Source organism: Peptoclostridium litorale DSM 5388 (assembly GCF_900141635.1).
Classification (GTDB): Bacteria; Bacillota; Clostridia; order Peptostreptococcales; family Peptostreptococcaceae; genus Peptoclostridium; species Peptoclostridium litorale.
Window position 1 is genome coordinate 1 of sequence record NZ_FSRH01000018.1, and the last position, 56,276, is coordinate 56,276.

The following is a 56,276-nucleotide window of genomic DNA, read 5'->3' on the forward strand; positions in this document are numbered from 1 at the left end:
CTATTACAAGAGCCGGAGCTAACGCTTCAGAAACACAAACGCTTGCAAATTCAAATCCGCAAAATCCGAAATCCTCCTCCGGAGTGGATGCTGCACTGCGAATCTTCCTGATCCAATATCTTAGAGTACTGACCTTGATGTCATTTTTTTCGCACCAGGCTTTTTGAGTGAGATTGCTTGACTTGAAGTCGCTTACGCGGCTAGTCCAAATTTCTCTACTTTCATCTATTTTCATAAAAACACCTCCGATTTAATATCTTTGGTGTATTATCTCATTTCTTACTTTTGGAGTCCATGTGGGTTGTATTTGACGGATACGGAAAACAAGTATAGCCCCACGGTATAGATTTACACTTAAAAGTGACCACTGATTAACGAATAGAATTGACCACCTACGATTAAATAAAGTATCCTGTTTCCAAGGAGTTTTCCCTATGAATTTCAAACGGGAACACATGGCAGGAAGGGCTGGTGCTGAACGGGGTGGTCATATCAGCAAAAGAGCGTTCATTAAAGCTGGCACTCAGAAGTGCTTCCTCAGCTTGAAGGAGACAATCCTATAATAGTTGTTTGTCCGGGAGGAAAAGGCGGAGCAGAGAGAACTGTCCAGCACCTTGAAGAAAAAGGAATAAAGGCTGAAAGACTATTCATACTTGAAAACGGTCAAGGCGGATGGCCTTACGACGAGCTTCTGGAAAAATAGTACAGATTACCCTATCAAAAATGAATACAAACTGATTTGCGAAAAGCCGCAGGCGGTGAAAAAAGCCTGCGGCTTTTCGCTGTAAAAGACCGGGGATAAGGGGGGATAATTAACCTAAACATTTGTTGGATTAAGCTTAAGCTATGCAGCTGCGCAGTTTCAAACTGAAAAATAATTATTAATTGGTGTATGGCTTTTATATTCAAACAGTGATATTGTAAAGAATATAATAAAAAACAAGGCAGGGGTTATCATGTTCAATATACTATCTCTGATATTTCGCTATTTGTTCATTTTGATTATCTACTTTTTCATATTCTCGATAATAAGGCTCATATACCTTGACATAAGGAGCTTCAGCGCTGTCAAAAGCGCCCATTCATACCTGAGGCTCATAGTGCTTAGGGAATATCTCCCGTTTGACATCGAAGAGGTGTACCTTCTGGACAGGTCCGTGAGAATAGGAAGGAATAAGGGGAACGACATAGTCATAAACGACCCTTTCATCTCAAGCGAGCATTTGAATGTAATAAAGGACGGGGATGAATTCTTCATAGACGACGCAGGCAGCGCAAACGGGACCTATGTCAACGGTAAGCGCATAGAAGGCAGGACTCATATTAAGAACCAGGACAGGATAAGAATGGGACAGGTGGAGTTCTTGTTCGTATCAAAGTAGAGAAGGGGTAATCATGATTCGGAAACTATTAGACTACAAAACGCCTCAAAACCTCATAATGCTTATCAACATCATGGCGGCGCTTCTCCTCAGCATCCGGGGCGGGGGCTTCGACAGACTGGTTCTCGGATTTGGGCTCCTTTTGGCCGTGATTCTTTACGCCTCCAACTTCATACTGCTTAAGGTGTCGGCCGGGGACCACTATATATTCATGATAATGAGCATGCTTATTGTAATAGGGGTCATAATGATATACAGGATAGACCCCGAGTATGGAATCCGCCAGGTCACATGGCTTGCAGCGGGTATATTCACATATTTCACATCATACATCCTGGTCAAAAAGGTAAAGGGCTGGAGGAACTGGACCAAACAGTACATGATTGTGTCATTTCTACTTTTCATAGCCACTCTTGCGCTTGGAGTCAGGATAAAGGGTGCCACCAACTGGATAAGGGTCGGAGGATTTACAATCCAGCCTACGGAGATCACCAAGATAGTATTCGTGTTTTTCATGGCGTCATACTACTGCAAAAAGGAGAGATTTATGAACTCTTACTGCCTCATCGCAGCGGTGTATGCGTTCATAGGATTACTGTTTTTGCAAAGGGATCTGGGCACGGCAATGATATTCTATTTCGTGTTCATGACCATATTCTATATATTCGAGTCCGACAGGAAACTCATATACTGCAACATAGCGGCCGCAATCGTCATAGCCTTTGCAAGCTACTTCGTTGTGGGGCACGTGGAGGTGAGGGTCAGTGCATGGCTTGATCCGTGGAAGTATGCGGACAGCAGGGGATATCAGATTGTACAGTCTATGATTGCCATAGCTTCGGGTGGTTTTTTTGGAACAGGGATAGGATTCGGATACCCCCAGTCCATACCTGAAGTCCACACGGATTTCATATTCTCGGCAATATGCGAGGAGATGGGCATATTCGGCGGCATAGGAGTGATAATGCTTTTTATGATACTGACTTACAGGGGATTCAAGATAGCGCTCAGCCAGCAGGACGTTTTCTTCAAGATAATGGCCCTTGGAATCACTTCGATGATAGGCTTTCAGGCCTTTGTAATAGTAGGTGGCGTAACTAACATGATCCCGCTTACCGGAGTCACCCTCCCGTTTGTTAGCTACGGGGGAAGCTCGCTGGTTTCAAGCCTTGCTGCGCTTGGGATTTTGCAGGTGGCCTCGGAAAAGGTAGGCGCGGGGGCGGAAGGTGAAGTTTGCAATGGATAAGACTGACAAGAGGATAATAAAGGTGCTCGTATCGCTTACGGTGATGTTTTTGAGCCTTGCGGTGTATTTGAGCTATTTCCAGATGTTCAGGGCGGCTGAAATCGTAAAGAGCAGCTACAACAAAAGGCTTTGGGCAAGCGAGGAGAGTGTTTTGAGGGGCTCCATACTGGACAGGAACGGGACAGTGCTGGCGTACAGCGAAAAGGGCGAAAACGGCCAGGCGAGGAGATATCCGTTTGGGAGGCTCTACAGCCACGTCATAGGCTACAGCTACAGGGAGTACGGCAAGTCTGGGCTTGAAAACTCATACAACAGCTACCTTGTAAACGCATCCCGAAACCCACTTGAGGAGATAGCTCAAAAGATAACAGGGCCGAGTGAAAACGGAAACAAACTGGTGCTTACAATAGACCACGAGCTGCAAAAGAAGGCGCAAAAGCACCTTTCTGGCAAAAAGGGCTCCATAATACTCATGAATCCCAAAACAGGCGAGATATATGCGATGGTGAGCAATCCTGACTTCAACCCGGCCAATCTGGGTGAAAGCTGGGCCGAAATAGTTGAAGACGAGGAAAGCCCCCTTTTGAACAGGTCTACAATGGGGCTTTACGCTCCGGGTTCAGTATTCAAGATAATAACGGCGACCGCAGCTCTTGAAAATTCTCTCGGCGCAGGCTACGACTGCAAGGGCAGCATAGTGATAGACGGATACGAGCTCAGGGACTACGGCGGGAAGGCCCACGGCAGGGTGGACATTAAAAAGGCCATGGAGGTCTCCTGCAACAGCGCGTTTGCGAGCTTGGGGCTTGAACTTGGAGAAGACGCACTCAGGGGCGAGGCCGAGAAATACATGTTCAACGAGAAGATACCTTTTGACCTCAAGACCAAAAACTCAGTGTTCCCAGCAGGGAGGATGTCTAAGGCGGAGCTTGGCGCCACGGCGATAGGGCAGGGAAAGGTGCTAGTGACACCTCTCAACATGCTGCTTGCAGTGAGTACGATTGCAAACGGGGGGGAGATGGTGGAGCCTCACATAGTAAAGGAGGTAGTATCCGCCGATGGCAAGACAATAATGTCTATCGAGCCGAAGACCCTTAAAACGGTGACCGATTCGCTTACGGCGCAAGCGATAAGTGAGATGATGGTAGGCGTTGTTCAAAGCGGCACGGGCAAAAACGCCAGAATCAGAAGCGTCAAGGTCGCAGGAAAGACGGGAACTGCCGAAAACGAGTCGGAAAAGGAGCACGCATGGTTTGTGGGCTTCGCGCCCGCAGACGACCCGGATGTAGCAGTTGTCGTAGTGCTTGAAAACATGGGCTCTACAGGAGGCGCAAGCGCCGCTCCGATTGCGAGGGACATGATGACTGGTTACTTTTCGCGAAAGTAAAAGCGTCTGCGATTTTTGCTATTAGGCTTTTCTATAGTTTGCGCATATCTTGAGAAGATGAGGGTCGAGGCGGCTTAAGCAGGCCGCCGGCTGTCTGGAATGGCCAAGCGGCAAATAAATTGAGAGTACAAGGAACCAGCCATAAGGCTGGTTCTTTTTTGTCTGTACTGATGAATGATTTGCAATAATTATTAAGTTTCAGGGCAGATGGATATGAAAATGTTGTATAATCAAATAAAGAAATTGAATTGTGTCGAAAAATGTTTAATTGCAATGGAAGCGGGGGGACTGTGATTTGAATATAAAAGCGAATAAACTGTATGCGCTGCGCATTTTCAGCATATGCGCTATGGTGAGCACTCTAAGCATAATGGTGTTTTTATTTGCAATAGATACTCTTGAAAACCGGGACAGGCAGAGGGAAAGGCTGGAGGTGATGGAAAGGTTTCTAAGATTTCAGTCGGGTGCAGAGTCTACAATCAATGAGAGCGTAAATCTGATGAAGGGATACCTGGCGTATATACAGACGAATCCTGGAATGTCTGAAGAAGATACGAAGAGGTACTTGGACGAGCTTCTGTCGGATAAGAAGACTCTTATTCGAAACATAGGGATAATGAAGGATACAACTATAATATGGAACTATCCTAAGGCGGGGAATGAAAAGGCAATAGGCGTAGACCTTTCTGAAATACCAGGGCAAAGTGAAGAAGTGCTGGGCGTGAAAGAAACCCTTGAGGAGTTTTTCGTAGGCCCTGTAGAGCTTGTTCAGGGAGGAATGGGGTTTATTGTAAGAGATCCTGTAATTATAGGGGGAAGCTACTGGGGGCAGATGAGCATAGTCATTGACGGTGACAGGTATTTGGAGCAGATGGACTCAATAGCAGACGATTTGGGGCTGAGCATAGTCATTTTCAATGAAGATGAATTTCCCCTCAAGCCGTTTTACGGGGATAGGGAGATACTGGACCGCGGCGGATTGGAGCTGGACGTAGAGGTTTTGAACAATACATTGAAGGTTGCGGTGGAACCTTTGGGCGGATGGGAGGAAACTTCGGCAAAGTTCGGCATGCTAAAGGCTAGTGCGGTCATTGTAGGCCTGACTATAGGATTTCTATTACATATGGTTCTTTATACAAGGTATCAGCTTAAATACCAGGCGACAAGAGATCGCCTTACAGGCCTCAATAACCGATACGTATTGGATCACCACTACCAGGCTGTAACAAAGGCTTCTGACAGCAGCGGGGAGCTGGTTGGGATTTTCATTTTGGACATCAACAACTTCAAAAAGATCAACGACAGCTACGGGCATAAGGTGGGGGACATTGTGCTTATTGAATTTGCAAAGCTGCTCGAGTCGGTCGGAGTCAAAGATAAGAGGGTTTTCAGGCTTGGAGGGGATGAATTTCTCATATTGGTTTCGGGAAATGAGGGGCTTCAGGATTTGAAGCATGTGGAGAGAAATATAAGGGCGAAGGCGGAGTTTAGGTTCAAATACGAAGACATAGAAATTGATATTATTCCAAGCCTGGGGCTCGCCTCGTACCCAACCGACGGATATACCCTTGATGAGGTGATGCATGTTGCGGATTCAAGGATGTATGACGAAAAAAGGCTTACAAAGCAAAGGAATAAGCGAATAGATTAATGGAGGAAACGATGATAAAAATTATTGCCGATTCGACGTGCGATTTGTCTGCAGAGATGATTGAAAGATACGATATAGGGATAGCTTCACTTACAATAAACATAGAGGGGAAGCAGTACAGGGACAAGGTGGATATACACCCGGACACACTTTACGGTATGATAGAGGAAGTGGATCAGATATCAACCGCCATGCCCAGCCCGGCGGAATACATTGATGCCATCAAAGAGGCTGTGGCAAAAGGGTTTGATGAAATACTGTGCATATGCATGTCCAGCGGCACTAGCGGAGCATACCAGTCGGCAGAAATAGCTAGGCAGTACTACTATGAGGAAAGTCCCTCTTCAAGCGCCAAAATACACGTTGTGGATTCAAGGTGCATGAGCCACGGAAGCGGATGGCTGGTGCTCAAAAGCGCAGCCATGAGAGAGATGGGGGATTCATTTGAGGAGATTGTGGAATTCAACGAAAAGCATAAGACGAGGGTGAAGCACTTTTTGTCTGTGGACGATCTGGACCATCTCATAAGAAGCGGAAGGCTTACAAATGCAAGCGCGTTCATAGGAAAGATACTCAGGATAAAGCCCATAATGAGCATGAAAAACGGAAAAGGGGCAATAGTGGCAAAGGAGCGAGGAAGAAAGCAGGTTTTGAGGCACTATCTCAATGAATTCAAAAGGAGAAACGACGAGAGCGTAACGGATTTTATAATAATAGGATACACTTCGGATGAGAAATACGCTCAAAACCTCAAAAAGCTAATTGAGGATGAAACGGGTTTTTCTGGTGAAATATATATAATGCAGATGGGAGTGGCGGTTGGAATACATGTGGGGCTTGGAGCCGTGTCCATGTTCTTTGTGGAAAAGGATGTGGAGAGCCACGGAATACTGCACAGGATACTTCCGAAAATAAATTGAAAAATGAGAGCCGGACTGTTTATGCAGTCCGGATTTTTGATTCACCTGTTCATTCGCCGTAGTGGCTGTTAAATACCGTCTTGCTCACACCAAGATATTCCTGCGAAAGGGCGCTTCCGTCTTGGCCCTTGATAAGTCCGCCTTTAAGTTTGAAGCTTATGGTGGCCGGGCTTGGAATGTTTGCGGCGCCTGATACATACAGGACAAGCTCGTCGGGAGACTCGGGGCTCCACTCGACAGCCGATATATTGCTGAGCACGATATCGTTGTTTACTGAAAGGAACTGGCCGCTTCCAAGGTCATCAATAAGGGATGTGTAGTCCCCTTGTGCAAGGGGCTTGTTGAACTTCAACAGCATATAGTTTTCAGAGTCAGGATCGCCGTCGGGCCCGTCTATGAGGATTTCACCGCTGAGGCTCCACAGCAGGTCGCTTTGTATGGGGCTGCCGTTTTGAGGCCCGTAAAGCCTTGTGAAACCGTCTGGGTCATTATATTGTATCTGCGGCCACGACTTGAAATCTTCTGCGGTTTCCCCGGAAAAGACCTCGGTCCAGGTGCCTGATATATTGTAGTATATGTTTTCTGGATGGCTGCTTGCAGCCGCATTTATCTGAGCGTCATAGTCGCTGTTGAAGAGAAGGCTGATGTCGTAACCCTCGTTGTAAATAACTATGGATCCGTTTGGAAGCTGGGCGAATGATGATGCTGCCGTGAGAAGCGAAAACACTAGAGCCGTTATGACTCTTTTGGCAAATCCCATTATAATTACCACCTTTCATACTTATGTTTGGAGTGAGAATATGCGTCCTGCTCACATGTTATAATTGTACCCTTTAGAGCATGAATATATTTACAAAAATAAAGTTTTGGGCGCCTGCATGGGTATAAATATAGTCATGGAGGTGGGATATGAGAAGAGGAGCTGTCGCTGCTTTTATTGCGGTTTTGATTTTGAGTTTTAGTTTTTCAATATCCTTTGGACAGGAAGAGGGGGAGCAATATAAGGAGTTTCCCCAAAAGGAGAATGTGCCTTCAAACAAGTCTTGGACTGTGGAGTTTACAAGACCTGTATATTTCCACGGAATAAATGACTCTGACGTATATGTGAAAGACAAGAATGGGAATGTTGTTGCCGGGACAAAGGTGCATTATGAACATTCAAGGCCCTATGTGCTGGTGCTGAGGCCGCCTCAAGAGGGATGGCAGATAGGGGTGGAGTACACCCTCTTCACGTCGAGTGAAATAGTTTCACAAGAGGGTGAAAAGCTTGAAAAAGCGGCTAAGATGAGTTTTGAAGCTGGGCATGAAAGCGGAGAGATCACGCTGGCCATTGAAAGATCGGGCTCTTTGCCGTATTTTTACAGGGCTCTTGTCCAGACTTCAAGCAAGAGCGCCAAATACTATGCGGTATTCAGCGGAGAGGAAATGCTTACTCAGGTGACCCCAATTGGTGAGAAGAGCATATTTGTGATTAAGGACGAGGACAACGCAGTCTTTATAACTGTAAAAACCCTTTCAACAAGCAGCGAGCTGGATGTTGTCGAATCGAATGATTTTCCGATAGGGGCGGAGTAAATAAAAGCCGTGAACTCTCCCGGATATGGCCATGGGACGCTCGATGTGGTATGAATCTTGAAAAAAGGGGACGGTTGGTTTGTAAATCAACCGTCTTTTTTATGTAATTTTATAGGGATTCGGTACATTACATTTACCTTAACTTTGGGGCGTGTATGCATTTGATGTGAGCCTTGTGTGATATAATTTATCAAGGTGAAAATTAAAAATAAGCCATGTGGGGTGAAATGTTAAGTATGAGTATTGAAAATATTTTTAAAAGAGTATGTGCGATTTGTATTGCGGGGGCTGTGTGCATTGGGCCGCAGACGTTTGCCTATGGACAGCCTATGGCGGATGCCGCGCCGCTGAATCCGGAGTTTGTGGAGTACATGGACAAGTTGAACAACAAGCCGGATTTTGGGCCTTCGTCTGCTAAAAAATCCCGTGCGGGAAGGGTGCCGTCTCCCGTAGAAATTTCGGGAAGCTACCAGAAGCTGAGGGCGTCAGCTGCGCTTCCCGTGAGGTTTGACCTGAGGGAGGAAGGAAGGCAGACTCCCGTAAAGGATCAGGGAAATCTGGGTTCGTGCTGGACTTTTGGAAACACTGCTGCGCTTGAATCGTCACTGCTTCCTGGAGAGGAGTGGGATTTTTCTGAAAACAACCTTCTCAACAACAACGGTTTTGAAGGTGGAAGAGATGCTGGTGGAAACGGCGACATGGCTGCGGCCTATTACATTAGATGGGCGGGGCCTGTTGGCGAGGCGGACGATCCGTATACAGAGGAAGAATTTGACTCATCGCCTGCAAGCCTTGACATAAAGAAGCACGTCCAGGATATTTATTTTGTTCCGAGGGAAGACAGGGAGCTAATAAAGAAAATGATAATGGATTACGGAGCCATAAGCACAGGCGTGCTGGGTGCCGACCCTGAAAACAATGCACAGTACTACAATGAGGAGGCATATGCATTTTACTGCCCTGACGAGGACGCACAGACTGACCACGAGATAAACATAATAGGATGGGACGACAATTTCCCGAAGGAGCACTTCACCATAAAGCCTGAAGGCGACGGCGCGTACATATGCAGGAACAGCTGGGGAGACTACTGGGGCGAGGGCGGATATTTCTACGTGTCGTACTATGACACGACAATAGCTACGGGAAACACCGTATATGCAGGGGTAGAGGATGTTTCGAACTACGAATACATATACCAGCATGACGAGTACGGAGCCACGGGATACATGGGATACGGCGAGGGGGAAAACTGGTTCGCCAACGTGTTTCAGGCCGAATATGACCAGCAGGTAAAGGCTGCGGGCTTTTACACGAAGGGGATGAACTCGGAGTACGAGGTGTATGCAGCGGCTGACTATCATTCGGAGGATGACCTTTCGAACATGACAAAGGTCGGGGAAGGGGTTCTCAAAATGCCAGGATACCATACTGTTGACATGGGCGAAACAGTGAATGTGAAGGCGGGAGGCAAATTTGCAATTGCGGTAAGGATTGTAACTCCTGATGAGGGATATCCTATACCGGTTGAAGAAAACATAGAGGGCTATTTGAGCGCCGCAAGCGCAAATGCCTCTGAAAGCTTCATAAGCGGCGGCGGTGATAACTGGAGTGATTTGGCTGAATACGACGAACAGGCAAATGTCTGCCTCAAGGCGTATGCGGACAATGTGAAGGAAGAGGCGAAGCCGTTTGAATGGGACGATTCGGGATATGAGATTTGGAGCCCCAAAAAGAATGTCGGTGCTTTAAAGGACTGGACTATAGACTTTAGCGGCAAGTTGGATGCCAAGAGCATAAACTCATCCAGTATACTTGTATTCGACAAGCTCACGGGGCAGAGCCTGCCTGTAGAGGCTGCAATTTCGGATGACGGAAGCAAGGTTACAGCAAGACATCCTGGGAGCGGGTATGAAAAGGGAAAAACATATATCCTTGAGATAGGAAAGGATGTCATGTCGGACTCGGGCAAAAAGCTCCAAAAGCCTTTGAGAATGGAGTTTACAGTTGAAAATTAGATTCATTAAGCTTACAAAGTATGGAATTTTTAAAAATGTCATAGACTGATGCAGTTGATTCGGACTGAAAAAGACCGGCCTTTGAAAGGCCGGTCTTTTATAGCGATTTTCTCATTTTTCATACTGATTCGCTGTTTTATTTTTACAGCTTGGCATATTATATTTCAATTGTGTTTCATTTGCCTGCACAGTGTCGATTGGCGCCGTGAATTTGGTATAATGATAGTAGTACGGGCAAAGAGCTGCAAACAGCTCATAGAAGTGCTTTGAAAGGAGGGTTTTATGAATTTCAATAGGATTATTACTTGTCTGGCGGCTTATATATTGATTTTGGCACCGGGCGCATGCCTGGCATATGAGAATGAGACGGGCGATATTGAAATTGAATCGGGCTATGTATATTTTGACATTGACGGCGACGGGGTGGATGACGACATATTCACGACCGCAGGCAATGCCGTAATATATGGAATTGAGTTTGATATTGACGGCGACTTTTACAGGGCGTTTTCAGCAGATGTGACCGGAGACGGGAAAGATGAGATGGTAGTGGCTTCGAAGGAGAGGGGCAGTTCGTCAAGCCTTTCGTACAAGGTGTATTCCATGGATGACGGAAGGGCCGACATTATATTTGAAAGAAGCGGGATATACAGGGGAACTCTGGACGTTGAAGGTGGGGCGTTGATTGAAAGGATTCCCGTGTACGAGGAGGGAGACTCAAATGCCCAGCCTTCAATGACAAGGCGCGACAGGTACATATACAATGGAGGCGATTTTGTGCTTCAGGATTCAAAGGAGCACAGGCCGGTGTCGATGCAGTCGTCGGAAGGGTATTCCAATCCGGCAAGAAGCGAAATAGAGGCCATTATAGAGGATGTAGCGAGCGAAAAGGGAATTCCAGCTGTGATACTGAAGGCAATAGCCTGGACTGAAAGCGGCATGAGGCAGTTCAGCGGGGGAAGCCCGCTTGTGAGCTTTGACGGGGTGAGCTACGGCATAATGCAGGTGACCCCGGGCGTTCACACTTCATACGACTTGAACAGGCTCAAATACGACATAAGGTACAACATAGAGGCGGGGGCGGCGATACTACTTGAAAAATGGGGATATGCGTTTAAAAGCAGCCCCTTAATACCTACAATAGGAGACGGCGACCCGAGGGTCCTTGAAAACTGGTATTTTGCCATATGGGCCTACAACGGATGGTCCCAAAGCAACAATCCGAATATGATCCCATACGATCATGCGACATGGGTTCAACGGGAGGCCTACCAGGACAAGGTGCTTGGATATGCCTATTCTCAGTTTGGACAGTCAATAACACCGGTGGATGATAATGACCTTCCCGAAAGCGGCCTTCCCGACAAGTACGCAAATTTTTCAACGCCAAGGCCGTCCCACAGCGAAAAATTTGCGCAGTATTCGGCGGGAGACGTGATTGCATGCACTGCTGTAAGCGGACTTGTGCTTAGGGACGACGGCTGGAATAAAATAGGGAACGTTTCAAACGGATATGTGATGGCTGTTGTCAAGGGGCCGCAGCTTCACGGCGGCTATATCAGATACAATGTCCAGGTGATAGGCGACGACGAAGGCGTGGGCTGGGTTGCCATGAACTGGGCCAAGGAGGCCAAAAGCGGTGATGTAGACGGGGACGGCAGAAATACCATGGATGACATAGAGCTAATAAGGGATAGAATGGGATTTGAATATGATTCCTGCGACATAAACGGCAGCGGGATTGTGGACTCCCAGGACGTTGCAGCTGCATTTTATATGGTCAGGAATTACCAGGATGCCAATTTTGAAAAATGGCAGGAATCTGAAAAGACCGTTTCTGAAAACAAGGTTTGGACGGTGAGATTCAGCGACGGCGTGGACAGGGCCTCTGCAGTAGGCGGCGGAATTTATGTCACAGACAAGTGGGGAGAAACATTGGATGCTGATGTTGAAGTCGTAGGAGGCAGCTCGGTCCGGATAAACCCTCATTCGGGCGGATATGACGCTGGAACATACAGACTGTGCATAGGAGAAAATCTGAAGTCTTCAAGCGGCAGGAACATTGGAAATGGAACTTATATGGAGTTTACGGTAAAATAGTGTAAAAATGTTATGGCAATAGGAATTAAGATGGCGGCAAAAATAAAATGTGTGGCATTCTATGCCAGGCGTGCAATGCGAATATGTTGGAAGTTATTTGTAAAAGTGAAATTGAAAGGGAGCTGGTGTTATGAAAAAAACTGCTGCGGATTTACTGAAAAGGTCTACAGGGATTGTACTGTCTATAGGGCTTGTCGTATTCTCAAGCGCGTCTGCATTCGCAGCCACGGTGCTTTCGCCAATTTACGACGTTCCGGTTGACAAGGCGTGGACTGTAAGCTTCAGCAAAGATGTAGATCCGTATACTGTAAGCGACAATGTGGTTGTAACGGACCAGGCCGGAAGCGAAATAAGGACGGAGCTTTCAATAGAAGGTGAGAAGGTGAATATCAATCCTATTGATTCGGTGAAATACGGCCAGGAGTACAGTATACTGGTAAAGTCGAGCCTGAAGTCTGTCGAAGGAGAGTATCTTTCAAACGAGGTGCAAAAGAGTTTTACTACGGTGTCGTACGATGAGCTGAAGATGGACATGGTGACCACTGGCGGCGAGGTTCTGCCGGAGGATGTAAACACGGATTTGAAGGCTGTCCAGTACAGTACATACAATGCGGCCCAGACTTACCAGGAGGCTGCGCTGATTACGGCCAAGGTGCTTGAAGTAGATCCCGCAAAGGTCAGCTACGAGACGTGGAGCGAGGCGGTAAGTTGCGCCCTTGGGCTTTGGAACAAGGTCGACATGGAAAGCGCCCAGCTTGAAATTGAGTGCGATGCGCTTATACAAAAGGCTCAGCCGTATGAGGTGTCGGCTCAAAGGGTTGTCGCCAGCGCGTACGACAAAGATGAAATAACTGCTGTATTCGACGCCGCGCCTGCGGGAAGGAAGATAAAGACTCTTGCAAATCATCTTGGGGTTGACGCCAGAAGGGCTTTTGCAATGCTTAAGATGTCACAGGAAGAGCTCAAGGCAGAGGCGTGGAACAATGAGGGTGATACCATGGAAGTCCTTGAAAACACCGCCACTGTCATAAAGGATGGAAGCAAGGTGGCTCTTTTTGTAGGCGGAGCGATAATAACAGGTGGAGTTGCTTCGGGAGGAATGACTATAAGTCAGGCGGGAGCCGCCGTTACGGCAGCGGGCAAGGCTGGGCTTGCGCAGATAGTAAGGCAGGGAGGTGCAACACTTGTCATGTCTGGGGTGGATCTTGCGCTTGAGGTGTCTGCCGACAGTGCGGGCATAGCTTTTGGGAAAGGAAACGGATTCACTGCGATGGTTACGGAGGTCAGAAGCGTGACGGCTCCGGCTGCCGGGGTAATGGGATTTTACAATGTCAAAAACACATCGTCGGCGGCGGACTGGGTATGCAATACATTCATGGTCGCAGACATGGAAAGGGAGGCCTTCCAGGAAGGCAAGCTATTTGGAATAAAGGTGACAGACGAGTCTGTGTTTGCACCGGGGGAAGAGCCGGGAGAAAACCCTCCAAAGAAGATAGAGGTTCTGAAGATAGAGGACACTGTAAAGGACAGCGTCAAGGAAGGTCTTGAAAACTGGCTGAAGGAAAAGGCGGATTCATCCGCGACTACAGAGGAAATAACGCAGGATGCAGAGCTTGAGATGAAGGATGGAGAGACATTCGAGCAGACGGACATAGAGCCCGAGGAGGACAAGAGCGAAGATAAGACAGACAGTGCGGCCTCGTTCAGCGCGGTTCTTTCAGGGTCAGCTCCTAGCTATACTGTCTCGGTTGATTCGAGCCAGGCCGAGCCAGGCTCCATATTCAGCATATCGATAGTCGGCGGTCAGGGCGTGATACACGGGAAGAGCGCCCAGCTCGCTGAAGGCGGAAATGACATTTCATGGGGCTTTGACATGTTCGCAAATACGGGGGATGCGCTCTTGAAGGTTAAAAGGGCGGATACGGATGAGTATCAGTTCATAAATATTCCGGGATATAAAGACGAGGATGAAACTGGCGGAGAAGAGGACTACGAGGAACAGATGGATATTGACTATTTAAGGATAGTAGAGGAAGAGGCCCAGCTGGGAGACAAATACTATGTATTCAAGTATTATGAAGACGATGATCTGAAAAGGTGGCAGGGGGCCTGCGAAATATACTATGATTCATCAAAATCCCAGCTTTACGAAAAATCATACAGGATAGATGGATATATGACCGGACCCTACAAGATATGGCATTCAAACGGCCAGATATTAGTTCAGGGAAGCTATTTGCTTGAGACAGGGTATTATTACGAGGAGAAAAAGGACGGGCAGTGGCTGACATACAGCTCTGCAGGCGTTCTTATAAAAAATGAGACCTATTCAATGGGAAAAAGAAGCGGATTGTACCGCCAGTACGCTTCATCGGGAGAACTTGTCGAGGAATCGAATTATCAAGACGGACAGTACCACGGAATGTACAAAAGATGGGATGAATGGACAGGCAATCTTGAAATGGAAGGTAGCTATGTGAACGGACAAAAGGACGGAACCTGGGTTTACTACAGCGGCTACTATCCAAACGGAGCTTTAAGCGCAAAGACTGTCACAGAGTTCCAAAGCGGTCAGGTCATATCAGTCGCTACAACAAGGTATGATGAGCAGGGAGCTGTCATATCTGTCGAATAGACTGTCTGTAATTGTTTTTGGATTTGCTGAGCAGTATTTTGAATGAAATGCAAATAGATGTTTTATTTGATTTTGATTGCGGCATTGAAGAGCAAAAAATGAGCGTCCGTGGGGCTGATCCCCACGGACGCTCATTTTTGTTTTGGGGATATGGATATATAAGAATCCTTGTATCACATATGGGCAGTTGCTTCCAACGCTCATGCTCCATATTTACATTAATTTGTCTTGAACTCAAATCTTATGGCTTCCAAAAGGCTTTTGCCGTTTGAGCTTTTTATGGAATCGCCAATATATATCACATAGTCCGACGAAGGCTGATACGGCGAAACTGGTCTTATTTCAATCGTACTAGGATCTGAAGTGTTCAGTGCTACAGAGACGTCATGCTTAACTGAGCTTCCATTTTTGCACACGAATATATTCGAGCTGTTTACAGTGGACTTGTCGGCCTCGCCGCTAAGGGCTATGCTCCATATATAGCCTGTGCTTACAGCAGGAGTGGACTGTGAATTCCACAGGGAATACTTGCTCTCGTCCACGGGGGTGTCGCCGATTTGAGAAGAGTCCCATTGAATCCCGCTTACGACCTTTATTCCGTCGTACATGTATGCGAAGTAGACATCTCCGTACTGGTCGTAATCTGAGGACTTGAGAATTCCTCCGAGATAGCTGCTTTCGGGAATAACGCCGCCTGTAGAATCGCTGTCGTATTTTATTTTCTCTCCGTTTTTCTTCAAGAGAGTGGTGCCGGACCAGATGTCTCCATTTTCCATCTTCAAAGCCAGCCCGCCGGGAAAATCGCTATAGCCAACGTTAGTCCAGCCGCTTTGTGAATATTTTTGAACCCCATAAGATCCTGAGGCGTAAAGTATGCCTGAATCGGACTCCACAAAGCTGTTTACTTCTCCGCCCATGAAGCCGGAGTCGCCCGAGGAAAAGCCCTTCCAGCTTCCGTCGATTGACATTACAGCAGCCCCGTTTCTGGTGCCTATCCATATGTTGCCGATGCTGTCTTCGTATGCGCAGCTTATTATATTATCCGGAATGGCGCCGCCTGTAGATTCGTATGAGTATATCTCCCATGAACCGTTGTCGGGGCTCAGGTAGTAAACTCCGTCTCCGGTGTAGAACCATTTGCCGTCTTTTGAATCGGTATATGCTCCATATGCGGCGAATATCTCCACGGGAGGCTGAACTATGTCTATCCATTTTTCATTTTGGACGTCGTATGCCTTCACTTCACCCTTCCACATTATTATATAGACTATGTTGTTTGAATCAGCCGTGATCCCGCCTGCCTGGAAAGGCCCGAGATTTTTGTACTGAATCCACTCGCCATCAGGCGTTCTCCTTGAAACTCCGTCGTCTCCTGCAACCCATAGGCCGCCGCTTTTGTCTATTTTCATGTCGTGGATTCTGTAAGATACAAGCGAATTCGATGTGGAGTTTATGTTGTACTTGCTGGATAGCCCTGCTGTAAAGTCCGTTATTTCATATATGCTGGACATGAAATCGTCGCATATCAGCCAGAGGCCATTATCGGAGTCAAGCCTTAGGGAATGGATTGAATCCCCGGATATTCCGAGGCTTTCGCCGCTGTAAGACTGAATAGAGCCTGAGGAAACCTTTATAAGATCGCCGTGGTATGTGCTCACCCAAATCACATCGTTTTCACTGTCATATTCCATGTCGGTCACTGAAACAGACGGCACTGAAGGGTCGGAGTCCGTGTATTTGCTCCACTGGCCGCCAGCACTCAGCTTGTATATTCCATCTATGCCGTAGTTGCTGGAGCCGAACCAAATGTTTCCGTCCGCGTCCTGCGCGATGCTTGAAAATGCATGGGAATAGTCTGCGGGAGGAACGTTGGAGCCTGAATATATGTTGCTGACATAATCGAGATATCCGTTTTCGGAATTTGAATCCGTAAGAATTCCGTACTCAGTCCCTATCCACAGGTATCCGCTGCTGTCCCTGAAAATGGACGCTGGGTGCAGGTCTGAAAGGATATGGCTTTTGCCGGACACCACTTCATAATCGTTAGATACAAGATATGCGCCCGCGTAGGTCAGAATCCATTTCCCTTCTGCGCCCGCATCCAGTATCTGAATGACCTCGTCAGACATTATGTACTTGTCATAGTCGTCGTTTTGGTTGAATGAAAGCCATGTTCCATCTGATTTTTTGATCTTAAGCCCATCGCCCCAGGTTGCAAACCACATTGAGCCCTTTTCGTCAAACAGCATGTCCTTAACCTGGGCGTCGTTTTTTATATTCCCACGGGTATATGCGCTGTCGTAATATTCGTGGCTTCCGTCTTCAGACCAGAAAAACACACTGCCTTTTTCTTTGCTCTGGCCGGTGATCCATCTGCCGCCGTCATTATCAAAATAGATGCCTTCAGGATTGAGGTAGGGAATACCGTCTGTTTCAATGGAGCTCCACTCCTCTGCAAAAGATGAAAAAGAAAATAAATACAAAACTGCTGCTGCAAATAAAGTCAAAAACAATTTTCGAATCATACAATCACTCCCATACAAATATTGGGGCATAACCCCTTAAATAGTCATCATATAGTATTTTGTATCGCTTTAATTAAATTATATAGTATTAAAAAAAGGGCTTCAACAAAAACAAACCGCCCCGCGGTGAAGCTGCGGCGGGGCGGTTTGTTTTTATTGAGGATTCACTATCAAATAGCAACAGAATGGACGTACATTCGGCCGGGAGTTGAGCTTAGTGAAGCTCTGTGACTATGAGCTTTAGAGAACTGAGATTCGTGCCGTCCAGTCCTGAAAATGTGAATGTATCCCCTATTTCAAACGGAACGTTTATATTGACGTCCATTATGTGGTATATTCCGTACTCTATTATGCCTGCATTGTCCATGTGAAGTTGTGCGGTATATTGTGTACCGTCTGATTTTGTCATTATAAGATCCTTGTCCATTGCGATTATCGGACTCAGATCGGTGCCGGAAGGAAAGTATATCTGGATGTGACCGTTTCCAGCGTTAGTGGGGTCGTTTTTAATAGATCCTGGGAATATGCTCTCTGCCAAGAGTACGCTGCTTGGCTTTGGCGTGCTGAAGTTTTGAGCAGTCTGAGAAAGCTCTTCGGTTGGAAGGTATTCTCCGGATGCGTCCTTTATGGTGTTTGGCTTGAATGAGAACTTTACTGTAGAGCCTTCGCTTATATTAGCGGCTCCGCGCACCTCCATATACAGCTTCGGATACGCCGTACTTTCATCCGCCCATTCGAAGTCCACGACTGTCGCATCGGTAAGCTTGCCGTTGACATAAAGATTATGTGGCATTCCGCCGCTTGTGATTCCTCCGGGTTCTTGCAAAAATCCGCCCGGGCTTGAAAGCGTGTCGGCATGAATCTGCCTGTTGAACTGGACTTCAATATAAGGGTAGGCTGAATTTATTTTGTAGGCAGGATTGCTTTCATCATTGCTTATCAGCTTGAGAACACTGCTTGTGCTTGCTGAAAAATCACCGGTTGATTCGGGATATGTGGAAAAATTCATAATAACAGGCTCGGTGAGGCTGTCGCCGGACAGGCTTTTCACGCTTGAGTCTATGAACAGTTTGTATGAAGAATTGCCTTCAAATGCCAAAGCGTGATTCAGCTTGATTACAGTAGGATCTGAAGAATCCAGAGCCGGGACTATGGGGAATTCCTGGAGGCCTCCTGAAGAATCCACTGTGTATATGGATATTCCCGTCTTGGCCGAATCCAAATCTACGGAATCCGAGAACTTTACGTTCCATATGTATTCTGAAGCAACTGTGTCGTATGAAGGATAAAATTCTTCATAAAGCGATTCGTCTGGAGCTGCATGCGCATTGAAAAACGCACAGGAAGACAAGAAAATCAAAATTGAAAAAGCAAAAATGCAGTGCAGTCTCAAGTTGTTAAACTGAGTGTTTTTGGATATAGACATATGATTAAACCCCCTTTGAAATATGATATTGAAAAAGATACATTCATACCACTTTTATACCAATTAAAGTAGAAACTAAAACCACACTTTAGAAGTTTTTTCTGATTTTAAAATTAATGTATTTTGAAGCCGTCATGACACATTATAATTTCCTTAAATATATTTTCCAATAAATAAACTATGATATAATGATAAAGATATGTATTTTCAATAATGTATTTTTACATATATAGTATAATGACTAGATTCGGAGGAGATGTTTGGATGAAGAGAAAATCGTATGTTTTTGCAATTTTAATAGCAATATTTTTGCAGGGAACATTTTCATATGCTTATCCCAAGTCGTTCAGTGACGTAGCGCTGGATAAGGATTGGACTATAGAATTTACAACACCTGTTGATGAAACTACGCTTACGCCTGAGAACATAGGGATACTGGACTTTAACAGCAACAGGATAGCAGCGGATGTCGAGATTGACAGTGCTGACCATTCTAGAGTGAGGATAAAGCCTGTAAATCCATACATGCCTAAAAAAGACTACATTATATATGCGAATACTGACATAGTGGCGGAAAATGGAATATGCTTAGACAAAGGTATTTCAGTAACATTTAAGACCAATGATGTTCCTTTTTATATTTCAAAGACGGAGCCCATTGACAAGGAAGAGCATATAAAGGAAGGGCTTTACAAATATGAGATATTGACTCTGGATAAGGTTGCAGACAACACTGGATATGAGCACACGAATGCAATAGGGGCAAAATTTACAAATGAAAGCTCAGATATAGCCTATCCGGCAAAGAACAAGGTTTATGTTGACTATTACCTGGGTGGAGAATATTCTCTTTTCAGCGGAAAACTTGTCATAAATGGTGAAAATAGATTCATGGAGGGAGAAGGCTACGTCAAGATATATGCTGATGAGAACCTCGTATACAGCAATGAGGAGATAAAGGCTGGGCTAATGCCGCAGGAATTGTCAGTGGACGTATCAGGAGCAAGCAAGCTTAGGATAGAGTTTGGAGTAAGTCCTCAGGAGGTTGGTCAAGGTACGTTTTTTGAAGCGTATATAGGATCGGCAGGGCTAAAAAGGTAATATCAAAAGCATTAAATTAGAATAAGGTTAAAGCCGGTGAATATATTCATTGGCTTTTTAAAAGGTTTGATTTATAATGATATGTATAAAAAAATTTAAAAAACCAAAGATTTGTGGAGTTTTGGAGGTTATTGACTTTATGACAAAAGCATATAATCGTTTTTTGGCGTGTATTTTAGCAATTTCGATGCTTGCATCTGTAGTTTCATATGCCGAGGAGCAGCCGGTTTCTGGGGCAAATACTGTCCAAACAAGTATGGATACTATGCAGCAAGATATAAACAGGTCTGTGGAAAAACTCATGGCACTTGGAATTGTACAGGGAAAAGAAGACGGGCAGTATCACCCTGAACAGCCGGTGACAAGAGAGGAATTTGCAAAGCTTGTTGTTTCAATGATGGGAATAGAGCAAAGCATACTTTCATCTGAGACGGAGACGGGCTTTTTTGACGTGGCAAAGGGAGCATGGTCTGCTCCGTATGTGAATGCGGTTTCACAAAGTGGCATTATGAAAGGGTATGAAGGCGGCGTATTCATGCCTAGGAGGAATGTTACGCTTGCAGAAGCCGTTACTGTAATAGTGAGGGCGCTTGGATATAGGGATGAACATCTTGTGGGAAGCTGGCCAAACAACTATATTGCAAAGTCGGGAGAGCTTGGGCTTTTAAGAGGGATAATGATAAAGCACGACAACAACCTTAACAGGGGTATTGTGGCACTTATTGTAGACAGGGCTTTTGACGCACATCCCATAAAGGACGGCATAAAATCAGAAAAGACGCTGCTTGAAGACAAGATGGGAATATATGAGATTGAAAATGTAAAAGTGCTTGAAAGATACCCTGCAGAAGAAGGCGAGTATGTAAAAATCATATTCAATGAAGACGAGGAATTCGATGGAAGGGAATTTTCAAAGGATGAGGAACTTACTCTCCTTATGAAGTCAGCCCAAACATTCATAAACGGCGAGGATGTAAGCCTTTATGTGGACAGCTCTGACAATATACTCTATGTAAAGAGGGACGTTAAAATAGCGCCTGAGACAGGAGCGGTTGTTGCAGATGGGGACCTGGAATTTGACTATATTACAAATGCATATTCCCAAAAGCCGAGAGGCCTTATAAAGGTGTCTTCGAGAAGCGACTATATAGGTATAGCCGGCGACGCCCATATATATTTGGACGGGGAGGAAATTGAAAGTGACGAGCTGGAAGATGCTCTTGGCGAAGATGTATTCGGCAGCTTCATAATAAAGAGTAAAGAACTTGAATATGCAAGCCTTGTTTCATGGGAACAGGAGGACCTGTATGTCAAGTCGATCGATGCGGCAAAGCAGACTCTTGATTGCATATCTACCAGCGAATATATCGACATTAAGCTTTTACTTTCAAAATACAGCGAAGGATATGAGATAATACTGATACAAAATGGTCAAAAACAGAATATAACAATAGAACAGCTCCTGCCGGGAGATATGATAAACATAAGCAAGGAGCAGGAAAAGGGTGAAAAAAGGAAGATAGTAGTGTGGAGGAACTCTTTAACAGGAAGATTTGAAAGAGTCTCTGGAGGAATGAACGGCCAGAAGATTACATTCAGGATACAGGGGCAGCCGGAGCTTTTTGAACTTCCAACTGAATTCTCATATTCATACAATTTGGGAAAGAGGGTAAGGAAGGGTGAAAACAGAGGCTATGATACAATGAGAGGCCTTGAGGACTTTTATAATGAAAACGTCCAGATATACAAGAACTGGAAGGGAGACATAGTATATATACAGGGAGAGTTCAGTTCCAATTCAGATATTTACGGTGTCCTGATAAACTATGGGGATGCGGTTCGTGGAGAGATAAAGCTTTATACGCACACGGGATCAAAAAAGGTATACGCATTCGAGGACTCGGACGAATATGAGCTGCTCAAGGAAGACACGCCTGTGGGTTCTATACTCAAGTATTCCCTTGCGAAATCTGGAAAGATAAAGAAGATAAGCGACAACCTGTCCGAGGCTGTCATAAGTACGGATGACATAGACGTTATAGAGGCTGGCGATGATTTTGGCGAGGACACGGTTACGGTAAAGGGAAAAATACTGACTGTGGATTCGGACACTGTATTTTTTGACTATACGGAGCACAATCCGGACAAGGTCAAAAAGCTTACATGGGACAAGTTTAAAAACAGGGAAGTTGTAGATGACGTACAGGTTATAATAGAAGAAGACGACGACTACGTCAGAATGATGGCTATCTGGGACAATATGGAAGGCATAATGGCTGAGACTGAGGTGGGATACGCTGTTGACAATTTCAGCCTTGGAAGCAGCAGATATGTTGAAATATATGGATTTGGGAATCAGACCCTTTCGAAATACAGGCTTGAGGATGACTACAAGGACATGATTCTTGGAGGAAGGCTACTGCTTTACCAGGTTACCACTGGATCAGACATAAAGGTTGTGAAAGAGGACGACGAGTTTGAATTCATATCTGGAGAAATCGAGAATATAAAAGGTAACGAGGTCACTATAGAGGGCAGAAGTTACAGGCTCCACTCCGATGTCGAGGTGTTTGAAGGACAGTCAAAGCGGGATAAGGACAGCCTTGAAGAAGACCAGCTTGTAGCCGCATACAAAAAAAATGCGAAGATACTGCTCGTGGAGCTGCTTGGAGACCAAAAGGACCTTACCATAGGAGAAGGCGTTCTTGTCAATGTAGACCCTCATGACTACGACGAGTGCTTCACAATAGAGGTGGATGGAGTCGAAAAGGTATATGCAAATGATGGGAATGCAGATTATGTATTCAGAGACGGGTATCTCCAAAAGGGTGACTATGGAAACGATTCTGACATTACAACGATATTCAGCAACAGTCTTGGAGGTCAAAAACCTAATATAAAATTTGTATACAACAGATATACTGATGAAATACGCAGCATATGGGTAGATAAGAATAGATAAAAAAAACAGCAAAAGGAATATTGGGGGAAGTTTTGATGAATTTTTTCAAAAGAATACTGTTGTCGCTAGTTTTGGTAATTATGATACCATTTGCCTCTGGGTGTAGTTCAAGCGAGGAGTCTGCCGAGGATGTACTCAAGAAATACTATAACTCCATAGAAAATGGACAATACAAGAATGCTTATGAATGTCTTTCTGATGATGTGAAAAAAGATCTTCCATACGATATATTCACGGAGTATTATGATGTTGTATCTCAAACTGCAAAGTTCAAGGGCTATGCGCCTGGAGGCCCCAAGGAGATTGAAAATGTAAATGAGGCGGGCAGTGTCAAGTACAAAAAGGCCGTGGTTGTTCCAGTCGAAGAGATATTCGAACAGATTGAAAGCGGAGAGCAGAAAAAGATAAAACTTGAAAGGATGCTCGTAAGTCAGGATGGGAAGTACAGGCTTGTATGGGAAAATAACATGAGAAGATTCCTATCCGACTATTATGTTGGACTTGCAAACAAAGCCATAAGTTCGGATGAGCCCGATTTCGATGAGGCGAAGCGTCAGATAGACATGGCGGCTCAAAAGGATGAAAAAAATCCAGCGGTCTACTACTATAAGGCGATACTTTCAAATCAGAAAAAAGATTATGATGGTGCTTTTGAATCAATACAAGAATGCATAGAGATTCAGGAAAAAGAACTGGCGAAGATTGACGCAGCAATTGCCGAAGGGGCGTCGCAACCTCTGGATGCCAAAAGAAAGCAAACTATTGAAAGCATATCATATGCATACAATATAAAGGGGATAATACACGGCAACAGGGGAAAAGTCGCAGAGGCGCTTTCTAGTTTTAAAAAAGCGCTTGAGTACTGCGGGGACAACCAGTATGCAAAGATGAACATCGACAGGATAAACGTAGACACACACTAAACTGATTAGCCGGGCCAAATAGCCCGGCTAAAGTTGCTGATTCATTGAATCGGCTTAATTTAAGGTTGGAGTGATTTAATGAGGAAAACTTTTTTTAGAGTAACCTGCTTTATAGGGGCGCTGGGAATGATTTCCGCTGCGAATGCGGCAGTTGCTCAGGAGCTGGCAAATGATTTTGAACGCGAGGGCGTTGCTATATGCGAAGGTTCTCAAGGAGAAGAAATCCCCAGCGAAAGATATATAGTAAAGTTTTCATCCCAAAAGGCAAGGCCCCAAAAAAATGCAAATAACAAGAGCGAATCTGATCCAGAAGAAGTCGAGCAGCTGGCCGGAAAATGGTACAGCGTGAAGTCTGAAGGCATTGGCCGTGAGGAGGCGATCCAGAAGGCCTTGCAATTTGGATCGGTCGAGTACATAGAAGCGGATTTCAAAAGGCAAAAGGCTGCTGCTGATTCAATGCCTGCCTTAAAAGCGGATTTAAACTGGGGGATAAGCTCGAGCGGGCTTGACAGGGCTGTGGCTGAAGCTTCGGATTTGGGCGTAGGCGGAGAAGTGATTGTTGCAGTGCTCGACACGGGTGTTTGGATAGACCACCCGCTGCTAGAGGGCAGGACAGTGCCGGGGTATGATTTTTTTGACGGTGACAGCGATCCTTCGGACACTGACGGCCATGGAACCCATGTTGCGGGAATAGTGGCATCGGCTACAGAGGGCCTTCCTGTAAAGATAATGCCGGTGAGGGTAATGGACTCGGACGGCGGATATGACTCTGTGATAGGCGAAGGCATAAGATATGCGGTGGACAATGGAGCAGACATAATCAATATGAGCCTTACGGGAAATGGATATTCTCTGTATCTTGAGGAGGCTGTCGAATACGCCGGCGCAAACGGGGTGGTGGTTGTAGTATCGGCAGGGAATGATTCCGACGATACTTCCAGACATTACCCAGCGGGGATAGAGCAGTGCATAACGGTATCCGCGGCTGACAAGTATGACGGATTTGCAGACTTTTCAAATTTCGGGGATGAAGTGGACCTGGCGGCTCCTGGTGTGGGAATAGTAAGCTCCACTACTCTTGATGCGGACAACGACGGACCTCTGGATGGATATGCAGTCATGAGCGGAACATCAATGGCTGCGCCGTTTGTATCAGCAGCGGCATCCATATTAAAGATTGACGACAAAAGGCTGCTTCCGTATGAAATTGAATATCTTCTGGAGCAGAACACAAGGGATGCAGGAGCAGCGGGATACGACCCGTATTTTGGAGAAGGCATAATAGACTACGGGAAGTGGATGTCTTCGAAAAGATTTGCGCTGCAGGGAAAAATAGAGCTTGTAGACGGCCCCAAAAACATATTCGAAGGAAGCGCTTTTCTTATAAAATACAAGGCCGCAGCGGGATACAGGCCAACTGCCGGCGTTGAATATGAAGGAGAGCCTCTGAAGGCTGAGGTGACATATCCTCAGGAAGGCTATGTACAGATAAGTACGGAAAAAAAGCTTCCGGGAGGTACTGTCAAGATAAATATTGACAAACAGACATTTGACGCATTCGTGAAAAGCGAATTTGGCGAATTTTCAATAACGCCTGAAAGTGAAATCCTAATATCCATAACAGGTGTCAAGCCGATAGGGCAGGTGCACAGCGAAAACCTTTATATAAGGGGGCCAGACGGATACAGGATGGATTTTGGCAGCATAAAAACCACGGATGAGGGCGCAATGGTCAAGCTGGGATTGAATAGCGGGCTTTATTATGGAAGATGTTCAATAGTCATAGAAAATCTGGAGACGGACAAGGGAGAGATAGACCAGGCGATGCCGGCCAGGCTCTACAGCGCTCAGAATGGTTTTTAAAAACAGGCTTTACAAATAAATAAGCATAAGACATTGGGAGGAAATTATAGATGAGCATTTTAGGAAGCATTTTTAATTCATATGAAAAAAAGCTTAAAAGCATAGAGGCAAGGGCTGAAAGGATAATTGCCCTTGAAGATAAAATGGCGGCTCTTTCTGACGACGAGATGAGAAGAAAGACAATGGAGTTCAAGGAAATGCTGGAAGGTGGCCAGAGTCTGGACGGCATACTGGAAGAGGCGTTTGCGCTTGTCAGGGAGGCTTCTTTCAGAGTGCTTGGAATGAAGCATTTCAAGGTTCAGATAATGGGAGGAATAGTGCTTCACGAAGGCAACATATCGGAGATGAAGACGGGTGAAGGAAAGACTCTTGTTTCGACGCTTCCGGCGTATCTTAACGCCCTTACAGGTGACGGAGTATTTGTAATAACAGTGAACGACTACCTTGCTCAGCGTGACAGGGAAGAAATGGGAAGGGTGCACGAATTCCTGGGGCTTTCGGTAGGCTTTATACACAGGGAGCTTAGTCCGGGTGAGAAGAAGCTTGCGTATGAATGCGACATAACTTATGGAACAAACAGCGAATTCGGATTTGACTATCTGAGAGACAACATGGCTGTAGTGAAAGAAAATGTGGTTCAAAGAAGCAGAAACTATGCGATAATAGATGAGGTCGACTCCATACTCATAGACGAGGCGAGAACCCCTCTTATAATAACAGGCCAGGGAAACAGGCCATCGCAGTATTACAAGACTGTGGACCTTTTCGTGAAGAGTCTTAAAAAGGAAGAGCACTACGACCTTGACGGCGAAACGAGGATTATAAGTCTTAACGACGGAGGAATGGACAAGGTTGAAAAATTCTTCGGACTCAGGCATATAGCGGATTCTGCGAATATGGAGCTTCTTCACCACATAAGACAGAGTCTTCATGCCAACTATGTAATGAGAAAAGACCAGGACTACGTTGTAAAAGACGGAGAAATAATGATAGTCGACAAGTTTACCGGAAGGCTTATGCCGGGAAGACGTTTTAGCAACGGACTACACCAGGCAATAGAGGCGAAGGAAGGCGTGGAGATACAAAAGGAAAGCAACACTAATGCCACTATAACATACCAGAATTATTTCAGGATGTTCAACAAGATATCGGGAATGACGGGAACCGCATATACGGAAAGAAGCGAGCTCAAGGAAATATACGGCATGGAGGTCGTTGCAATCCCGACAAACAGGCCGCTTAAAAGAGTTGACAGGGAAGACAAGCTTTTTGCGAGTGAAAAGGCAAAGACAAAGGCAATAGTGGAAGAAATCAAGCAGAGACATGAAAAGGGCCAGCCTGTGCTTGTGGGAAGCATATATATAGACCAGTCTGAAATTCTAAGCGAGCAGCTTTCCAAGATGGGAATAAAGCACAAGCTGCTTAATGCAAAGCAGGACAAGGACGAGGCTGGAATAATATCCATGGCGGGACAAAAAGGCGCGGTTACAATAGCCACAAACATGGCCGGAAGGGGAACTGACATAAAGCTTGGAGAAGGCGTTGAAGAGCTTGGCGGGCTTTACGTGCTTGGAACTGAAAGACATGATTCGAGAAGGATAGACAACCAGCTCAGAGGGCGTTCAGGAAGACAGGGAGATTCTGGTGAGTCCCAGTTTTTCATATCGCTTGAAGACAGCCTTTTTGAGAAGATAGAAAAGGACAAGCTGGACAGGATATGGAGAATGGTTGAAAAGGCCGGATTCACAAAAGAAGACTATATAGACGACGTCTTAATATCCAAGGCGGTTGAAAACGTGCAGGCTACAGTTGAGGCCAACAACTACAGAATAAGAAAGAGCACGCTTGAATTCGACAAGATACTCAACAAGCAAAGGGAAACGATATACAAAGAGAGAAACGACATACTCAACGGAGAGGACAAGAGCGAATTCATAAAGTCCATAATAGCAGATGTTATCAAAGACGCTGTAAGCGAATATACGTCTGTAAGCGAATATCCGGAGGAATGGGACATACAGGGCCTTGAAGAGCACCTCAACGATTCGTTTGTATTTGCCGGAAGGGCCGGACTTTCTGAGCTTACAGAGGAAGAAATCGAAGCGCTTGACAGCAAAAAGCTTGAAGATATGGTGGTGCAAAAGGGCCTTGAGATATATGCTGAAAAGGAAGAGGCTTTTGAGGAGAAAGAACTCAGATATGTTGAAAGACTTACACTGATGAGAAGCATAGACAAGGGATGGATAGAGCACCTTGACCTTGTGGAGCAGATGAGACAGGGTATATACATGCAGATAATAGGGCAGCAGGACCCTGTAAGGGCGTTCAACAAAGAGGCCTTCAGCATGTTCGAAGCCATGATGGAAAGCATAAAGAGGGAAACGGTGAGGATGGTGCTCTCGCTTGCTACAAAGGAAATGGTTGAAAAGGACCTTGAAGAAAAGATGAAGCTCCTTGCGCAAAAAGGCAAGCATAGAGAAGAGGAAAGAGCGGAAAGAGTCGGCGAGCTTGAGGACAAGTACAAGTTCAGCAGAAAGCACGTTATCAAGGTTCCGGCGAACCTGCCAGTTATAAGCCTTAATGTCGACATAAACGCTACGGAAGAAATATCGGCTGAATATGCGCTTTACTACATGGACAATGGATTCGAAGAGAAAATAGAGAGCCACAGCAAAAAACTGACTGTAACGGGCAAGTTCCCTGTACATCTTGAAAAGCCAAAGGACAAGGACTGGCTAAAGGGATGGCATCAGGTGAAGGTGTTTGTTGCGGGGCAGGAAGCATCTATAATAAATTTCATAGTTGATGAGCCGGCAGACCTTGAAGCATTAAAGAGAAAGCAGGAGGAAAGAAGAAGTGTTTCTCAAAGCGTAAGATTCTTCTCCAACAAGAAATCCATGATAGCTTTTGATATGAACTTCCCGAAATATGACGGAGACAGCATATCCGCAGCACTTGCATTCCCTGTAAAGGGGCAAGAGCCTGTGAAATTCGAGGTGCCTGTAAAGGATTCCAAGGCGCTTTTAAAGCTTCAAAGTCCTGGAGACGGATGGAAAAACGGATTCTACCAGCTTATTCTTCAGCCGAAGGAAGGCTCTGCAATAACTATGCCTTTCATGGTTGTGGACGAGCACTCTAAGGATGAAACTATAACTATAGGGCTTAACTTCGACATAAAGCAGCAGTTGCAAAAAGATGCTGCTGAAAATGCAGGACAGGAGCTGGACGGCGAGAAGCCGCAAGTGAGGTTCATTGGCCAGGTTGTACACATAGAGACTCAAAAGGCGGTTGCGAATGTCCCAATAATTATTCAAAATTCAGGGAAACTGAACCTTAAATTCGATCCGGGTGAAAAAGGCTGGGACAAGGGAAGATATGAATTCAGGGTTATAGGCCAAAGCAAGGTCATAATGACTAGACATTTCATGGTGTCATAATATAATAGATAATGACGTAAAAATGGTCCTAAGGGGCGGTTTTGGAAGCGCACTATGGAAAAAAATGCCCGCATGTGAGATAATGTATATGTGATAGGCCGAAAGCTGAAAAAAGGCTCATGAAAAAGCATTAAATATAAATTTTGAGAGGAGAAATACAGATATGCAAAATAAGGGACAGATAAAGATGCCTAAAGAGATACATGAGTATCTTTGGACGAGGTATCTTCCTGAAACTACATTTAAGCTGTATGTAATGGTGGGATATCTTCAGACTGAAAAAATAGCAGGGGAGCAGGCTACAGCCCTTCTTCTTAGAGCTAACCTTCCAGTTGAAAACAACAATCCTGCTATAATAGAGGAGAAAAAGAGAATACTTTCAAGCCTTGGATTTGAATATCCAAACAACAGAAAGGAAGACCTTGAGCTTCTTTTGAGATTCAAACTTGTAACTATTGTGAAAAACAGCGAAGGAAAGCTTGAGTACATGTACACACTTCCTGTTCCAAAGCCTGAAGATGTGCTTGAAATAGGCGAAGAGGAGAAACAGGCACTGGAGAACATAAAGTTCGAGATTGCACACCAGAACGCATTCAACATGCTTCTTACACTTGTTCTGAACAACAACGGCAGCCTTATGTCGACTGTGGGCCACATAGAAAACACTACAAGGGTAAAGATATCTGAGATAAGATCTGTTCTTGCATTCCTTGAAGAAGAAGGATCTATAAAAATAAATGCTCACAAGGATGTCAACTCGCTTAAAAAGGCGGACAAGGTGCATGTAACTATAAACAAAGAAATATTTGAACAGAAAAGATGCGTGCTTGACTAAAGCTTGCTGAATACAACAAAAAACCCGCCAAAAGGCGGGTTTTTTTATTGAACTGTAAACTGTATATCACAGGCATGTGATATACAGTAGCGTGAGTTTTATATTATTGCGAAATCATAAAATGCAAGGTGAAAAATATATATGGATAAACTAAACATTATAGGGGCTTTTTAAGGTATAAAGTCGTATATACATTGATTATTTTTTGTGTATGTGGTATAAAAAGGTGAATACATATACTAATTTAAATGGGAAATAGAGTCATCCCAGGTATTAGAATAAGAATGGGGAGGGAAGTTTATGAAAAAAAGCATCAGGTTGGGAATTGTTTTTGTATTGACATTGATTGTTTCAACATCTATTGCCGTGGCGAAGGAACTGCCTGCAGAGAAGGACGTATGGGCGTATAAGGAGTGGAGAATCGAGTTTAACGAGGTTGTCAATCCCGCGTCGATAAATGGTAACATATATGTCCAGGACCAGAATGGATATAATGTGGAGCAAGACATAGGCTACGAGGATGATGGAAAGATTATAGTGCTTACGCCAAAGACACCTTATGAATTGGGACAGGCATATACCATAAACGTGCTGGCAGGCATAAAGTCGTTCGGCGGGGAGAATTTAAGTGAAGATGTACATAAGACATTCAGCACTTCGATAGACGCGCCATGGAGTCCGTACATTGTAAAAACCAGTGCAAACAGTATTTCGCTGAACTGGTATTACAGTGAGGATTTGTCAGACTGTAAATATCGCATATATGAAAGCAATGAGCTTTACGGAGAATACACAAGGGTGGCAAACAGCGAAGGCGGTTACGAGTGGAGTGAAGAGTGGAGAGGTAGTGAGGGATCTTCGGTGAAAGACGGCGTGAGCATATTGAACCTGCCATATGCTCAGTCGAAATATTACAAGATTTCCGCTGTAAAAAACGGCATAGAGTCAGATCAGAGCAATGCGGTCAATGTGACAGTGTATTCTGGAGATGAGTACATAGATTTCATAAAGAACTCCAGGCTCAACGGAGAAAATTATGATCTGGGTCCTGTTTTGGAGCAATATTTCAAGAGCACGGGATATTCATATTCTTTCAATACATATGGATTCGAACCATGGGCTCCTATAGGAAACGACGAGGTGGTTTTCACAGGGGTTACAAAGGAAGGTTCGTCACTTTCGCAAAGCGGCAGTATCTGGGATGTTTTGGGTTCGCCTTCAAATGATTCTGAAATTTTTGAAATAACATTTAAAATAACGGAATATGATAATGGGTCTGGATCATGGACAATAAAGAGCGGAAAACTTGGAAACAATACTTTGAGTGCGGATGAGGCTGGAGACAAGTTGAGACTTATATATGACAGCTACAGTCCATATTAAGAGAAGGAATGTTATAAATGTGTAAAAGCAGGCCTATAAGTTATAGCGTTTTAAATTTACATTCAATAATGAATATGAAGTATAACGCTTATAAAACTGCAATATTTTGAAGAGTCTGCAAAAGATAAAAGTCTTGTTAAATCGCCCGATAGGTTTAATAAGGCTTTTTTTATACTTTTTTTAAAAAAATGAAAATACTTTGAGATGCTGCGCAACAGGCATGGATGCTGGGCTGCAAATATTGCTGCCAGCATGGACACGAATTATAATGCGAGTATACAAAAAAACATACCAGCAATTGATAAAAAGTTATCATTGAAGGGGGGCTGGCATAATGATTCATAATTCGAAACTCATGTGACATCAAAAAGTTTCATAAAAAGACAGCTGTGCAAGGCGGCTGAAGGGCGTGAAAATAAAATTATATGCTGCATAAAATACGGAAAAAAGGGTATAAATAATTAAAAAAATGAGAATATAGGCTGAATATGGGATTTTGACCATGTGATAATTATGCATATGATTTTTTAAAAAAACATTTCGTTATATTGTTGACAAACATCGGGAGGAAAGATATAATGGGTGTATAAAATTTAACAAGAAAAAGTTTTGGATGAAGGCAGCGGGAGAGATTCATATGAATCACCGAAGAAGTAAAACTTTCAGGTTGCAAGACCGCTGTTGGACAAACCTCTGGAGAGACTCTAGTGAGCGCCGAAGGAGCAAACAGGAATATATGCACTTATGAATGTATTTAATATGATGCATTCACCATTCAGTATACTGCATATGAACTGTGAAACTCTCAGGCAAAAGGACAGGGGAATTTGAAATATGAGAAAACGATATTTGGGGAAGGTCGACCGAAGCAAGCTTACCCTATGAGGCTATTATTATTTTTCATAAGCCGTTTTCTTACATATGTCAGATTTTTCCCTGCTTTTTTTATCAAAAAAACCAAATTAAAAGCAGGAGGTAAGTATTATGGAAAAGATCAATCAAATTGCACAGGCAATCAACAGTTTTTTATGGGGACCGCCACTACTGATACTACTTGTTGGAACGGGAATTTACCTTTCATTCAGACTGGGATTCCTTCAGGTTTTCAAGCTTCCACTGGCGCTTAAGTATCTGTTCAGCGATGACCCGGAAGCCAAGGACATGGCAGCAGAAGGTGACGTATCAGCGTTTGCAGCTGTTTGTACGGCTTTATCGGCTACAATCGGTACAGGTAACATAGTCGGAGTTGCTACAGCGATAAGGATGGGCGGACCGGGAGCACTTTTCTGGATGTGGATGGCGGCGTTCTTCGGAATGGCCACTAAATATGCAGAGGCGCTACTGGCAGTTAAATACAGGGTTGTAGATGAAAACGGACAGATGTCCGGTGGACCTATGTATTATATAGAAAGAGGTCTTAAAAACAAATTCCTTGCAAAATGCTTTGCGATATTCGGAATAGGAGTTGCATTCTTCGGAATAGGTACATTTGCACAGGTTAACTCTATAACATCAGCGGTAAAGATAGCTTTCAATGTTCCTATAATAATAACTGGTGTAATACTTACTATAAGTGTTGCAATGGTTACACTTGGAGGAATAAAGAGTATAGCGAAGGTTTCAGAGCTTGTAGTTCCTTTCATGGCAGGAGCATATATACTTGGTACTATAATAATACTGATAATGAATGCAAGCGCGGTTCCAGGAGCATTCGCATTCATTGTAAAGAGCGCATTCACTCCAACTGCAGCAGCAGGAGGATTCATGGGATCAACAGTTGCACTTGCTCTTAAGAGCGGGGTTTCAAGAGGAGTATTCTCGAACGAATCAGGCCTTGGATCAGCACCTATAGCAGCAGCGGCAGCAAGAACGAAATCATGCGTAAGACAGGGACTTGTTCAGATGACAGGAACTTTCTTCGATACTATAATAGTTTGTACAATGACTGGTATAACTCTAGTTCTTACTGGAATGTGGAACAACCCTAACGTTGAAGGAGCTGGTGCTACAACGGCAGCGTTCAGAGCGGGACTTCCAGCAATGCCAATAGTGGGAGAGCTTATAGTTACAATAGGGCTTATATTCTTCGCATTCACTACAATACTTGGATGGAACTACTACGGAGAAAGATGTACGGAGTATCTTTTCGGAGTAAAGGGAATAAAGACTTACAAATATATATTCATAGCTCTTATTGCAATAGGACCTTTCCTAAAGCTTCAGCTTATATGGACAGTTGCAGACATAGTTAACGGACTTATGGCGATACCAAACCTTATAGCCATAATAGGACTTAGCGGTGTGATAGCTTCAGAGACAAAGCAGTACTTCGAAGAACTGAAGGAGAAGCAGGACAAGCAGATTGCATAGCATTGAGCTGATTCGAGCATAGCCTTTGCAACAAACCATAAATAATCTGACTTTTAAGATTAGCGATTTAAATTAAAGCCAAAAACCCAAATATAAAAATATAAGTATTACAGATATTGTTAGAAAATCCCTCTATTTTCTGACGATTCAAACCCAGCCGAATTAAATCAAAAGTAAAACCCCGGGATATCCCGGGGTTTTACTTTTGGTGCCTTGTTTTTAATGTCGTACAAAAAACCATTTGTCCGGCTGGATATTAGAGCCTATAAAAAATATGATTACAATGTCAAGGTGACTAGAATTTCGTGCTTTGAAAGTCTATACATGTATAGTGAAGTAAAAAAAGAATACAGTATTCAAAATAAAAGTAGTTCTTTAGTCCTGATTTAGCAATTATCAATAATAGACTAGATTCACCATTTGTCGACAAGGGTATAATGATATACAATGATAAGTACATACTAGATTAGGTTAAAAAAGTGTAAAAAACTTAAAAAAAGACAAATGATTGGAGTGATGTTATGAATAGTATCAAAAACAGGCTTATAGCTTCATTTTCAGCGCTTATTATAGCACTGAGCCTCGTACTTGGATTCGTATCGTACTATGCGGCGTCAAAAGGGCTTTCTGAAAGCGTCGAGAGTAACCTGGAAATAATAGCTGTGGAATCATCTAAATTCGTAGAGGCAAGAATAGGGGCTGAATTCGGTAAGCTTGAAATTTTGGCGGCAAGCCATGACATAAGCAGTCCTGAAGTGCCGATTGAGGAAAAGCTTGCTCTCCTAAGCAAGGAAAAAGAAAGAAGCGGACATTTAAGGATGTATGTGATTGATCCAAACGGACAGGGAACGAATACAGAGGGAACAGTTCTAAGCCTTTCTGACAGGGAATACTTCCAAAAGGCAATACAGGGAGAGAGCAACATATCAGACCCTCTTGTAAGCAAGGAAGACGGCTCCATAATAATAGTGTATGCCGTTCCGATAACTAATAACGGACAGATAACAGGCGTGCTTATAGCCATAAGGGACGGAAACGCACTGAGCACTATAGTCAACTCCATAAAAATAGGAGAACAGGGCTATGCGTACATGATAAACCAAAAGGGAGAGATAATAGGACACAAGGACAAGCAGGTCGTCATGGACCAGTTTAACCTCTTGAATGCCGCAAAGTCTGACAAAAAGATGGAGGAGCTTGCAAGTCTTTCTGAAAGGATGATTGCCGGCGAAAGCGGCACGGGAAGCTACTGGTACAAGGGCGAAGACAAGATAATGGGATACGCCCCTATAGCCGGCACAAGCTGGTCTCTTTCTGCAACTGCCCCTTTGAGCGAAGTGTTCAAGGAACTTGGGGTGATGAAGAGAAACATATCACTTGCTGCGGCAGCGCTCATAGCAATAGCAATTGCAGTTGCATATGTGATAGGAAACCAGATAGCAAGCCCTATAGTGAGGCTTTCAAGGCATTCTGAAAGGCTTTCGGAGGGAGACTTTACAGACAACATAGACGAGGACATGCTGAAGAGGCAGGATGAAATAGGCGGGCTTGCAAAGGCGTTCGATGCAATGACCCAAAACTTCAGAGGCCTTATAAGAGAGATAACGGAATCAGCGCAGCATGTTGCGGCTTCAGCTCAGCAGTTCATGGCAACATCCGAGCAGGCGGCTGAATCTTCAGAGCAGGTTTCAAGCACTATAGAGGAGATAGCAAGGGGTGCTACAGACCAGGCTGTTCAAACCGGAGAAGGGTCTGAAAAGACCGAGTTCCTTGGAAACCTTATAGAGGAAGACAGGCAGCATGTTTCAGACATAGAATCTTCGGTAAAGGTAGTTGCCGAATCCATAGGAGAAGGCCTTGAAATAGTGGAGGAGCTTTCGAAAAAGACTGATGAGAACAACGATGCTATAAGGGAAGTTTACGACATAATACTAAAGACGAACGAAAGCGCCGAGGACATAGGAAAAGCCAGCCAGTTCATAGCGTCAATAGCGGAGCAGACAAACCTCCTTGCCTTAAATGCTGCCATAGAGGCCGCAAGGGCTGGAGAGCACGGAAGAGGATTTGCCGTAGTTGCAGATGAGATAAGAAAGCTTGCAGAGCAGTCGACAGAGTCTACAAGGACTATAGACAACTCGGTTGTAAAGCTTCAGGAGAACTCGGGAATATCGGTAGAGACGATAAAGAAGGTTTCGGGGCTTATAAAGAGCCAGATAGAAAGCGTTAAAACTACTGAAATGAAATACAAGGACATATCAAATGCCATGAAAATGTCAGAGGATGCAATAGAAAGGCTTATAGATGCAAGCGACAACATGGTGAGCAAAAAGGATGAAATACTTGAAAACATACAGGGGCTTTCTGTAATAGCGGAGCAAAACGCTGCGTCAACAGAACAGGCCGCGGCATCAACAGAGGAGCAGCTTGCGTCAATGGTAGAAATATCAAATGCAAGTTCAGGGCTTGCGGACCTTGCCCAGGATCTTCAAAAGTCCATAAACAAGTTCAAGATTTAATGGCATAAGCAGTTTCACAAAGCTCCAGAAAGCCGGACTTGTCCAAACCTGCAAATGCCTGCGATATATTCTTGATGTAACATAAGAATACGGAAAAAATGAAATAAAAAAGACCCCGAGTTGAGAGCGGGGTCTTTTTTATTGCTTGTTTCAATGTTCAAAATAGTTCAAAAAAAGGTTTATTGAAATCCGCCCGGGCTGAAATGGGGTCAATCCCAGGCGGAAGCTCAAATGAATTTTAAGCATCGCGCTTACTGTGATGGCGCAATGCCGCTGCTTAGCTTGAATTGCAAGTCAGCCGCCGCTACGCCGCTATTATTTTACTGACTGAAGTATCTCATCCTTGAAGTGCTTTATGAAGTCAAGGAAAGGAGCTGGTTCTGTCTTTCCGAGTCCGCAGAAAGACGCATACTTCATGAACTCAAGTATCTCGACAAGCCTATCGAAGTCATCCATAGTGGCATCTCCCTTTTCAAGAAGCCCTACTATGTCGACTATCTGTCTGTTTCCTTCCCTGCAAGGGGTGCATTTTCCGCATGACTCCTCAGCAAAGAAATGGGATATAGACTCCATGTAGTCGACCACGGAGTTCGAATCGTCTGCAACAACTACAGCACCGGAACCTACAGACATGTCTATGCCGCAAAGTCCCTCGTATGATATTGGAGTGTCTATAAGGCTTGCGGGCATTACCCCGCCTGAAGCGCCACCTATTTGAACGAACTTTAGAGGTCTGTCAGACTTTAGTCCTCCGGCTATGTCGTATATTACATCTTTTACGGTGGTTCCAAAAGGAATCTCATATACTCCGGGATTCTTTACATTTCCTGAAACGCTTATGAGCTTGCATCCCATGCTCTTTGGGGTTCCAACTGAAACGTACTCGCTCTTGTCTCTAAGTATTATAGAAACTATGCTGAAAGTCTCGACGTTGTTTAGAAGTGTAGGAAGGTTGTAAAGTCCGACGTTGTTAAGTCTTGGCGGCTTTATTCTAGGTCTTCCGGCCTTTCCTTCCATAGATTCCAAAAGCGCCGAGCTCTCCCCGCATACGTATGCTCCCGCACCTGAAACCACTTTCATGTCCATGTTAAGTCCTGTTCCAAGTATGTTATTTCCAAGGAAGCCCTTTTCCTTTGCCTGGTCTATTGCTTTTCTGACACGCTCGTGAAGATATGTGTACTCTTCTCTTATATATATTCTTCCGTGGTTCTCTTCGCGTCCGCCCGCAGTGAAAGCTGATATAAGCATTCCCTCTATAACGCTAAAAGGGTTGAACTCCAGTATGGCTCTGTCCTTGAATGTTCCAGGCTCGCCCTCGTCGGCGTTGCATATGACGCCTTTTACAGGGGCCTTCACACGAAGCCCGCCGGCCCATTTCTTTGCAACAGGGAAGGCGGCTCCTCCCCTGCCCTGAAGGTCTGTGCTGTTTATGACTTCTATTATTTCTTCAGGAGTCATGCTTATGGCTTTTTTGAAGCCTTCAAATCCGCCGGCAGCTATATATTCCTCTATAGACTCGGGATTAACGGTCCCGAAATTTTTTGATATTATGCTTACAGTTTTACTCATTCTAACCCCTCCTGCACTCATCTAGTATTTCAAGAACGGAAAGCTCCGTAAGGTTTCCGTATACTTTTCCGTTGAGTCTCATTGCCGGAGCAATGTCGCAGGCTCCAAAGCAAGGAGTATACTCTATAGTAAACATATCATCGCCTGTAGTCCCGCCCATTTTGACTCCAAGCTCGGCTTCAAGAACGGATTTTACGCTCTTTTGTCCGTTTACGGTGCAGGAAGTTCCCTGGCAAAGCTGAATTACGTATTTTCCCTTTGGGCTTGTAGAAAGCGCGTGGTAGAATGAAGCCACCTCGTACACGTTTTGAACCCTTATGTCCATAACTTCTGAGACCCCTACTATGGCCTCCCTTGAAAGGTAGTGCCTTTCGCTTAGAGCCTGCACGTCCAGAAGTACTGCCAAAAGGTTGTCCCTTGAATTTCCGTGTTTTTCGACTATCCCTTGTATTTTACCCAAAAGTTCGCCATTTATAGCAGTTTTATTACTTGTGTAAGTTGTATCCATAACAAACCCTCCGAATCGATAATATATTAGTAAAGCGTTCTAGCACTGTAGTGGGTGTGAAGCAGCTCGTGAGACTTGTGTCCGCACGGTTCGCCGAGGTATTCCTTGTAAAGACGCTGAACTGAAGGGTTGTGGTGAGACTTCCTCTTCGCGTTTCCAGAGTCTTCGGTGTAAAGCGCTTTCGCCCTTTCATATCTAACGTTTATCTTAACCATCTGAGAAGAATGCACGTGAGGCTGTCCTCCGCCGGCAACGCATCCTCCAGGGCATGCCATTACCTCTATGAAATGGTAGTCCGCTTTTCCTTCTCTTATAAGGTCCATAAGCTTTTGTGCGTTTTCAGTCCCGTGGGCAACAGCGACCTTTACTGTCATATCGCCTATTTGAATGCTTGCCTCTTTTATTCCATCAAGCCCTCTTACGGCATGGTATTCTATCTCTTCAAGCTCCTGGCCTGAAACTATGTCTGCAACAGTTCTTATTGCGGCTTCCATAACTCCGCCTGTAGCTCCGAATATTACTCCAGCTCCTGTGTAGTCTGAGAATATGTCGTCGCCTTTGCCGTCAGAAAGGCTTGCAAAATCTATTGAAGCTTCCCTTATCATCTTTGCAAGTTCTCTCGTAGTAAGAACCGCGTCCACGTCTCTTGTACCGTGGCCGTTTAGCATTTCCTCCTTTGCAGCCTCGAATTTTTTGGAAGTGCAAGGCATTACGGAAACCACGAACACCTTCTTGGGATCGAGTCCCTCGATTTCAGGATAGTATGACTTTAGAACGGCACCTGTCATCTGTTGAGGGGACTTGCATGTTGAAAGGTGCTCAAGAAGATCCGGATAGTAGTGTTCTATGTATCTTATCCAGCCAGGAGAGCAGGATGTTATCATAGGAAGCTTTCCGCCTTCTTTTATCCTGTGCAGGAGCTCTGTTCCCTCTTCCATTATAGTAAGGTCTGCTCCAAAGTTTGTGTCAAACACCTTGTCGAAACCGAGCATTCTAAGCGCAGTGTACATTTTTCCGGTGACCGGCGTTCCCATAGGAAGTCCGAATTCTTCGCCAAGAGCAGCTCTTACTGCAGGTGCTTCCTGCACTACAACGTGAAGATCCTTGTTTTCAAGGGCCTCCCACACCTTTTCTATTTCGCTCTTTTCACGAAGCGCCGCGACTGGACAGACGTTGATGCACTGACCGCAGTATATGCAAGGAGTGTCCTTGAAGCTGTCGCCAAATGCAGGCTCCACAGATGTCTCGAGGCCTCTGTTTGCAAATAGCAGTATTTCTATTTTTTGAACGTCCTTGCAGGCCGCGACGCATCTTCCGCAAAGTATGCACTTGTTGGGGTCTCTCACTATCGAAGGTGAAAGCGCGTCGACCGGCTGAAGCTTTTCCTTTGGAAGAGCCTTAAGGTACTCATCTGAAAGGCCAAGGTCGCTGCACATGTCCTGAAGTTCGCAGTTTTTGCTTCTGGAGCATGAAAGGCAGTCGCAGTGGTGGTTTGCAAGTATAAGACGAAGGTTCATTCTTCTTGCATCCCTTACCCTTTTTGTGTTTGTCTTTACGACCATTCCATCCCATACAGCAAGAGTACATGCGGTATGTAGTTTTTTATCTCCGTCTATTTCAACAAGGCACATTCGGCATGCGCCAGTCTTATTTATTCCCTCAAGATAGCAAAGAGTAGGTATGTTTATTCCCATGCTTCTTGCGGCTTGAAGTACAGTTTTGTCTTTAGGAACTGCAACATCAATCCCGTCGATTTTTATATTTACTTTTTCCATGAAAATCACTCCTGATCTCAAAATATAATATATTGAATATGTCTTGTATGTGAAAAATACATTCTTAGGATCGGCTAATGATAATTATAGCATGCAGCTGAAGCGATTCGAACAAATGTTAATTTGTTAATAATAAAGGTACTTTTGTACTTTCAAGATACACACAAAGGGCATTTATGTTAAAAATCCCATTTTTTCAATGGGTACGGTGTATGAATTTGCAAAAATGAAGGCCTGGCGGATGAATTTTTATACACTGCCTACATGAAAAATTTTGAAAAATCTGAAAAAAACCATTAATTTTGTTATTAACAAAACTAATGGGAATATTCATGAATTTAATAATAGGCATGCATATATATTAAGCCCGTACTGCAAAAAACGTGCTGTTTGCTTATAAATCAACCTGTGAAAACGATTTCTGAAAAACGGGGGAACTGAATAAATATGACAAAACATAAACGACTAAATTGTATACTGTTACACAATACAAAGAGAGTCTTACAAAAGTGCCATGTTAAACATACAAATAACATGATTTGGGATGAATATTTTTGCTTTTGATGAGTTCAAAGCGCACATGCGACCAGTGTATATTCAATATTTGTATGGGTTATCCTGGTGAGCATGGAATTCGAAGCTATCAAAACAATATCAATCTGCAAGAAATGTGAGCCGTTTGCAATGTTTTGCCCATGTTTTTATAATATACCCAAAATTAATTGTTTGGAGCACATAATATAAATTTGTATAAACATTTAGGAGGGAGGGTACTTTGGGTACCACATTAAATGTAGATTAAATTTCCATGAAAATTCGAATATATTAAGATGTATGTGGTAAAATGCAGTCTAGGCGGGCTTTTAGAGCCGGCTGGATTCAGGAGGTGTAATAAAATGGATGTGCTTATACTTACGGCTTTTTTTGGAGCCGGCCACTATACGGTCTCAAAGGCCATAAGGGAGCAGCTTATGGAAAGAGACAGCACGCTCGACGTTCAGATACAGGATCTTTTCAGCATAACAAATCCCATAATAGAAAACTATGCATATGATTTTTACAATTTTATAACAAGGGAGATGCCCGAATTTTACAATTTCTTTTACAACAGGAAAAAGGACATCCCAGACTTTTACATAGACGAGATAACAAGCATTATAGGCCTTCAAAAATTTGCGGAATATGTGAAGGTGAAGAGGCCGAGGGTGATAATATCGACATTCCCCATATGTTCAAACGTGGTATCCAGATTCAAAAAAAAATATAAAAGCCAAGTTCCGCTTGTCACGTGCATAACAGATGTTGTGGACAGCTGGGAGTGGGTCAGCGAAGAGACTGACAGGTATTTTGTGCCTGCGGGCTGCGTTAGGGACGGCCTTGTCAAAAAAGGTGTTGAGCCTGGAAAGATAAGCGTGACTGGAATACCTCTTAGAAGGAGCTTTATGAAATTCTTCGGATCTCAGGACTCCTCGGCATTTGCGGGTGTTAAAGGTGAATATGTGCCGGACGGAAGCGAAGGGGAGATTAAACCGGATAACGGCCTGTGTGAAAACAGGGTGCTAGTCATGGGAGGGGGAAGAGGCCTTTTTGAGATAGGAGAAGAGGTGTTCGACTATCTGGCGGGGCTTGAGAGCGTCAAGACCACTATCATAACGGGCAAAAACAGAGAGCTCTATGACCAGCTCAGATCAAGAGGCTTCAAAAGCCTGGAAGTCATGGGCTATGTGCACGATCCAGCCCAGGTCATAAGGGAAAGCTCGATAATAATAACCAAGCCCGGAGGCGTGACTCTGTTTGAATCCATAAGCTGTGAAACCCCCGTAGTGTGCAGGGAGCCGCACATAGGACAGGAGATTCAAAATGCGGGATTCATAGAGAATATGGGAATAGGCATGGTAAGGGGCAGCGCAGATGAAATTATAAGAGGCATAGAAAGCGCAATTGAAAACCCCTGTTGCATTCAAGATATGAAAAGGTCAATAATTAACTTTAAAAAGACTCTAAGGCCCTTCGAAGTGACAAGCTCTGTAATTGAGCTTATGGACAGGTGGTAGGGATATGAAAAAACATGCTAGGCATTTGGGATATTTGACTGCCGTGGTTTTGATGGTGGCCACGATGTATTTTCTCATGAGAAACATGACTCTGGCGGAGATTTCGGACATAGCAAAGAGAGTAGACATGAAATTCGTGGTAATGGGATTTTTGAGCCTGTTGGTATATGTGGGCATAGAAATGTGGATAATGGACGACCTCATAAAAGAGATATGCAAGGTCAAGGGGCTGTGGATATCTTTCAAGGCTACAATAGTGGGCCAGTACTACAGTCTCATAACCCCGTTTGCAAGCGGTGGACAGCCGGCGCAGATGTATGTCATGAAGAAAGATAACATACCGCTTTCGAAGTCGAGCGCAGTGCTTGCAAATAAGTTCATATTCTTCCAAGTTGGAGTCACCGTGTACTCTCTTGTCCTTTTTCTGTTTAATTTCGGCAAGATATCCGCAGTGCTTCAAAAGGCCATGCTGTTTGTGATATGCGGGCTTTCGATAAACACGGTTGGGCTTTTTTGTGTGATAATGCTTCTTTACAACCCCCACAAACTCAAGAGGATAGTATATGTTTTCCTCAGATTCATTCACAATATCCACATAATAAGGCGCCACAGGAGGAAGTACAAGATATTTTCAAGATATGTGGATGAATACAAAACCGACATAGATGCAATAGCGAAAAACAAATTCCTGATAGCAAAGAGCTTTTTGCTTACGGGAGTTCAGCTCACGGCGTATTTCGGGATAACATATTTTGTATACAGGGCGCTGAGCCTTCATGGGAGTTCGTTTTTCGAGATAGTGTCGCTCCAGTCATTCCTCTACATGGCGGTGTCGTTCATACCAGCGCCGGGAACTTTAGGGGCCGGGGAGATAGGATTCTACTCAATATTCGGGATGGTTTTCGGCAGGGGGGTGCTAAGGTATGCGATACTGCTTTGGAGGCTGATAAGCTTTTACGCCACCCTTTTGATATCGGCGGTCATTACATTTGGAATATATATTGCTGAAAAGCTGGAGCCGTACATTGTAAAGTAGGAAACAGGGGCATGCAGGGAATGAATCTTGCGGACGTCCTGCGATTTGAAGCCGCATCGGCTCATGCCGCTGCATGCCTGGAGTGATGGATGAAGTGATATTAGGAACAAAGGCTATTCGTGATTTGAAGATATTGTGCTTTCGAGTGCGAGTATCGCTCCGGTGAGAGCCTCTATTTTACCTTCTATCCTCATAAGAAGATAAAGGCATATCACTATGGGGAAGCCCACATTGGAAAGCAGATATACGAAATCGTTCAATAGATTCACCGCCTTTATGAACATTTATAAAAAGGGAGCCCGAAGGGCTCCCTTTTCGATTGGATTGTTACATAGCCAGTTCGATTTAAGACATCTCAAACGGAGTCTGCTGAACTGTCACAAGATTTGCGCCTTCCTTCTCGGCTATTGTGGCTCCATCGAATGAATACACATCCTTTTGGACTATAAGGTCCATGAGACCATTCACCTCTGCTTCGGCCAAATTCTCTTTAGCATTGTCGAGCCTTAACGTGAATTTCTTTCCGTCCGATTTTACAAAGCTCATTTCAACTATCCTGTCCATAAAAAAACCCTCCTTGTCATTGTAACTTGCCTTTTAAGTGAGACTGGGCGAATCGGGGCCGCATGCGGCCCCGAAGGAATATGGAATCTACGCGTCTATTACAGACTCGTCGATTCTCCTCACCTCCACCACCGAAGGCTCCTGAATAACGTTGAACTGCTGAGATACAGCGTAAAGATCGTCATCGAGTACGTCTGATTTGAAGTTTTTGAAAGTCTTTCTCTTGAAAACCTCTTTCCCGTTTCCGTCAGTCCCCATAGAATACTTGAGCTGCATGCCGCTTGAAAGCTTTGTCACTGTAGCCATGCCAATTCCTCCCTTGTGTATTTTTTTACTTTCACCCTTATATATTCATCCCGGAGGCAAAACCTATACTAAAAATTTAAAAAAACTTAAAAAGTTTTCGCAATACGTTTTACAAAAAGCACGGCGAACGCAAAAGCCGAGTTCACGGGCCGAACCAAGGGGACGGTTCTGGCTGCGCTTCATTAGAACCGTCCCCCAAGCTCCCGTCGATTTGAATCTATTTATGGAAATAGGAACTTCTCAGCATGCCCATGGCATCGGATTTTATCTTCAGCGCGTATGAATATGAAATCCCCATTGACCTGGAGGCCTGCAGTATAGTTAGGTCTTCATAAAATACAAGCCCTATGAGATTTTTGTGAATGCTTGGAAGAGAGTCCACGAGCATATGGAGCTCTGCGTATTCTATGCCGCTGAAATCTGATATGGCGCTGCTGGAATAGTCGCCTTCGCTTCCGCATACTCCCTCCACGTCGCCAAGGGCCATAATGTGCCTTTTGGCGTTCCAGTAGAATGTACTTATCATATATTTGACATAGCCGCAAAAATGAGAGCCCTTTTCAGGGTCGAAAAGCCTTATGAGCTCGATTAGCCTGACTTTTCCGTCCTGAATAAGGTCTTCATCGTATTTGCCGAAATAGAACTTGCATTTTGAAATTAAAAGAGGAGTGAAAAGCTCCAAAAGCTTTGACTCTGATTGAGAGCAGCCTTTTGAAGCTTTTATTGCAAGCTCCTCAATCATTTCGTATTTTTCGATCTCCTGAGGCTGAAACGACTTCAATTCTTCTCACCCCCCTAAGCTTCAAAATTCCGGCGTTTTCGAGTTTTTTCAAATGCCTGTTTACAATGCTTACACATCTGTCGACCCTGCACCCTATCTCGCGCTGTGTGGGGGAGCAGCAGTAAACCTGCTGGCATTCGCGGATATACTCAAGCATTTGAGATTCCAGCGACGTAATTTCATATTCTTTGACATCATCGGCCACTTTAAAGCATCTCCTTTCGAATAGAAGCACATGAAAAAAAGTATCCAAACAAATGTTCCTGTGTCTTTATTATACCGAACTGATGTTTCTGGCACAAGCTGGAAAATTTTGTTCGCATGTAAAGCGTATTCATGTTTTGAAAAATAATATTAAAAAGACATTTTCTTATAAAAAACGACAGGCGAAATTTGTATAAATGGAAAATTTCATATGTTTTTTACAACATAATTTGATAAGCAAAAAGTGCTAAAGAAATCAATAGAGTATACGATATAATTACTAACAGAATCAAAAATAATAGTACTATAATCCTGTATTGCGCTCGAGCATGGCAATTTATTCAAAAATGTGGTAATAATTATAATTATGTATAATGTTCACAATATATGAGGTGATGGAATTGAATGTAAAAAAATGTATTAATATAGACAAAATATTCGAAAGTATAAGAAGGTGCACAAAGAGAAAACTTGCCGCATTGGCGGCAGTTGCAGCACTTATTTGCCAAATGCCAGTATCATATGCCGAGAGCTTTGAAGATGCTCTAAAAAGCAAAGGCTATGCCATATTCCCGTCCATTTACGAGGTTTCAAAGGATAAGCGGTTCAATGTAAGCTTCAGCAGGGAATTTGACACCGACAGTGCCAGAAAGTACATAAGGCTTGTGGATATTAACGGATCAGAAGTTTCTACATATGAAGAAAAGGTAAACCCCAATGTATTCAGGCTCACACCGAAGCAAAGCCTTGAAGAGGGGGCGCAGTACTACGTTGTTGTAGACCCTGGCGTTGACGATGGTGCCGGAGAGAATATCATATCAAAAGGTCTATTTGCAAAGGCGACGGTGCAGTCGGAGGGAGAGTATACGGGGTTTGTACTTGAAAACGCCTATTTTACAGGGGGGAAGAACGTAAAGATAGTTTTCAGCGATGAATTGAACATAGAAAGCGCTTCAAAGGTGGAAAACTACGAGGTGGCAGGGGCCGTTCCTAAAAGCGCCGTCGTGTTTTCGGACAGAAAGAGCGTGAGCCTGACTCTTTCGCAAGAGATTGGGGAAGAACAGAAGGTTGATGTTTTTGTATCCAAGGATGTAAAAAGCTCCGAGTTTAAAAGCCTTGGAGGGGATTATACAAAAGAAATTATGTACACGGATTCAGGGGCGTACATAAGCGGGGAGCAGCCGTACATAAAAAAGGAGACCGCGGCTTCAGTCTCGGTCATTGAAAAGGAACAGTCTGTCGAAAATGCAGTTATAAGGGGAGACCTATACATAGGGGCTAGTGGAATAATTTTGGAAGATGTTCAAGTGGATGGAACACTATATATAAACCCTGGAATATCTGGAAAATGTAATATTAAGAATGTGACAGCCCAAAGGGTGGAAATACTTTCGGGGATATCGACTGAAAAAGCAATAGGGATAGACTCTCTCCAAACCGACATACTGAGTATAAAAAGCTCAATGGGGGCATATGTCCAGATAAATGATACAGACTCGAAATCGCAGATATACAAGACCATAATAGACCTTGGAGTTGTCCCTGTAACATTGAGCTCCCAGGAAGGTTCATACGGCAGGATAGAGGTTTCATCCAATTCCATGGAGGATGGGACACTAAAGCTTAAGCTAAAGGCAGACGTTGACTCGGCGCTCAGGCTGTATGCGGGCTGCAATGTCGAGTCTGAAGGCGAAGTGGACATGGTATACATAGATACTCCTGCATTTGAAAAAGTTGAGCTTTCAGGAGAGGATGGCAAGCCGTTCCAAAACATAAACGTGGAAAGTCCTGTAGAACTTGTTGTGGCAGCTGGAGAAGTCGGTGTTATCAACTATTATTCAGGCGGGGTTTTGGACATAGGAGATGCCAGCGTCAAATCTCTTATCAAAAATGGATATTATGTTGAAATAGCAGAAGAAGACCTTTCGAAGATAGGATCTTCCAGGGTTGGGGACATAGATTCAGAGACCCTAAGGTTCACACTAATTCTGGATGAGGAAATGTACACACTTGGAAAGAAGCTTGTGCTGAGGAAGGGTGATTTAGAGATACTTTCCACATGCGTACTTCAAAAGGGCCTTCTTACAACTTTTGAAATAGACGAGCAGTACAGGGAGAGTCTTGAATCCGGAACTTATGACGTGTCCACACCTGCAGGTGAAGACTGGATATCGCTTGACGGAGAGCAGACATCTTACGAGGAAAGCGGAGGGCAGACTCCATCAGATGACGGAAAGATAAGATATGCTCAGGCCATAGGAAATACAGCGACTTCTGTTAGTGGAATGTATACAGATGACGTTACAAAAATTGAGGTCATATATTCGGGAGTTACAAAGGAAGCCACGCTTGAAAACGGGGAGTTTTCATGGAATATATTCCCTGGACTTCAAAATGGAGCAAAGATTACGCTAAAAGCTTATGCAGAAGAAGAGATGCTTGAAACGATTGAAATCACAGTTGGGGAAGAGGCACAGATTCCAAAGGTTTCAAATGTAAAAGCTGTTGGGAACACGGCTACAGCAGTCAGTGGAAAATATGCCGATACTATAACCAAAGTGGAAATAGTTTATTCGGGAGTTACAAAGGAAGCCACGCTTGAAAGCGGGTCATTTTCATGGAACATATTCCCTGGTCTTGCTAGCGGAACTGAAGTGACAATAAAGGGATATGAAGGGGACACACTTGCCATAGAAGTTAGTGTCAATGTTGAGTAGGGATATTGTGCAATACCGGATGTTTCCGAAGATGAAGACACCGGAAAGATTTTGAATTATTATTAAGGTTTTAGGATATTCGGAGGTGTTATTTTGAGTTTTAAATTAAAGAAATTTATGACAGCATTGATTGCTGCAATAATGATTTTTACAGTGCCGTGCAGTACATTTGCAGCAGATATGGCAGAGCAACTTAAAAGTCAGTATGGCTACGAAATGAGAGATGGGATAGTGAAGGTCTCAAAGTCAAAGGAGTTTAACATAGTTTTTTCAAAGGATATAGATGCCTATGCACTAGGCGGAATCCAAATATTCGAAAAGACAAAGTCAATCCTTGTGGAGACGGTTACAAGCGCTGAAGGAAAAAACAAGTTGAAGGTCTCTCCGGTTTTAGAACTTCAAAAGGGGAGTTCATACTATCTTATAATACACTCACCTGAAGTGGCCGCTGATTCGATAAGGTCTTCAAGTGGTGATGCGCTTCAAACAGGCACAATATGCGAATTTTTTGTACAGGGTGAATATATAGGCGGAGCAAGCGCCGAGGGCAGTATAGCCACGGCTATCACCGGAAATGTACATGAGGCGGACCGTATTGAAGTTGAGTACGATGGGAATATAAAATCACCAGAAATTATAAATGGTGAGTTTTCGTGGAATGTATTTCCGGGACTGAGCAATGGGACAAAGGTAAAGGTGAGGGCCTACAAGGGAGGAACACTTTTGGAGGAGATAGAGATAGAATCGGAGTAGTTTAAATAAATCCATAAAATTTGAAAGGAAGGGCATGACATGGTAATTAAAAATGTGAAGCGACTGGCACTATCTGTGATATTGTCAATGGCAATGATATTTGGCCAGGCTCTGCCGGCTCATGCATTTGTTCACGAGGGCAAAAGCATAGATGGTATACAGGTTGGGAATGTCTTTTACAGCATGGAGTACATAATTGCAAACGAGGTAGCATTTGGCGACATATTCGGACCGGCAGCCGCTGAAACTGTGGTGCTTGACTTTAACGGGAAGTCGGCGAAGTTTTCTGACTATCTGTCTGGAGGCGTAAGTGATTTCGACGAATTTGCAAGCATACCTGCAAATCAGACTGCAGCAGCTCCAAACAGCATGCTGGACGGGAGTGGAAATACCGTTGCTATATCACCAGGAGGGGGCGAAACAGAATCAAACTCAGTAACAAGCGTATACTCCACTGGAAATACATCCGCTGAGGTGGCGTTTAAAAATGCACTGGAAGCGGCAGAGTATGTAAAGGAAAAGTTCAGCTTTAACAACGGCCTTACGGTTGAGAGCTCAAATATAAAAAGTGGCAGCGGCAACAAGACGGTAGTGCTCACGACATCGAGCCAGGATTCAAGCAAGACATACACACTTACATACGACGGAAAGGCGGTTTCGGAAACATTCAAGGGAACAGCCATAGGAACTACGGTGCCACCTGCACCTTCAATACCGTCGACTCCTGTTGACGACGACAATAAGCTTCAGGGGCTTGACTCCGAAAAGACATACCAGTACAAGGAAGTAGGAAGCGACAATTGGATTGACTACAATCCAGAAAGCGGCCTTCCCGAAACTGTAGAGGGCAAGGACATACTAGTCAGGGAGAAGGAAACCGCAACAACGCCTCCAGGCACACCTATAGAGGTTAGCGTGCCCGGGGACTCACAGGAAGACATAGAAGACGGGGACACTCAAAGGAATATAACCAAAGTTGTTGCATACAATGAAGGCTCCGAAATAGATACTGTGACTGTAACGTTCGACAAGGCGTTTTTCCCAAGCGAGAAGGTATATCTTTCAGACTTTGAGGTGAAAAGGAGCATTGACTCAGGAGCTTACTCTCAAAGGCTTTCAACTGCAAACCTTAAAATATCAGCAGACAGAAAGAGCGCATCGTTTGGAGTCCAAAGCGTGTCAAAGCAACTGGATGAACAATCAGTCAAATATTCTGTGTCGTACAAGGGTGCAAGCACTGTAGATGCCGGAAGTGCAGTAATAGTGCCAGCCGTGCTTACCTATATAGAAAGCTACTCAATAAAGGCCATAGAATTTGCAGGAAATGATCTGCATGAGATAAAAGTAACTGTCAAAAGCGGAGTGGCTGATGTGAAAGTCAACGGCAAGAAAATGAACTACAAGGGCTCAAAGGAATTCATACTATACACTACGGAGCTTGTGGGGCAGTCGTCTGCTCAGATAAAGCTTTACGCGTCTGATGGAAGCGAACTTGAATCCAAGACCATAAATGTTCCATTTAGTTAAAAGAATTTAAAATCAAGAGGTGAGGCCTTGGCTTTGCCTTGATTTTTTGACATAGATTGAGCATCAATCAGAACAAAAATAAATAAAAAGGGGATAAACATATGATCAGAAAAGAAGCTAAGAGATTTTTTTCGGTTTTAATGACTATGCTGATGGTTCTATCGGTGTTTTCTGGTTCGGTTGCAACTCTATATTCAGTAGACGCCTACTCTGCACCTTATACATACTGGTTTGAAGAGGGCACAGGAGGGGCTACGGGCCAGAAGGTAATAAAGATGAAGTTTCCAGGAAAGACTGTAAGTGGAGTTGTTAAAAGCGACATCGATGTCAACGACGCCTATGCGGAGGCAACCGCAAACTATGCTTATACTGGTTCTGGAGACACAATAACAATAAGCTTTGCAGATATTGGATACAAAGACGGCGGATATGAGTTGACTTTCAATCCGGGAGCAATTACTTTTAGTAACTTCACACAGCCGGTGGCATACACGGTGGAGTTCTTTGCAAGAGACATAAACCCTGGGGCGCAGACACTATTTGTAGACTCCAGCAATACAAGTCATACAAATGATGAGATACTTGCAAGAAATACTTTTGACGACATAACCCTTACTTATGAAGGGGAGACAATAACTGAAGTGGATGTAGCGCATGAACAGCTTGAAGCCAGTACAGATGCAAACTATCTTACAAACATAACGGTAAAGACAATTCCAGAGGTTCAAAAGCTTAAAATCAAGTTTGTAGGAACTACAGTGAGCAAAGATGAAGAAATGCTGCTTTATTCTACTGAAGGTGGAAGTAATGTTGACGATAGTGTTGTTACAGCCAATGTATTTAAAACCAGCATTGTGGGAATAAAGGACTCAGAAATAGACATGACCCTTTATTCATATGACGGTAATGGAAAGTTCATAAATGAAAAGACAATACTTATGATATCCAACGGGGACGGACAAGAAGATCCGGCCGGTGGAATTCTATCCAGAAGCGAAAACAGCGTTGCGGATGTAATGAACGGAAATGTTGACGACTTCGAAGCAATGCTCAACAACCTTACAAGCCTTGATGAGCTCAAAGTCTCATACAAGAACAGTGAAGGTGTAAGATACGTATCGAACATACATGAGCTTGCGGAAACATTCGTTGATCCGGATGTACACCATGTAATGCTTACAAGCAGTATGATCTCAAATGCGGAGCTCACTTTCGACAACGACACTATGTATATAGACGGACAAAACAATACCTATACAGGGGACATGAAGCTTTTAAATACTGGGGCTGCGGTTGCTAGGATGAGCGACATAGAGGTTGACGGAAAGATAACAGTGGACGTTTCAAGCCAGGGAAAGGCCTATTTTGAAAACGTAACGGCAGATGAAATAAAAATTATATCATCAGACAATCAAAACTGCGTCCACATAAGCAATTCAGATGTAGAAAAGGTGACAGTTGCAAACAATACAAACGTTAAAGTTATAATCGAGGGAACTACTCAGATAGACCAGATGGACATAATGCCAAAGGCGGCGGCAAACAAGGTTGAAATTGTAAATGCCTCTACAGTCGGAGACTCTGCAGTGACAGTAATAAACGTGAAAAACGTAGACACTGATTCTCCTGTCATAAAGCTTTCTGGAGAGTTTGTAGATCCTAATGTTCCAAGCGACATAAAAACAGATGTGGAACAAGACACGTCTGCAGTAGATGACGGAACTAAGAGTGACCTTGAAATAATGACAATATCAGACTGCACAGGAAAAGAGATTGAAGAAGCAGGAGGACTTAGAATAGTTCTAAGATTGGATGGAGAATCCAAATTTGATACAAGCAAGACTACTCAATTGATAGCTGCAGTAAATGCAGCCGTTGGAGCCACAACTCCTTTAGAATTCACAGGAAATATAGCAAATGCGTCGGTAAGCTTTATAGGCAGTGATAAAATAGCAGTGATAATAGTTCCTGCAAGTGAATTTGTATATGGCAATCTAACTACTGATGAAGTCGAGTTTACAGTAGAGAGTTCAACACTTGTTACCGGAATCGATGATATCGTGAGTGGAACGGTTGAGGCCGGTTCGAGCCTTGAAGATGACATCACATTCGACGTTTCGAGAAGTGCAGACCTTACAGCTCTATCTATAAACTCGCAGTTAGAAGATGCAACCGGAATAAACTTAACGCTTACAGGGGCAACTAACTATACAATATTTGAATATATAGTGGCTGCAAACCAAAACAGCATAACAGGTTCATGGACAGCTCTTACAGATGCAAATATATCAGGTGTTGCAAAAGCGGACAACGGAAAATACCTGTATATAAGACAAAAGACTCAAACTGGCAACATGAGGCAGCTAGGCAGGATTATAGGTCTCGACACCACGGCTCCGACAATCACTTCTGTTGTATTAACAGATGCTGATGCCGATGGTGTTATCGAAACAGCAACGGTTACATTCTCAGAAGAGATATCTGATGCGGCTGCAACTGCATATGTTGCGGGTAATGGTACAAATACTATTGGTGGTCAAGCTATCACCAATGTAGCTACTGGTTCAGCTGCAGATGATGAAATACTTATATTCACTACTGCTGATGGAGGTGCAATCGGTACTGGGGTTGTTGACTTATTGTTGGCAGAAGGTGCAGATGGTCTAAACATTACAGATATTGCGGGTAATGACCTTGCAGATGTTACACCAAGCACGGTTACTGAAACTGATAAAGCTGGACCGGTAGTTCTTACAGCTGTATTTGATGATTCTGCTACTAACGATGGTAACATAGAAAACGGCGAGAAGATAACTATAACATTTAGTGAGGATACTAATGAGGCAGCAGTTACAACTGCTGCAGCTATAGATGCATTACTAGATATTGATACTGTAAACACATTTGATACAACTGAACATACTGTTGCATCATCGACAGCAGTGTCAGCAACATGGACAGATGCAAAAACACTTGAAGTTACATTTACTACTGCGGGAGCTGTAGATATTCTAGCAGGAGACTTTATAAAAGCCAAAACAGGAGTTACTGATACTGCAACGACTCCAAATGCGTCTCCAACTGCAAGTGTAACAGGAGGAAATGCTTTAGCGATTACAGACGCTAACTAACACGGAGCGTTAAGCATGGTGCCAGGCACGAACTTACGAAGTTATTTCGTAATCGAGTTTAAGGCGACGGAATGGCAATTGAACAGATGAAACAACAGGACACCTCGCGGGTAGAGATACTTGCGGGGTGTTTTTGTGTTATAATTCTTTGTAAGAAAAAAACCAGGCAAGGTAATGGAGCTGTATAGATAGAAGCGATATATAGATTTACAAGTAGACAAGGAAGGAAGATGGTTTTGGACATATCCGACATATATGCAGAAATTAAAAATATAGCTGCGAAATATGAAAACATACAAAAGGTTATGCTGTTTGGGTCAAGAGCAAGAGGAGACAACAGGGAAAAAAGCGATATTGACATTGCCGTGTTTCCAAAGGAATGTCCCTTTGAGCAAGAGGCGGCGTTTTGGCTTGAAATCGAAGATATTGACACTCTTCTTAAATTCGACATAGCAGTCATAAATGAAGATACGGAAAGGGAATTGATTGAAAACATAGAAAGAGACGGGGTGCTACTGTATGGACAGGATCAGAAAAAAGTATGAAAACAGCATGAGGGGATTGAATAAGCTTTTGGAGCTTCAGGATATTAAAACTGTCGAATCTGATGTTTTTCGTGATGCGCTTATACAAAGGTTTGAATTCACGTTTGAGATGATATGGAAGCTTTTGAAGGCATACATGGAGGATCAGGGGATTCAGGACATAAACGCACCAAAGGCGGTGCTGAAGGAAGCGTATGCGCAAAATCTCATAGACCATGAAGATGTTTGGATTTCAATGCTGAAGGATAGAAATCTCACTTCTCACATATATAGTGAGGCTGTTGCAGTTAGGATAAGCAAAGATATTATCGTAAGCTACATACCACTGTTTGAAAAGCTCCTCAACATGCTGGAAGCGAAAATCTAAAGGAGGCACACATGAAAATCAGAATTATAAAGCAGTTCTTGCCGGCGGCGCTTGCAGTGATTATGCTGATGCAGCCCCAGCCAATTCAGGCTATCGAGGCAAAAGCAGCAGCACTGGAAACTGCATCAATAGAAACCGTATCAGAGGGGCAAAGAGAAGCCGTTTTCGAATCTGACTCGTGGGAGAATCCGTACACTACATACAATGGCGAGGAAGGGGCTTTAGTAATCTCAAAGAGCTCCGCAGTACCCGCGGCCGTAGAAAGCGCCGGAAGCCTTTTTGGCCTCAAGGACATAATATACGACAACATGTTAAACAGGAATGCGAGCTTTGCAATAAACTATACCGGGGATACAAGCAACCTAAAACCCGATTTGCAAAGCATAATGGCTGAAATCGATGCGCAGGACGAGTACCTTTCAAATTCGAGAGGCTGGTATTCGTGGTCTGCTACGGGCTATGTGAACGATGCCACCATAACTTTCAACGTGGACTACCTTCACAGCAAATCGGACGAAGACTACATTGAAAGCGAAACAGACAGCATACTCTCTGAAATAATAAGCCCGGGAATGTCCGACCTTGAAAAGGTGAAGGCCGTAAACGACTATATAGTGCTGAACACACAGTACAGCGAAGAAACATTTGCAAGCGCCCATTCGCCTTATGCGATACTCACCGAAGGCAAGGGGGTCTGCCAGGCGTATGCACTTCTCGAGTACAAAATGCTCGGGAAGCTGGGATTCGAACGCAGGTACGTTGTCGGAAACGCAGGAGGAGTGGGCCATGCGTGGAACAGCGTCAATATCGGAGGGAACTGGTATTTCATAGATTCGACCTGGAACGACCCTTTGCCTGACAGGAAATACAACGTCAGCTACAAGTACTTTCTGGTGACGCAGGAATACCTGGATGACGACCACAGCTGGGAAAAGTCTAACTACCAGCAGACGGGCGGCGACGACTACTCCTATTTCCACGACATGTCATACACGTTCTCTGACTCGGACCATATATACTACAGCAGCGACTTGGACGGTGGAGCTCTCCACAGCATATCCGTAGACGGAAGCGGCGACATAAAGCTCAACAATTACAAATCCTATTATATGGCGTGCTACGGGGACTGGATATACTACAGCAACTACTCAAACGGAGGATACATATACAAGATAAAAAAGGACGGAACCGTGGAGGAAAAGCTCAACACTGTCCATTCCACGGACCTTCACATGGATGGAAGCAGACTTGCATATACCAATAACAGCACAGGGCTGCAGGAGTACATCCAGCTTGAAGAGGAGCCTGGCAAAGATGCCAGGGAAGAGCTTGAAATTGACCCTTCTTATAGCTGGGAAGAGCCTTTTTCGCAAAAGACAGGCCAGCCCGAGGGCAAATACTGGACTGTGGAGTTTACAAAGCCCTTGGACGAGGGCTCTGTAAACGGCGAGAATGTATTCGTGGGTGAAAGCGACGGCGGGGTTTTGCTTAAGACTGACACCAGCGTGACACTGGCCGAAGGCAGCAAGGTTGAAATAAAACCTGTGGACGGATGGGAAAGCGGCGGAGTGTACTACCTTTTCATATCCGAAGGAGTCAGATCCGAAAATGGGGAATCTCTCGGCAGGGGGATAAGGATGAAGTTCACCATAGAATAGACGGGAGTGCCATATAAATCAAGGGGACGGTTCTTGGTGCATTGCTCAGCCGGAAGAATCGCCCATTTGCCTCCTGTGGACAAGGCTAAAACCAAGCAGCGGTTTTGAAGGTTGTTTTTCAACCGGAGAAGCCCCGCTTGGTTTTTTATTTTTGCATTTTTGATTGCATTTTTGATTTTGTATTCAAGACGAATGGCTTCTATTTGTATCCGTCAAATACAACCCACATATGAAAAGCGTCCTATCTATGAGATAATACTCACAAATAGGACGTTTTCTATTTTTTAGATTCAAATGTTTTAAGGCACTCTTTCGGCAGGGTTTCAGACCACGGAAGAAGATGATCCAGTGCGTATGGAGTGCTGAGTTTTGTATTCGGAAGCTGCTCGAACAGGTATTTCAAATAGTAAAAAGGATTCAGGCCATTCATTTTGGCTGTTTCTATTATGCTGTATGCCATGGCGCTGGCTTTTGCTCCATGAGGTGATTTGCAGAATAGATAATTTTTGCGACCGATAACAAACGG

Annotated in this window: 41 protein-coding genes and 2 riboswitches; of the genes, 28 read left to right on the plus strand and 13 right to left on the minus strand. The window is 44.1% G+C overall.

Annotated features, from left to right (window positions below):
* Positions 1 to 235, minus strand: a 235-nt coding sequence (gene tnpA, locus BUQ87_RS13530; protein WP_416389735.1) for an IS66 family insertion sequence element accessory protein TnpA, incomplete at its 3' end; no start/stop codon positions are given.
* A gap of 294 nt (positions 236 to 529) precedes the next feature.
* Here tnpA and BUQ87_RS15335 point away from each other — a divergent pair.
* The 6 genes from BUQ87_RS15335 (at position 530) to BUQ87_RS13555 (ending at position 6,586) form a co-directional block, all read left to right on the plus strand.
* Positions 530 to 703, plus strand: coding sequence for a rhodanese-like domain-containing protein (locus BUQ87_RS15335; protein ID WP_159434345.1), 174 nt, complete (start codon positions 530 to 532; stop codon positions 701 to 703).
* 295 nt (positions 704 to 998) lie between these two features.
* On the plus strand, positions 999 to 1,382 hold the full coding sequence (locus BUQ87_RS13535; protein ID WP_242943847.1) for an FHA domain-containing protein: 384 nt from the start codon (positions 999 to 1,001) through the stop codon (positions 1,380 to 1,382).
* A gap of 13 nt (positions 1,383 to 1,395) precedes the next feature.
* A complete protein-coding gene (locus BUQ87_RS13540) occupies positions 1,396 to 2,628 on the plus strand; it encodes an FtsW/RodA/SpoVE family cell cycle protein (RefSeq protein ID WP_052636157.1) in 1,233 nt (410 codons plus the stop codon).
* Complete coding sequence (locus tag BUQ87_RS13545; RefSeq protein WP_200774474.1) at positions 2,609 to 4,015, plus strand: peptidoglycan D,D-transpeptidase FtsI family protein; 1,407 nt, start codon at positions 2,609 to 2,611, stop codon at positions 4,013 to 4,015. Before BUQ87_RS13540 ends, BUQ87_RS13545 begins: the two co-directional genes overlap by 20 nt.
* Before the next feature lie 295 nt (positions 4,016 to 4,310).
* Positions 4,311 to 5,666 (plus strand): diguanylate cyclase domain-containing protein, encoded by a 1,356-nt coding sequence (locus BUQ87_RS13550; RefSeq protein WP_038265668.1) that lies wholly within the window; start codon positions 4,311 to 4,313, stop codon positions 5,664 to 5,666.
* An 11-nt stretch (positions 5,667 to 5,677) separates the two neighbouring features.
* Positions 5,678 to 6,586, plus strand: coding sequence for a DegV family protein (locus BUQ87_RS13555; RefSeq protein ID WP_052636156.1), 909 nt, complete (start codon positions 5,678 to 5,680; stop codon positions 6,584 to 6,586).
* 49 nt (positions 6,587 to 6,635) lie between these two features.
* Here BUQ87_RS13555 and BUQ87_RS13560 read toward each other — a convergent pair whose 3' ends face one another.
* Positions 6,636 to 7,346 (minus strand): hypothetical protein, encoded by a 711-nt coding sequence (locus tag BUQ87_RS13560; protein ID WP_038265666.1) that lies wholly within the window; start codon positions 7,344 to 7,346, stop codon positions 6,636 to 6,638.
* 149 nt (positions 7,347 to 7,495) lie between these two features.
* Here BUQ87_RS13560 and BUQ87_RS13565 point away from each other — a divergent pair, with 149 nt between their 5' ends.
* From BUQ87_RS13565 to BUQ87_RS13580, 4 genes are all read left to right on the plus strand, one after another.
* On the plus strand, positions 7,496 to 8,161 hold the full coding sequence (locus BUQ87_RS13565) for a hypothetical protein (protein ID WP_038265663.1): 666 nt from the start codon (positions 7,496 to 7,498) through the stop codon (positions 8,159 to 8,161).
* A gap of 236 nt (positions 8,162 to 8,397) precedes the next feature.
* Positions 8,398 to 10,179 (plus strand): lectin like domain-containing protein, encoded by a 1,782-nt coding sequence (locus BUQ87_RS13570; RefSeq protein ID WP_052636155.1) that lies wholly within the window; start codon positions 8,398 to 8,400, stop codon positions 10,177 to 10,179.
* Between the two features lie 324 nt (positions 10,180 to 10,503).
* On the plus strand, positions 10,504 to 12,279 hold the full coding sequence (locus BUQ87_RS13575; protein ID WP_159434346.1) for a transglycosylase SLT domain-containing protein: 1,776 nt from the start codon (positions 10,504 to 10,506) through the stop codon (positions 12,277 to 12,279).
* A gap of 130 nt (positions 12,280 to 12,409) precedes the next feature.
* Positions 12,410 to 14,914, plus strand: coding sequence for an Ig-like domain-containing protein (locus tag BUQ87_RS13580; protein WP_038265662.1), 2,505 nt, complete (start codon positions 12,410 to 12,412; stop codon positions 14,912 to 14,914).
* A gap of 218 nt (positions 14,915 to 15,132) precedes the next feature.
* Here the strand turns inward: BUQ87_RS13580 and BUQ87_RS13585 are convergent, their stop codons facing one another.
* Both BUQ87_RS13585 and BUQ87_RS13590 read right to left on the minus strand, forming a co-directional pair.
* On the minus strand, positions 15,133 to 17,439 hold the full coding sequence (locus tag BUQ87_RS13585; protein ID WP_038265659.1) for a two-component regulator propeller domain-containing protein: 2,307 nt from the start codon (positions 17,437 to 17,439) through the stop codon (positions 15,133 to 15,135).
* Between the two features lie 214 nt (positions 17,440 to 17,653).
* Entirely contained in the window at positions 17,654 to 18,865 is a 1,212-nt protein-coding gene (locus BUQ87_RS13590) for an Ig-like domain-containing domain (RefSeq protein WP_038265656.1), read from the minus strand.
* Positions 18,866 to 19,129: 264 nt separating this feature from the next.
* On the opposite strand from BUQ87_RS13590, the gene BUQ87_RS13595 reads away from it, so the two are divergent.
* The 9 genes from BUQ87_RS13595 to BUQ87_RS13635 all read left to right on the plus strand — a co-directional run bounded on the left by BUQ87_RS13595 (position 19,130) and on the right by BUQ87_RS13635 (position 36,255).
* Complete coding sequence (locus tag BUQ87_RS13595; RefSeq protein ID WP_038265653.1) at positions 19,130 to 19,966, plus strand: NPCBM/NEW2 domain-containing protein; 837 nt, start codon at positions 19,130 to 19,132, stop codon at positions 19,964 to 19,966.
* A 139-nt stretch (positions 19,967 to 20,105) separates the two neighbouring features.
* Positions 20,106 to 22,928: an S-layer homology domain-containing protein gene (locus BUQ87_RS13600; protein WP_038265650.1), complete on the plus strand. Its 2,823-nt coding sequence runs from the start codon at positions 20,106 to 20,108 to the stop codon at positions 22,926 to 22,928.
* 35 nt (positions 22,929 to 22,963) lie between these two features.
* Complete coding sequence (locus tag BUQ87_RS13605; RefSeq protein WP_038265646.1) at positions 22,964 to 23,851, plus strand: hypothetical protein; 888 nt, start codon at positions 22,964 to 22,966, stop codon at positions 23,849 to 23,851.
* A 78-nt stretch (positions 23,852 to 23,929) separates the two neighbouring features.
* Positions 23,930 to 25,714 carry a S8 family peptidase gene (locus BUQ87_RS13610; RefSeq protein ID WP_052636153.1) on the plus strand — a complete coding sequence of 595 codons (1,785 nt, stop codon included), beginning with the start codon at positions 23,930 to 23,932 and terminating at the stop codon, positions 25,712 to 25,714.
* 50 nt (positions 25,715 to 25,764) lie between these two features.
* Positions 25,765 to 29,151 carry a preprotein translocase subunit SecA gene (gene secA, locus BUQ87_RS13615; RefSeq protein ID WP_143182480.1) on the plus strand — a complete coding sequence of 1,129 codons (3,387 nt, stop codon included), beginning with the start codon at positions 25,765 to 25,767 and terminating at the stop codon, positions 29,149 to 29,151.
* A 163-nt stretch (positions 29,152 to 29,314) separates the two neighbouring features.
* Positions 29,315 to 29,986, plus strand: a complete 672-nt coding sequence (locus tag BUQ87_RS13620) for a DUF6042 family protein (RefSeq protein WP_038265645.1) — start codon at positions 29,315 to 29,317, stop codon at positions 29,984 to 29,986.
* Positions 29,987 to 30,286: 300 nt separating this feature from the next.
* A complete protein-coding gene (locus tag BUQ87_RS13625) occupies positions 30,287 to 31,369 on the plus strand; it encodes an Ig-like domain-containing domain (RefSeq protein WP_038265642.1) in 1,083 nt (360 codons plus the stop codon).
* Between the two features lie 613 nt (positions 31,370 to 31,982).
* Positions 31,983 to 32,057, plus strand: a riboswitch (glycine riboswitch).
* A 2-nt stretch (positions 32,058 to 32,059) separates the two neighbouring features.
* Positions 32,060 to 32,193: riboswitch (glycine riboswitch) on the plus strand.
* Positions 32,194 to 32,353: 160 nt separating this feature from the next.
* On the plus strand, positions 32,354 to 33,739 hold the full coding sequence (locus tag BUQ87_RS13630) for an alanine/glycine:cation symporter family protein (protein WP_038265639.1): 1,386 nt from the start codon (positions 32,354 to 32,356) through the stop codon (positions 33,737 to 33,739).
* Positions 33,740 to 34,260: 521 nt separating this feature from the next.
* Complete coding sequence (locus BUQ87_RS13635) at positions 34,261 to 36,255, plus strand: methyl-accepting chemotaxis protein (protein ID WP_038265638.1); 1,995 nt, start codon at positions 34,261 to 34,263, stop codon at positions 36,253 to 36,255.
* 315 nt (positions 36,256 to 36,570) lie between these two features.
* Here BUQ87_RS13635 and BUQ87_RS13640 read toward each other — a convergent pair whose 3' ends face one another.
* From BUQ87_RS13640 to BUQ87_RS13650, 3 genes are read right to left on the minus strand one after another with little or no spacing between them, the layout of a single operon-like run.
* Positions 36,571 to 37,824, minus strand: coding sequence for a complex I 51 kDa subunit family protein (locus BUQ87_RS13640; protein ID WP_038265635.1), 1,254 nt, complete (start codon positions 37,822 to 37,824; stop codon positions 36,571 to 36,573).
* A gap of 1 nt (position 37,825) precedes the next feature.
* Positions 37,826 to 38,332, minus strand: coding sequence for an NADH-quinone oxidoreductase subunit NuoE family protein (locus BUQ87_RS13645; protein WP_052636152.1), 507 nt, complete (start codon positions 38,330 to 38,332; stop codon positions 37,826 to 37,828).
* A gap of 26 nt (positions 38,333 to 38,358) precedes the next feature.
* Positions 38,359 to 40,107, minus strand: a complete 1,749-nt coding sequence (locus BUQ87_RS13650) for an NADH-dependent [FeFe] hydrogenase, group A6 (RefSeq protein ID WP_038265631.1) — start codon at positions 40,105 to 40,107, stop codon at positions 38,359 to 38,361.
* 896 nt (positions 40,108 to 41,003) lie between these two features.
* On the opposite strand from BUQ87_RS13650, the gene BUQ87_RS13655 reads away from it, so the two are divergent.
* Positions 41,004 to 42,161 (plus strand): MGDG synthase family glycosyltransferase, encoded by a 1,158-nt coding sequence (locus BUQ87_RS13655; protein ID WP_038265629.1) that lies wholly within the window; start codon positions 41,004 to 41,006, stop codon positions 42,159 to 42,161.
* Between the two features lie 4 nt (positions 42,162 to 42,165).
* A complete protein-coding gene (locus tag BUQ87_RS13660) occupies positions 42,166 to 43,197 on the plus strand; it encodes a lysylphosphatidylglycerol synthase transmembrane domain-containing protein (RefSeq protein WP_038265626.1) in 1,032 nt (343 codons plus the stop codon).
* 113 nt (positions 43,198 to 43,310) lie between these two features.
* On the opposite strand, the gene BUQ87_RS13665 is transcribed toward BUQ87_RS13660, so the two are convergent.
* The 5 genes from BUQ87_RS13665 to BUQ87_RS15085 all read right to left on the minus strand — a co-directional run bounded on the left by BUQ87_RS13665 (position 43,311) and on the right by BUQ87_RS15085 (position 45,101).
* Complete coding sequence (locus tag BUQ87_RS13665) at positions 43,311 to 43,481, minus strand: YvrJ family protein (RefSeq protein ID WP_187655939.1); 171 nt, start codon at positions 43,479 to 43,481, stop codon at positions 43,311 to 43,313.
* Between the two features lie 61 nt (positions 43,482 to 43,542).
* Positions 43,543 to 43,761, minus strand: coding sequence for a DUF2922 domain-containing protein (locus BUQ87_RS13670; protein ID WP_038265623.1), 219 nt, complete (start codon positions 43,759 to 43,761; stop codon positions 43,543 to 43,545).
* Between the two features lie 87 nt (positions 43,762 to 43,848).
* Positions 43,849 to 44,067, minus strand: coding sequence for a DUF1659 domain-containing protein (locus tag BUQ87_RS13675; RefSeq protein ID WP_038265620.1), 219 nt, complete (start codon positions 44,065 to 44,067; stop codon positions 43,849 to 43,851).
* Between the two features lie 217 nt (positions 44,068 to 44,284).
* The gene (locus BUQ87_RS13680) at positions 44,285 to 44,848 is read right to left on the minus strand and encodes a sigma-70 family RNA polymerase sigma factor (protein ID WP_038265617.1); all 564 of its coding nucleotides are present in this window, start codon (positions 44,846 to 44,848) and stop codon (positions 44,285 to 44,287) included.
* A complete protein-coding gene (locus BUQ87_RS15085) occupies positions 44,802 to 45,101 on the minus strand; it encodes a LexA family transcriptional regulator (RefSeq protein WP_143182481.1) in 300 nt (99 codons plus the stop codon). The genes BUQ87_RS13680 and BUQ87_RS15085 overlap by 47 nt, the downstream gene beginning before the upstream one ends.
* 352 nt (positions 45,102 to 45,453) lie before the next feature.
* Between BUQ87_RS15085 and BUQ87_RS13685 the strand changes: the two genes are divergently transcribed.
* The 7 genes from BUQ87_RS13685 (at position 45,454) to BUQ87_RS13715 (ending at position 55,750) form a co-directional block, all read left to right on the plus strand.
* Positions 45,454 to 47,769, plus strand: coding sequence for an Ig-like domain-containing domain (locus tag BUQ87_RS13685; protein ID WP_038265614.1), 2,316 nt, complete (start codon positions 45,454 to 45,456; stop codon positions 47,767 to 47,769).
* Positions 47,770 to 47,862: 93 nt separating this feature from the next.
* Complete coding sequence (locus tag BUQ87_RS13690; protein WP_038265611.1) at positions 47,863 to 48,522, plus strand: hypothetical protein; 660 nt, start codon at positions 47,863 to 47,865, stop codon at positions 48,520 to 48,522.
* Positions 48,523 to 48,561: 39 nt separating this feature from the next.
* Entirely contained in the window at positions 48,562 to 50,049 is a 1,488-nt protein-coding gene (locus BUQ87_RS13695) for a hypothetical protein (RefSeq protein WP_038265608.1), read from the plus strand.
* Between the two features lie 101 nt (positions 50,050 to 50,150).
* Positions 50,151 to 53,180 carry a hypothetical protein gene (locus BUQ87_RS13700; protein ID WP_038265606.1) on the plus strand — a complete coding sequence of 1,010 codons (3,030 nt, stop codon included), beginning with the start codon at positions 50,151 to 50,153 and terminating at the stop codon, positions 53,178 to 53,180.
* Positions 53,181 to 53,410: 230 nt separating this feature from the next.
* On the plus strand, positions 53,411 to 53,725 hold the full coding sequence (locus BUQ87_RS13705) for a nucleotidyltransferase domain-containing protein (RefSeq protein ID WP_038265604.1): 315 nt from the start codon (positions 53,411 to 53,413) through the stop codon (positions 53,723 to 53,725).
* Positions 53,700 to 54,092: a nucleotidyltransferase substrate binding protein gene (locus BUQ87_RS13710; RefSeq protein ID WP_038265601.1), complete on the plus strand. Its 393-nt coding sequence runs from the start codon at positions 53,700 to 53,702 to the stop codon at positions 54,090 to 54,092. Before BUQ87_RS13705 ends, BUQ87_RS13710 begins: the two co-directional genes overlap by 26 nt.
* Before the next feature lie 11 nt (positions 54,093 to 54,103).
* The gene (locus BUQ87_RS13715) at positions 54,104 to 55,750 is read left to right on the plus strand and encodes a DUF5050 domain-containing protein (RefSeq protein WP_052636150.1); all 1,647 of its coding nucleotides are present in this window, start codon (positions 54,104 to 54,106) and stop codon (positions 55,748 to 55,750) included.
* 277 nt (positions 55,751 to 56,027) lie between these two features.
* Here the strand turns inward: BUQ87_RS13715 and BUQ87_RS13720 are convergent.
* Positions 56,028 to 56,276, minus strand: a 249-nt coding sequence (locus BUQ87_RS13720) for a transposase domain-containing protein (protein WP_143182482.1), incomplete at its 5' end; no start/stop codon positions are given.

Excerpts from the sequence above, each read along its gene's own strand:
- BUQ87_RS13540 (WP_052636157.1), top strand. The coding sequence starts at position 1,396 with ATGATTCGGAAACTATTAGACTACAAAACGCCTCAAAACCTCATAATG.
- BUQ87_RS13555 (WP_052636156.1), top strand. The coding sequence starts at position 5,678 with ATGATAAAAATTATTGCCGATTCGACGTGCGATTTGTCTGCAGAGATG.
- BUQ87_RS13560 (WP_038265666.1), bottom strand. The coding sequence starts at position 7,346 with ATGGGATTTGCCAAAAGAGTCATAACGGCTCTAGTGTTTTCGCTTCTC.
- BUQ87_RS13565 (WP_038265663.1), top strand. The coding sequence starts at position 7,496 with ATGAGAAGAGGAGCTGTCGCTGCTTTTATTGCGGTTTTGATTTTGAGT.
- BUQ87_RS13570 (WP_052636155.1), top strand. The coding sequence starts at position 8,398 with ATGAGTATTGAAAATATTTTTAAAAGAGTATGTGCGATTTGTATTGCG.
- BUQ87_RS13580 (WP_038265662.1), top strand. The coding sequence starts at position 12,410 with ATGAAAAAAACTGCTGCGGATTTACTGAAAAGGTCTACAGGGATTGTA.
- BUQ87_RS13585 (WP_038265659.1), bottom strand. The coding sequence starts at position 17,439 with ATGATTCGAAAATTGTTTTTGACTTTATTTGCAGCAGCAGTTTTGTAT.
- BUQ87_RS13590 (WP_038265656.1), bottom strand. The coding sequence starts at position 18,865 with ATGTCTATATCCAAAAACACTCAGTTTAACAACTTGAGACTGCACTGC.
- BUQ87_RS13595 (WP_038265653.1), top strand. The coding sequence starts at position 19,130 with ATGAAGAGAAAATCGTATGTTTTTGCAATTTTAATAGCAATATTTTTG.
- BUQ87_RS13600 (WP_038265650.1), top strand. The coding sequence starts at position 20,106 with ATGACAAAAGCATATAATCGTTTTTTGGCGTGTATTTTAGCAATTTCG.
- BUQ87_RS13605 (WP_038265646.1), top strand. The coding sequence starts at position 22,964 with ATGAATTTTTTCAAAAGAATACTGTTGTCGCTAGTTTTGGTAATTATG.
- BUQ87_RS13610 (WP_052636153.1), top strand. The coding sequence starts at position 23,930 with ATGAGGAAAACTTTTTTTAGAGTAACCTGCTTTATAGGGGCGCTGGGA.
- secA (WP_143182480.1), top strand. The coding sequence starts at position 25,765 with ATGAGCATTTTAGGAAGCATTTTTAATTCATATGAAAAAAAGCTTAAA.
- BUQ87_RS13620 (WP_038265645.1), top strand. The coding sequence starts at position 29,315 with ATGCAAAATAAGGGACAGATAAAGATGCCTAAAGAGATACATGAGTAT.
- BUQ87_RS13625 (WP_038265642.1), top strand. The coding sequence starts at position 30,287 with ATGAAAAAAAGCATCAGGTTGGGAATTGTTTTTGTATTGACATTGATT.
- BUQ87_RS13630 (WP_038265639.1), top strand. The coding sequence starts at position 32,354 with ATGGAAAAGATCAATCAAATTGCACAGGCAATCAACAGTTTTTTATGG.
- BUQ87_RS13635 (WP_038265638.1), top strand. The coding sequence starts at position 34,261 with ATGAATAGTATCAAAAACAGGCTTATAGCTTCATTTTCAGCGCTTATT.
- BUQ87_RS13640 (WP_038265635.1), bottom strand. The coding sequence starts at position 37,824 with ATGAGTAAAACTGTAAGCATAATATCAAAAAATTTCGGGACCGTTAAT.
- BUQ87_RS13645 (WP_052636152.1), bottom strand. The coding sequence starts at position 38,332 with ATGGATACAACTTACACAAGTAATAAAACTGCTATAAATGGCGAACTT.
- BUQ87_RS13650 (WP_038265631.1), bottom strand. The coding sequence starts at position 40,107 with ATGGAAAAAGTAAATATAAAAATCGACGGGATTGATGTTGCAGTTCCT.
- BUQ87_RS13655 (WP_038265629.1), top strand. The coding sequence starts at position 41,004 with ATGGATGTGCTTATACTTACGGCTTTTTTTGGAGCCGGCCACTATACG.
- BUQ87_RS13660 (WP_038265626.1), top strand. The coding sequence starts at position 42,166 with ATGAAAAAACATGCTAGGCATTTGGGATATTTGACTGCCGTGGTTTTG.
- BUQ87_RS13665 (WP_187655939.1), bottom strand. The coding sequence starts at position 43,481 with ATGTTCATAAAGGCGGTGAATCTATTGAACGATTTCGTATATCTGCTT.
- BUQ87_RS13670 (WP_038265623.1), bottom strand. The coding sequence starts at position 43,761 with ATGGACAGGATAGTTGAAATGAGCTTTGTAAAATCGGACGGAAAGAAA.
- BUQ87_RS13675 (WP_038265620.1), bottom strand. The coding sequence starts at position 44,067 with ATGGCTACAGTGACAAAGCTTTCAAGCGGCATGCAGCTCAAGTATTCT.
- BUQ87_RS13695 (WP_038265608.1), top strand. The coding sequence starts at position 48,562 with ATGGTAATTAAAAATGTGAAGCGACTGGCACTATCTGTGATATTGTCA.
- BUQ87_RS13700 (WP_038265606.1), top strand. The coding sequence starts at position 50,151 with ATGATCAGAAAAGAAGCTAAGAGATTTTTTTCGGTTTTAATGACTATG.
- BUQ87_RS13705 (WP_038265604.1), top strand. The coding sequence starts at position 53,411 with ATGGTTTTGGACATATCCGACATATATGCAGAAATTAAAAATATAGCT.
- BUQ87_RS13710 (WP_038265601.1), top strand. The coding sequence starts at position 53,700 with ATGGACAGGATCAGAAAAAAGTATGAAAACAGCATGAGGGGATTGAAT.
- BUQ87_RS13715 (WP_052636150.1), top strand. The coding sequence starts at position 54,104 with ATGAAAATCAGAATTATAAAGCAGTTCTTGCCGGCGGCGCTTGCAGTG.